Origin of the sequence: Micromonospora sp. NPDC051141 (assembly GCF_044455765.1) — a bacterium.
Classification (GTDB): domain Bacteria; phylum Actinomycetota; class Actinomycetes; order Mycobacteriales; family Micromonosporaceae; genus Micromonospora.
Genome location: NZ_JBITFD010000001.1, coordinates 511,436 through 568,163 on the forward strand (window position 1 = coordinate 511,436; position 56,728 = coordinate 568,163).

Consider the following 56,728-nt stretch of genomic DNA (forward strand, 5'->3'; position numbering starts at 1 on the left):
CGACTGCCGGCGACGCTGTCGCTGGCGCTCACCGCGGTGGTGTTCGCGCTGCTGGTGGCGTTCCCGCTGGGCATCGTCGCGGCGGTGCGCAGCGGCTCGGCGGTCGACCACGCGGCGCGCGTGTTCAGCCAGTTCGGCGTCTCGGTGCCCGACTTCTGGATGGGCATCATGGGGATCATCCTCTTCGCCGGTGTGCTGGGCTGGCTGCCGCCGTCGGGCTACGTGGCGCTCACCGAGGACCCGGGCCGGTGGGCGTCGCACGTGGCGCTGCCGGCGGTCACCGTCGGTCTGGTCACCGCGTCGATCCTCACCCGGTTCATCCGCTCCTCGGTGCTGGAGGTCCTCTCCGCCGACTACGTGCGTACCGCCGAGGCGAAGGGGCTGCGCAACCGGGTGGTGATCCTGCGGCACGTGCTGCGCAACGCGCTGATCCCGGTCGTCACCGTGGTCGCGGTGCAACTGGCCAGCCTGCTCGGCGGCGTGATCGTGATCGAGGTGCTGTTCGCCTGGCCGGGCATCGGCCGGCTCACGTTCGACGCGGTCCAGGCCCGCGACTATCCGGTCCTGCAAGGCGCCGTGCTGCTCGTGGCCGCGCTGTTCCTGCTGGTCAACCTGCTGGTGGACATTCTCTACGCCCGCCTCGACCCGAGGATCACGGTCAGGTGAGCGGCGCATCCGAGAGCACCCGGCGTCGCGTGCTGGACGCGCTGCGCCGCGACCCGCTCGCCGTCGGCGGCACGCTGGTCCTGCTGCTGCTGGTCGTGGTGGGCGTCGCCGGTCCCTGGCTGGCCCCGTCCGGCGTCAACGACGTCGACGTCGACGCGATGCTGCGCCCGCCCAGCGGGGCACACCCGTTCGGCACCGACGAGCTGGGCCGGGACGTGCTCAGCCGGGTGCTGGTCGCGGCGCGCGTCTCGCTCCAGGTCGGCGTGGTCAGCGTCGGCATCGCGCTGGTCGCGGGCGTGACGCTCGGGCTGTTCGCCGGCTACTACCGGGGCTGGCTGGACAGCGTGCTGATGCGCTGCATGGACGTGCTGTTCGCGTTCCCGGTGCTGCTGCTGGCGGTGGCCATCGTGGCGGTGCTCGGGCCCGGCCTGCTCACCGCCATGGTCGCCATCGGCGTGGTCTACACCCCGATCTTCGCCCGGATCACCCGCGCCGGTGTGCTGGCCGTCCGCGAGCAGGTCTTCGTCCGGGCCGCCGTCTCGATCGGCGCGTCCGACCTGCGCATCATGCGCCGGCACGTGCTGCCCAACATCGCCGCGCCGCTGATCGTGCAGACGTCGCTGTCGCTGGCGTTCGCGATCCTGTCCGAGGCGGCGCTGTCCTTCCTCGGGCTGGGCATCCAGCCGCCGGCGCCGGCCTGGGGTCGGATGCTCTTCGACGGGCGGGGCTTCGTCACCGACGCCTGGTGGCTGGGCGTGTTCCCGGGCGCGGCGATCTTCCTGACCGTGCTCGCATTCAACCTGGTCGGTGACGCGCTGCGCGACGTGCTCGACCCCCGCCAGCTCACCCTCAGCGAGGCCCGCCGGAGCACCCCATGAGCGAGCGCACCGTGTTCTCCGTCGAGGACCTCACCGTCACCGTCGGCACCCGGCGCGGGCCGGCCCGCGCCGTGGCCGGCGTGTCCTGGCAGGTGCGGGCCGGCGAGACGTTCGCGCTGGTGGGCGAGTCGGGCAGCGGCAAGAGCATGACGCTGCTCGCGGCGACCGGCCTGGCGCCACGCGCCGCCACGGTCACCGGCCGGGTCCGGCTGCTCGACACCGAGCTGAGCGCGCTGCCCGACGACCGCCGGCGCAGGCTGCGCGGCCGGCACGTCGGGTTCGTGTTCCAGGACCCGATGACGTCGCTCAACCCGGTGCTGCCGGTCGGCCGGCAGGTCACCGAGGCGGCCGAGGCGCACCTCGGGCTGACCCGCCGCGCCGCCCGGGCCCGGGCGGTGGAGCTGCTCGACCTGGTCGGCATCCCGTCGGCCGCGCAGCGGGTCGACGCGTTCCCGCACCAGTTCTCCGGCGGCATGCGCCAGCGTGTCGTCATCGCCATGGCGCTGGCCTGCGAGCCGGACCTGCTGATCGCCGACGAGCCGACCACCGCGCTCGACGTCACCACCCAGGCGCAGATCGTCGAGCTGGTCGCCGACCTCCAGCAGCGGCTCGGCACCGCGGTCGTCTGGGTCACCCACGACCTGGGCGTGGTCGCCGGCATCGCGGACACCGTCGCGGTGATGTACGGGGGGCGGATCGTCGAGCAGGGCCCGGTCGACGCGGTGTTCGACGCGCCGACGCACCCGTACACCCGGGCGTTGCTCGCGGCGCGGCCGGACCCGGCCCGCCGGGGTGCGGACCTGGTGGCGATTCCGGGCGCCCCGCCGAGCCCGCTCGACCTGCCGCCGGGCTGCGCGTTCTGGCCGCGCTGCCCGGTGCGCGCCGACCCCCGGTGCGAGCACGAGCTGCCCCCGTTGACGCCGGTCGGCGACGGGCACACCGTCCGCACCTTCTATCCGGGAGAGACGCCATGACAGCGGCGGACGTGGTCGCCGAACTGGACGACCTGGCGGTGCACTTCCCGACCCGGGCCGGCGTGGTCCGCGCCGTGGACGGCGTCACGCTGGCCGTCCGCCGGGGCGAGACGCTCGGCCTGGTCGGCGAGTCCGGCAGCGGCAAGTCCACCGCCGGCCTGGCGCTGATGCGGCTGGTCGACCCGACCGCCGGCCGGGTCCGGGTGGCCGGCGCGGACGTGACCCGGCTGTCCCGGCGTCGCCTGCGCGGCATGCGCCGGCACGTGGCGATGGTGTTCCAGGACCCGCAGGCGTCGCTGGACCCGCGCCGTACGGTCGCGGACAGCGTCGCCGAGCCGCTTGTGGTGCACCGGCTGGCCACGTCCGCCGCCGCCCGCCGGGATCGGGTGGCGGAGCTGTTGGAGCTGGTCGGCCTGCGGCCGGAGACCGCCGACCGGCACCCGCACGAGCTGTCCGGCGGCCAGCGTCAGCGGGTGGGGGTGGCCCGCGCGCTGGCCGGTGAGCCGGATCTGATCGTGCTGGACGAACCGATCGCCTCGCTGGACCTGAGCGTGCAGGCGCAGATCATGAACCTGCTCCGGCGGCTGCAACGCGATCTCGGGCTGACCTACCTGTTCATCGCGCACGACCTGGCGGCCGTCGAGCACATGAGCGACCGGATCGCGGTGATGTACCTGGGCCGCATCGTGGAGACCGGCCCACCGGAGCGGATCTACCAGCGGCCGGCGCACCCGTACACGGCGGCGCTGCTGTCGGCGGTGCCGGTGGCCGATCCCCGCGTCGAGCGGGAACGCCGGCGCATCGTGCTCTCCGGTGACATCCCCAGCCCGGTGGACCCGCCCAGCGGTTGCCGCTTCCGTACCCGCTGCCCGCAGGCCCGCGACGCGTGTGCCGGGACCGATCCGGCGCTGGCCGAGGTCGGTCCCGGCCAGCACGCCGCCTGCCTGTTCCCGCTGGACGGCGCGCGGCACCCCGCCGCCGGCGGGCCGGACCGGGACGGCGGCGCGGCGTAGGCTCACCCGGCCGCCATCGCCCGCAGGAGGCGCCCGATGACGTTCACCACCCGGCCGACGCTGCGCGGCACGTTCGGCATGGTCTCCTCGACGCACTGGCTGGCCAGCCAGTCCGCGATGGGCGTGCTGGAGCGCGGCGGCAACGCGTTCGACGCCGCGGTCGCCGCCGGTTTCGTGCTGCACGTGGTCGAGCCGCACCTCAACGGCCCCGGCGGCGAGGTGCCCGCGATCCTCGCCACGGCCGGCGATCCCACCCCGCGGGTGCTCTGCGGCCAGGGCCCGGCCCCGGCCGGCGCCACCGTCGCGCACTTCCGGGCGCTCGGTCTGGATTTGGTGCCCGGCGCCGGCCCGCTCGCCGCCGTGGTGCCCGGCGCGGTGGACGCCTGGCTGCTCCTGCTGCGCGACCACGGCACCCGCCCGCTCGACGAGGTGCTGGAACCGGCGATCGGCTACGCCGCCGCCGGTCATCCGCTGGTCGGCGCGGCCGGGCAGACCGTGGCGCGGGTCCGGTCGCTGTTCGCCGAGCACTGGCCGACCTCCGCGCGGCTCTGGCTGCGCGACGGCCGCCCGCCCGCGCCGGGGGAGATGGTCACCAACCCGGCGTACGCGGAGACGCTGCGCCGCCTGGTCGCTGCCGGGCGGGCTGCCGGGGCGGACCGGGTGGCACAGATCGAGGCGGCCCGGCGCGCCTGGCGGGAGGGCTTCGTCGCCGAGGCGATCGACAGGTTCAGTCGCCGCCCGTTCCGAGACTCCAGTGGTCGCCCGCACGCCGGCCTGGTCACCGGCGACGACCTGGCCGGCTGGTCGGCCACCTGGGAGGAGCCGGTCACGCTCGACTGGCGGGGGCACACGGTGGCGAAGACCGGTTTCTGGGGCCAGGGCCCGGTACTGTTGCAGGCGCTGGCGACGCTCGACGCGCTCGACGGCCCCCGGGCGCTGGACCCGTCCACGGTGGACGGCATCCACGCCCAGGCCGAGGCGCTGAAGCTCGCCTTCGCCGACCGGGAGGCGTGGTACGGCGACACCGACGTGCCGGGCGCGGCGCTGCTGTCCCCGGCGTACGCCCGGGAGCGGGCCGCGCTGATCGGCGACCACGCGTCGACCGACCTGCGCCCGGGCCGCCCGGCGGGCGGGTCGCCGCGGCTCCCGGCGCACCTGCGCGCGCACGCCGCCCGGCGGGCCGGCCCGCCGGACCCGAGCACCGGCGAACCGACGGTACGCGCGGACGGGGTGACCCGCGGCGACACCTGCCACGTCGACGTGGTGGACCGGTGGGGCAACATCATCTCGGCCACCCCGAGCGGAGGCTGGTTGCAGAGTTCGCCGACCATCCCGGAGCTGGGCTTCCCGCTGGGCAGCCGGTTGCAGATGTGCTGGCTGGAGGAGGGGCTGGCGTCGTCGCTGCGGCCGGGCCGGCGTCCGCGAACCACGTTGAGCCCGACGCTGGTGCTGCGTGGCGGCGAGCCGGTGCTGGCCTGCGGCACGCCCGGCGGCGACCAGCAGGACCAGTGGCAGTTGCTGTTCCTGCTGCGTCACCTCGTCGGCGGGCAGGAGTTGCAGGAGGCGATCGACGCGCCGGCGTGGCACACCACCAGCCTCCCGGCGTCGTTCTATCCGCGTGAGGTCGAGCCGGGCGTGCTGGTGGTGGAGGACCGGATCGATCCGGACGTGCGGGCCGCGTTGCGCGCGAAGGGCCACACCGTGCGCCGCGCCGACCCGTGGAGCCTGGGCCGCCTGTGCGCCGTCACCCGAGACCCCCGCACGGGTGTCCTGTCCGCCGCCGCCAACCCCCGGGGCGCCCAGAACTACGCCACCGGCCGCTGACCCCGCCCGTCCCGCCCCCGTCCCCGTCCCCGTCCCCGCCTCACCGCGTCGATCTTGGAGATTCGGCCCTGGCATCGCGGACAAACCGGGCTTCCACCGGGCCGCAACTGCAAGATCGCGGAGGAGCCGAGGGGTGGGGGAAGGGTGGGGAGGGGGATGCGGGGTCAGGGGTGGTCGGCGGTGGTGAGGTGGCTGTGGCGGAGGGAGCGGGGTGGTGGGTGGGGGTGCCCAGGCGGCGGGCGGTGTCGAGCAGGTGCTCGGTGCGGGTGACGGTGAAGCCGGTGCGGGTGAGCAGGGCGGCCATCGCGGCCGGGGTCCACGTGGAGCGCCACGGCTCGTCCGCCCAGACGCTCGACCGGCCGGTGGTGGCCGCCAGCACCCGGGCCAGCAGCCGGCCGAGCGTGGTGGTCACCGCGGGCGTCTGGTAGTTGACCACGAGCCGGCTGCCCGGCGCGGAACGAGCCGCCACCGCCTCCAGCGTGGTCGCCACCTGCGCCCGGGTCAGGTACGGCACCACGCCCTCCCAGACCCAGGTCGTCGGCGTGTCGGCGCGGTGCCCGGCGGCGGCCAGCGCCTCGCCCAGCCGGTCCCGGCCGAAGTCCACCGGGACGAACCGGGGCGGGGCGCCGGGCAGCGCGCCGGGCAGCGCGCCGGCCCGGTCGCGTTTGTCCCGCTGGCTGGCCGGCTGGTCGACCTCGAAGACGGCCGCCCCGGCGAGTTCCGGCATCCGCCACGCGCGCCCGTCCAGCCCCGCGCCGAGGATCACCACCTGCGGGCCGGGCCGCTCCCGGACGGCGTCGTCGACGGCGACCGTGCGGGGCGCCATCAGCTCGGCGCAGGCGCGGACGCTCTCGTAGTCGACCCGTGCCCGCCAGCCGGGCGGCGCCGCGCCGGCGCGGACCCGGTCGACGGCGACGCGCTCGTCCGGGCGCAGCATCGGCGCGGCGGTCGGGTCGGTGAAGCGCCCCGGGGCGAGCCGCCCGTCGGCGGCGGCACGGCCCTGGCACACCAGCACCGCGGTCCGGCTCGCCCGCACGTCGCTCAGCCGTCGATCCGGGTGATGTTGCGGATCTTGTTGGCGGCGTCCAGCGCCGCCACCTTGTACGCCTCGGCCAGCGTCGGATAGTTGAACACCGCGTCGAGCAGGTAGTCGACCGTCCCGCCGCAGCCCATCACCGCCTGCCCGATGTGGACGATCTCGGTGGCGCCGGTGCCGAACACGTGCACGCCGAGCAGCCGCCCGTCCGCCGGCGAGACGAGCAGCTTCAACATGCCGTACGGGTCGCCGACGATCTGCCCCCGGGCGAGTTCCCGGTAGCGGGCGATGCCCACCTCGAACGGGGTGGACGCCTCGGTCAGCTCCTCCTCGGTCTTCCCGACGAAGCTGATCTCCGGGATGGTGTAGATGCCGATCGGTTGCAGTTCCGGCATCGCGCGGGCCGGTTCCCCGCAGGCGTGCTGCGCGGCCAGGCGGCCCTGTTCCATCGAGGTGGAGGCGAGCGCCGGGAAGCCGATGACGTCGCCGACGGCGTAGATGTTCTCGACCGCGGTGCGGTAGTCGGCGTCGACCTCGATCCGGCCGCGGTGGTCGGCGGTGAGCCCGGCCGCCTCCAGCGCGAGTTCGTCGGTCTGCCCCTGGCGGCCGGCGGAGTACATCACCGTGTCGGCGACGATCTTCTTGCCGCTGCGCAGCACGCAGAGCGCGGCGGTGCGGTGCTTCTCCACCGACGCCACCTCCTCGCCGAAGCGGAACGTCACGGACAGGTCCCGCAGGTGGTACTTGAGCGACTCGACGATCTCCTCGTCGCAGAAGCCGAGCATCCGCTCGCGGCGCTCCACCACCGTCACCTTGGTGCCGAGCGCGGCGAACATCGACGCGTACTCCATCCCGATCACGCCGGCGCCGACCACGACCATGCTGCGCGGCACGGCCTGGAGGTTGATGACGCCGTCCGAGTCGACGATCGTCCGGTCGTCGAAGTCGACGCTGTCCGGGCGGGCCGGGCGGGTGCCGGCGGCGATGACCGCCTTGTCGAAGCTGACCCGGGTCTCCCGGCCGGAGCCGGCGTCGACCCAGACCGAGTGCGCGTCGGCGAACCGGCCGGTGCCGGTGATCATCGTGACCCGGTTGCGGGCCAGTTGGTCGCGGATCACGTCGGTCTGCCGGCCGATCACGTGCTGGGTCCGGGCGGCCAGGTCGGCGACCGTGATGTCCTCCTTGACCCGGTAGCTGCTTCCGTAGAGGTCACGCTGGCTGAGCCCGGTCAGGTAGAGGACCGCCTCGCGCAGCGTCTTGGACGGCACGGTGCCGGTGTTGATGCACACCCCGCCGAGCATGTCGCGACGGTCCACGACGGCGACGCGACGGCCCAGCTTGGCCGCGGCGATCGCCGCCTTCTGTCCACTTGGTCCGGAGCCCAGCACCAGCAGGTCGTAGTCATACACGCCCGACAGCCTGGCAGCATGTCCCGGCGGACGCCAGCGGAGGGGCCCCGAGAAGTGGATCATTCCCGTATGGTGCGCTGATGCGTCGCCGCGTACCGCTGATCCTGCTTCTCGCGCCGCTGCTCGCCGCCGGGTGCACCACCGACCCCGCCGCGCCGGCCGCCGACCCGTCCACTCCGCCGACCACGCCCGCTCCGACCGTTCCCGCCGTCGACTACACCGCCTGGCAGGCGGGCCGTTCCACGCCGGTGGCCGACAAGGTCTACCCGGCGCGGGGCACCGACGCGCTGGACGTCCTGCACTACGACCTGGCGCTGGAGTGGGCGCCGTCGACCCGCACCCTCACCGGCGCCGCCACGCTGCGGATCCGTCCGGTCCGGGACGCGCCGAACCTCGTGCTCGACTTCATGCCCTACCAGCTCGACGGCGTGACGCTGGACGGCACGCCGGTCACCGCCGCGGTGGCCCGGGAGAAGCTCACGGTGACCGCGCCGGTCGTCGCCGACAAACCGGTGACGCTGGTGGTCGAGTACCACGGCCGGCCGCGGACCACGCCGATGCCGTCGCACCGCAAGGACGTGGAGGACCTCGGCCTCACCGTCACCAAGGAGGGCGGCCTCTGGACGATGCAGGAGCCGTTCGGGGCGTTCACCTGGTATCCGGCGAACGACCAGCCCGCCGACGAGGCGCTCTACGACATCCGGGTGACCGTGCCGGCGGGGTGGACCGCGATCGCCGGCGGCACCCCGGCCGGGCAGTCCGGCACCACGTTCTCCTACCGCAGCGCCGACCCGGTCGCGACGTACCTGACCACGCTCGCGGTCGGGAAGTACCAGAAGCTGACCGCCAAGGGGCCGCGCGGCGTGCCGCTGACCTACTGGTACCGCAGGGGCGCCGACGACGATCTGGTGCCGTACCTGAAGAAGTCCCCGCAGTACCTGGCCTGGTTGGAGAAGAAGTTCGGCCCGTACCCGTTCCCCTCCGGTGGCGTCGTGGTGGTGGACTCGGCGTCGGGCATGGAGACCCAGCAGATGATCACGATGGGCGGGAAGATCGAGGACACCCGGGCCCGCCGGGACCGCTGGGGCAGCGACCTGCTGCACGAGTACGCCCACCAGTGGTTCGGCAATTCCGTCACGCCCACGAGCTGGACCGACCTGTGGCTGAACGAGGGCTGGGCGAAGTACGCCCAGGACCTGTACACCCAGGAGACGCTGAAGCTGAGCGCGGCGAGCCTGGACCGCTACCTGCGCGAGGGCGACGCGGCCCTGCGCAAGAAGCTGGGCCCGCCCGGCAAACCCGACCCGAAGCGGTTCGCCGAGGGCAACGTCTACCTCTGCCCGGCGGCCATGCTCCGCGAGATCCACCGGCAGGTGGGCGACAAGACGTTCTTCGTGCTGGCCCGCGCCTGGGTGCAGGACCAGCGCAACACCCAGCAGGACCGCGCGTCGTTCATCGCGTTCCTCAACGAGCGGACCGGCCGCGACTTCACCAAGCTGGTCAACGCCTGGCTGGATTCGAAGACCACGCCGAAGCAGATCGACGTCGGTTGACCGGGTCCGGGGCCCCGCCGACCGGCGGGGCCCCGGACCGGCTCAGCGGCCCTGGAGCGCCCGGACGTTGTCGCCGAACGTCCAGCCCTTCGACCCGTCCCAGTTGATCGACCAGGTCATCAGGCCCTTGAGCCCCGGCACGGAGTGCCACGCCTGGCTGACCAGCGACGGGCTCAGGTAGCCGCCGCCCGCGCCGGGCTGCGCCGGCAGGCCGGGGACCTGCTTGTCGTACGGGACGCGGATGGTGACGCCCTGGACGGTGAGCCCGTTGTTCAGGCACTGCGTCTGCACCGTGAAGCCCTGCACGGTGCCGGCCGGGTACGAGTCCCCGGCGCAGCCGTACATGGAGCCGTTGTAGTACTGCATGTTCAGCCACCAGAGTCGGCCGTTGTCGGCGTACTTCTTCACGATCGGCAGGTACGCGCCCCAGATCGAGCCGTAGGTGACGCTGCCGCCGGTCACGTACGCGGTCTCCGGCGCCATGGTGAGCCCGAAACCGGCCGGCATCTGGGCCAGCACCCCGTCGATGATCCGGATCAGGTTGGCCTGCGACGGCGAGAGCTGGTTGATGTTCCCGCTGCCGGTCAGCCCGGTCTCGATGTCGATGTCGATGCCGTCGAAGTTGTGCCGTTTGAGGATCGGCACCACGGTGGCGACGAACCGGTCGGCGACGGCGGCGGAGCTGAGGTCGATGCCGGCGGCGGCGCCGCCGATGGAGAGCAGCACGGTCAGGCCGGCGGCCTTGGCCTGGCAGACCTGCGCCGGGGTGGGCACCCGGACGCCGGCGTCCATGCCGTCCTCCCAGAGCACGGTGCCGTCGGCGCGGATGACCGGGAACGCGGCGGTGACCACGTTGTAGCCGTGACCGGTGATCCGGGCGTCGGTGACCGGGATCCAGCCGAGCCCGGGGTGTACGCCGTTGGCCGCGCCGTCCCAGTTCTCCCAGTAGCCCTGGAGCACCTTGCCGGTCGGCCGGGACCGCGGCGCGCAGGTGTCACCGCCCGGCGTGGACGTCGCGGTCGGGGTCGGCGTGGGGGTCCGGGTGGGGGAGGGGGACGCGGTGGGACTGGGCGTCGGCGACGGTGGCCGGGTGGTCGGGCTGGGTGACGGTGTGCCGCCGGCGCACGCGCCGAGGTCGGTCCAGAGCGCCGGTACGGCGGCCGGCGTCCAGCCCGCGCCGACCGGCGGGGTGTGCGTGACCAACGCCTGGTAGAGCCGGCCGGCGTAGCTGGCCCGGCTGCCGGCGGTCCAGGTGACGCCCTCGGCCCAGGCCGGCGCGTCGCAGGCCACCAGCGTGGTGGGGTTCGCGGCGGCGGCGAGGCCGCCGGCGGCGGGCAGGGCCACGGTGGCGGCGAGCAGCGCGACGCCACCGAGCAGAGCGGTCGTCCCACGTCCGAGTCGCATGACATACCTCCTCATCAATGCGGCGGAGGCTATCAGTTAACTTTGTTAAGTGTAAATGCGCAGTAGTCTGTCACCACTTGATTCAGGGTCTGAAATGCGGGCCGCCGACGTGCGGCCCGTGGGGAAGGACGGCGGCGGACGTGGACGCCAGACGCACCACGGTGCGCGACATGCGCCGGGCCAACCGGTCGGTCCTGCTGACCCGGATCTGGCTGGACGGCCCGCTCAGCCGGCACGAGCTGGGCCAGTCCACCGCGTTGAGCCTGGCCAGCGTGAGCAACCTGGTCGGCGAGATGATCGCCGAAGGGTTGGTCGAGGAGGCCGGCTCGGTGGAGTCCGACGGGGGTCGCCCCCGGGTGCTGCTGCGGGTCGCCCCCGGCCACGGCTACCTGGTCGGCGCCGACGTGGGCGAGACCCGGGTGCAGGTCGAGCTGTTCGACCTGACCATGACCGCGTTGGCCAAGGCGGAGTACCCGATCGCCGCCGCCGAACCCGACCCGCGACAGGTCGCCTCGCACCTGCTGCACGGCCTCGCCGCGGTGACCGAACAGGCGGGCGTCGATCCGGCCGCGGTGCTCGGGTTCGGCGTCGCCGTCTCCGGCACGGTCGAGCGCGCCGCCGACGCGGTGGTGCACGCGCAGACGCTCGGCTGGGACGGCGTCCCGCTCGGCGCGATGCTGCGCGCCGGCACCGACGTGCCGGTGCACATCGACAACGGCGCCAAGACGCTCGGCCAGGCCGAGATGTGGTTCGGCGCCGGCCGTGGCGTCCGGCACGCGGTGGTCGTCCTGGTCGGGTCCGGCGTCGGGGCGTGCGTGGTCGCCGACGGCGTCGGCTACCGCGGCGCGCACAGCAGCGCCGGCGAGTGGGGCCACACCACGATCGTGTACGGGGGCCGGCGCTGCCGCTGCGGCAACCTCGGCTGCCTCGAGGCGTACGTCGGTGCGGAGGGGGTGCTCGACCGGTTCCGGCGGGCCAACCGGGGGCGCCCCGCGCCCGGCGGGGACGAGGAGAGCGCGTTCGGTGAGCTGCTGCGTGCCGGCAGCCGCACCGCCGCCACGGTGATCGACGAGACGGTCGGCTATCTCGGCGCCGGCCTGGCGAACCTGGTGAACCTGTTCAATCCGGAGCGGGTGGTGCTGGGCGGCTGGGCCGGGCTGGCGCTGGGGGAGCGCCATCTGCCGGCGATCCGCGAGGCGACCGCGCGGCACGCGCTGCGCCAGCCGTACGCGCAGACCTCGGTCGAGCTGTGCCGGCTCGGACCGGACGCGGTCGCGATGGGCGCGGCCACCCTGCCGATGGCCCGGCTGCTGCGCGACGGCGGCGTGCGCCGCGAGCCGGCGGCCCGGCCGGCCCCGGCGCGGCGGTCGCCGGCCCGCTGACCGGCCGGACCGGCGTCACCGACGGCGGTGGCCGGACCGGCGTCACCTACGGCGGTGGCCGGACCGGCGGCGACGCCGGCCCGGCCACCCGGGGAGTCAGGACGGCAGCGTCCACTTCTGGTTGGCGCCGCCGGTGCAGCTCCACAGTTGTGTCTTCGCGCCGTCGGCGGACGTGTTGCCGGTGACGTCGAGGCACTTGTTCGCCTGCGGGTTCACCAGGTCCCGCCCGGCGGTCGCGGTCCACTGCTGGGCGGCGCTGCCGTTGCAGGTCCAGAGCTGCACCCTCGTGCCGTCGGCGGTGCCGCCGCCGGCCGCGTCCAGGCACTTGCCGAGCGCGCGCAGCGTCCCGTCGGCGGCCCGGGTCCAGCGCTGGTTGGCCGCCCCGGTGCAGCTCCAGATCTGCACCGGCGTGCCGTCGGCGCTGGCGTTGTCGGTGACGTCCAGGCACTTTCCCCCGATGCCGGTGACCGGGCCGGTCGGCGTCGTGCCGCCGCCGGACTGGGTGCCGGACCAGGTGAACGTGGCGGTGGTGCGGGCCGGCAGCGTGTAACTGAAGGACTGCCCGCCCCACACCACCCGGACCGACTGCGCGGACGTGCCGCCGTTGTGCGCCAGCAGCGCCTTGGAGCCGTCCGGGTTGCGGTACGCCACGTTCTGCACCGTGCCGTTGGCGGTGGAGTCGATCCGGGTCGCTCCGGGCCGGACGAACCTGGTCAGGTGGCCGGTGGTGTAGTACTCGATCGTGTAGTCCACCTGGCCGGCCCGGGCGCCGCCCTCCTGCACGGTGATCAGGCCGGTGCAGGTGCCGCAGCCGCCGTTGTGCGGGCCCATGTTCTGGTTGACCGCGAGGCTCCACTTCACCACGCTGCGGCTCCAGTTCCGGGCGTAGGTCACGATGTCGGCCATGTCCTCGTTGTGCTGGTTGGTGATCCAGGTGCCGCCGGAGTGCTCGGTGCTGAACTGCGGCACCGCCGGGTACTGCGCGCGCACCTGGCTGCCGACCGCCGGGTCACCGAAGTAGCCGTGCCAGGCGATGCCGCCGAAGAGCGGGTCGGTGCGGACCGCGCTGTCGGCGAGCAGCCCGGAGCCGATGGTGCCGTAGTCGCCGTAGTTCCAGTCGTGCACCAGCACCTTCGTGGTGATCCCGGCGGAGCGGAACGCCGGGTAGACGAAGTTCTTGGTCAGTTCGGTCAGGCCGGAGGCGTTCCAGCTCATGCCGGGGTAGTCCATCGCGGTGGGGTTGCCGGCCTGGCAGCAGTTCGGCTCGTTCTGCACCGACAGGTAGTCGACGGTGACGCCGCGCGCCGCGTACGCCTGGATGGTCCGGACCAGGTACTGCGCGTAGGTGGCGTAGTGCTCCCACTTCAGCCAGCCCATCTGGTCCATCCGGCCGTTGTCCTTCATCCAGCCGGGCGCGCTCCACGGCACCACCATCACCCGCAGCGCCGGGTTGAGCTGGCGGGCCTGCGCGGTGAGCAGTTCGACGTTCGTGTCGTAGCCGTTCGCGCCGAAGTCGTTGAGGTCGCAGCAGGTGTCGTCGAGGGACACGTTGCCGGGCCGGGACAGGTCGGACGCGCCGACCGGGTTGCGGACGAACGACAGGCCGATCCCGTCGGTGGGGCTGAACAGCTTGCGCATCACCGCGTCCCGGGTGGCCGCGCTGACCGGCCCGCCGCGCAGCAGGTACGCGGTGGTGTCGGTGATGGACGCGCCGGCGCCCTCGAACGGCTGGTAGCGGGTGTTCTCGTCGACGGTGATGGTGTGCGTGGCGCCGGGGCTGGTGGCGGCGAAGGCGAGCGGGCTCTGCTGTTGCAGCCCGCGGGTGACGGTCCGGCCGCCGCTGTCGGAGGTGGTGGTGAGCCAGACGTCGACGCGTTCTCCGGCGGCGTGGGCCGCGGTGGTGGGGACGAGGGCGCCGGCGGTGAGGCAGAGCGTCAGGGCGACGCGGCCGGCGAGGCGGGCAACGGTGGTGGGGGACACGGGTGCTCCTTCCGGATGAATAGACATCCGTGAATGAGCGAACCGTTGTTCCGGGCTTGTGTCAAGACATGAAAGAAAGGGGCGACCGCCCGGGAAGCTGCCGCGCGGTCGCCCCGGACGTCGGGTCAGCGCCGCTCGCGCGCCCGCCGGACGGTGTCGCGGTACCACAGCGCGCTGCGCTTCGGGATGCGACGCTGGGTGTCGTAGTCCACCCGGACGATGCCGAACCGCTTGTCGTAGCCGTACGCCCACTCGAAGTTGTCCAGCAGCGACCAGGCGAAGTAGCCCCGCACGTCCGCGCCCGCCTGCCGGGCCCGGGCCACCGCCCGCAGGTGCTCGGTCAGGTAGCCGACCCGGTCGTCGTCGGCCACGAACCCCTCCGCGTCCGGCTCGTCGTCGAACGCCGCGCCGTTCTCGGTGATCACCATCGGCACGCCCGGGTAGTCGCGGTGCAGTCGCACCAGCAGGTCGGTGAAGGACTCCGGGACGATCTCCCAGTCCATCGCGGTGCGTGGCAGGTCCCGGCGGACCACCCGGCGCACCGGCCGGCCGTCGTCGTCGCGCTCCCGGCCCTGCTCGTCCACACCGGAGTGGAGCTGCCCGAAGTAGTAGTTCACGCCCAGCACGTCGATCGGGGCGGCGATGACGTCCAGGTCCCCGTCCTCGACCGGGATGCGCACCCCCTCGGCCGCCAGGTCGTCGATCACGTCCTGCGGGTACGACCCGCGCAGCACCGGGTCCAGGTAGAGCCGGTTGCCCAGCCCGTCCGCCGCCCGCGCCGCGTCCCGGTCCGCCGCGCTGTCGGTCGCCGGGTCGGCGGTGGACAGGTTCACGGTCAGCCCCAGCTCGATCGGCGTCTGCGCCGCCGCGCGCAGCCGCCGGGTGGCCAGCCCGTGCCCGAGCAGCAGGTGGTGCGCGGCGGCGATGCCGTCGCCCAGGTTCCGCCGGCCGGGGGCGTGGTCGCCGTAGGCGTACCCGAGCATCGCCGAGCACCACGGCTCGTTCAGCGTGGTCCAGGTGCGGACCCGGTCGCCGAGCGCGGCGAAGACCAGCTCCGCGTAGTCGGCGAAACGGTACGCGGTGTCCCGGTTCGGCCAGCCGCCGGCGTCCTCCAGCTCCTGCGGCAGGTCCCAGTGGTAGAGCGTCACCCACGGGTCCACGCCGCGGCCGAGCAGCTCGTCCACCAGCCGGTCGTAGAAGCCCAGCCCGGCCGCGTTGGCCGGCCCGCGCCCGCCCGGCTGCACCCGCGGCCAGGCCACCGAGAACCGGTAGGTGTCCAGCCCCAGGTCGGCGATGAGCGCCACGTCCTGCGGCATCCGGTGGTAGTGGTCGCAGGCCACGTCGCCGTGGTCGCCGTTGGCCACCGCCCCGGGGACCCGGCAGAAGGTGTCCCAGATCGACGGCGTGCGACCGTCCTCGGCCACCGCGCCCTCGATCTGGTACGACGACGTCGCCACCCCCCACCGGAAGGTCGGCGGCAGCGTGTCGATCGGGTCGGCCTGATCGACGCTCGGGCGGTTGAGGTCGGTGTCCATGGTTCTCCTCGCGGTAGCGGTGGGCTCGGACTTCTCAGCGGGGCAGGGGGGCGACGGCCGGGTGCAGCCAGCACGCGACGGCCCGGGTCGGATCGTCGACGCCGGGTGGGCCCAGCACCGGCAGGCGCTCGTCGCACGGCGCGAACGCCTTCGGGCAGCGCGGGTGGAACGCGCAGCCGGCCGGCATGGCGCGCAGGTCCGGTGGGGAGCCGGGGATGCCGGTCAGCTCCCGGCGCGGCCCGTGCAGCGCCGGGAACGAGTGCAACAACCCCTCGGTGTACGGGTGCAGCGGCTCGGCGTACAGCCGGGCGGCGGGCGCCTCCTCGACGATCCGGCCGCCGTACATGATGGCGATCCGGTCGGAGAACTCCACCAGCAGCGACAGGTCGTGGGTGATGAACAGCACCGCGAAGCCGAGCCGCTCGCGCAGCTCGGTGAGCTGGCCGAGGATCTGCCGTTGCATCACCACGTCCAGCGCGGTGGTCGGCTCGTCCATGATGACCAGTTGCGGCTCCAGCGCCAGCGCCATGGCGATCATGACGCGTTGCCGCATGCCGCCGGAGAGCTGGTGCGGGTAGCTGTCCAGCCGGTCGGCGGCGATGCCGACCAGGCGCAGCAGGTCCTTCGCGCGGGCCCGCCGGCTCGCCGGGGTGCTCCTCGGCTCGTGCGCCTTGATCACGTCGAGGAGCTGGGTGGAGACCCGGTGCACCGGGTTGAGCGAGTTCATCGCGCCCTGGAACACGATCGACGTCTCCGCCCAGCGGAACTCGCGCAGCCGGGCGGGACTCAGCGTGAGCACGTCCACCGGTGGGCCGTCGGTCGGGTGGTAGATCACCTGGCCGCCGCTGACCACACCGGGCGGCGGCAGCAGCCGGGTCAGCCCGTACGCCAGGGTGGACTTGCCGCTGCCGCTCTCCCCGGCCAGGCCGAGCACCTCGCCGCGGTGCAACGTCAGGTTCACGTCGCGAACCGCCCGCACCGCGTCCGCGCCGACGCCGTAGTCGACGCACAGCCCCCGGATCTCCAGCACCTGGTCGCTCATCGGGTCTGGTCCTTTCGGGTGTCCTGCATCTCGACGGGGGCCGCCGTCGGGGCCAGCACCGGGGTGAACCCCACCCGCATCCGCACCGTGCGGCCGTCCGCGGTGCGGATCCGGGTCCGGCCGCCGGTGCGCAGCCGGGGGCTGACGAACTCGTCGATGCCGAAGTTGATCAGCGCGAGCGCGGTGCCGAGCAGCGCGATGGCCAGCCCGGCCGGCACGAACCACCACCACGCGCCCTGCGCGAGCGCCTGCTGGCCCTGCGCCCAGAACAGGATGGTGCCCCAGTTCCAGGAGCTGACCGACGAGATGCCGATGAACGCCAGGGTGATCTCCGACATCACCGCGAAGATCACCGTGCCGACGAAGCCGGAGGCGATGATCGCGGTCAGGTTCGGCAGCACCTCGAAGCCGATGATCCGCCAGGTCCGCTCGCCGTTGGCCCGCGCCGCCTCGACGTAGTCGCGGCGGCGCAACGACAGCGTCTGGGCGCGCAGCACCCGGGCGCCCCACGCCCACGAGGTGAGCCCGATGATCAGCGCGACCAGCAGGTCGCCGGCCTGGTCGACGAGCGACGCCACGATGATGATCAGCGGCAGCGCGGGGATCACCAGGAACACGTTGGACAGCGCGGAGAGGCCCTCGTCGGCCGCGCCGCCCAGGTAGCCGGCGGTGACCCCGATCAGGACGGACAGGATCGTGGCCAGCACGCCGGCGATCAGGCCCACCACCATCACGCTGCGCGCGCCCACCAGGATCTGGCTGAAGATGTCCTGCCCGAGGTGGGTGGTGCCGAACCAGTGCCGGGTCGACGGCGCCTGGAGCACGTCCGCGCCTCGCGCGTCCGGGTCGTACGGCGCGATCCACGGCCCGATGACCGCCAGCAGCACGTACACGCCGAGGATGGCCAGGCCGGTAGCGGCCTTGGCGTTGGCCACGAAGCGGAACCGGCGGCGCCGCGCCCGGGCCGACGGCTGCGCCATCGCGCCCTGGCCGGGGATGACCTGCTCGATGCTCGACGGGGAGATTGTCATCGCTCAGCTCTTTCGGGTCCGCGGGTCGAGGAGCAGGTACGCGACGTCGGCGAGCAGGTTCGCCACCAGCACCGAGATCGTGATGATCAGGAAGATGCCCTGCATGAGCGGGTAGTCCTTGTAGCCGACCGCCTGGAAGAGCTGGAACCCCAGGCCCGGATAGGAGAAGACGATCTCCACCAGCAGCGTGCCGCCGACGATGAAGCCCAGCGACAACGCGAAGCCGGAGACGTTGGGCAGCAGCGCGTTGCGGGCGGCGTAACTGAGCGCCACCCGGCGCTCGGAGAGCCCCTTGGCGTGCGCCACCGTGATGTAGTCCTCGCTGGCGACGGTGACCATCATGTTGCGCATGCTGAGGATCCAGCCGCTCATCGAGGAGACCAGGATGGTCGCCGCGGGCAGGATGCTGTGCTGGAGCGCGCTCGGGATGAAGTACGCGTCGAACGCCGGCACCAGCCCCGGCTCGTAGCCGCCGGAGGAGGGGAAGAAGCTGCCCGGCCCGGCGAACAACGCGATCGCCACCAGACCCAGCCAGAAGTAGGGGATCGAGGAGAGGAACGTGGTGGCCGGCAGCAGCCCGTCGATCCACGAGCCGCGCCGCCAGCCCGCGCCCACGCCCAGCGCGGTGCCGAGCAGGAAGCTGACCACGGTGGTGACGCCGACCAGACCGACCGTCCACGGCAGGCTGCTCCCGATCACCTCCGACACCGGCGCCGGGAAGAACGTGAACGACAGGCCCAGGTCGCCGTGCAGAAGCTGACCCCAGTAGGCGACGTACTGCTCCCACAGGTTGCGGTCGGAGTCCAGCCCGAACAGCACCCGCAGCGAGGCGATCGCGTCGGCGCTGATCCGACCCTGGTTCCGGGAGATCAACGACTGCACCGGGTCGCCCGGCACGATCCGGGGGATGAAGAAGTTGAGCGTGATCGCCGCCCAGGCGGTGAACAGGTAGAAGGCCACCCGTTGCAGCAGGAACCTCATCGGGCCGCCTCCTCGGGCACGGCGGCTCCCGCCGCCGCCACGGTGGCCCGGTCGAACAGCCAGCACGCCGCCCAGTGCCCGGGCCGGTCGTCGATCGGGATCGGCGGCGGCAGGTCGGTGGCGCACCGGGGCATGGCGTGCGGGCAGCGCGGATGGAACCGGCAGCCGGCCGGCGGGCGGATCAGGCTCGGCGGCTCGCCGTGCCCGCGCTCGGTCGCCGGGTCGGCGTCCGCGCCCGCACCGGTGATCCGCTCCGGGTCCGGCGCCGAATCGATCAACAACCGGGTGTACGGATGCGCCGGCCGCTGGGTGACCGTCTCGCTGTCGCCGCCCTCGACCATCCGCCCGGCGTACATGACGATCGTCTCGTCGGCGAAGTAGCGGGCCGAGGCGATGTCGTGGGTGATGTAGAGGATGGCCAGGTTCAACCGGTCCTTGAGGTCCTGGAGCAGGTTGAGCACGCCGAGGCGGATCGAGACGTCCAGCATGGAGACCGGCTCGTCGGCGAGCAGCACCTCCGGGTCCGCGCCCAGTGCCCGGGCGATGGCGACGCGCTGGCGCTGGCCGCCGGACAGCTCGTGCGGGAACGCGTCGAGGTAGCGCTCGGGCGGGGTGAGGCTGACCCGGGTGAGCAGGTCCGCGAGGGCCTTCTCCAGCCCGTCCGCGCCGTCGCCGGCGTTGCCGTGGATGCGCAGCGACCGGGTGAGGTGGTAGCGCACGGTGTGCACCGGGTTCAACGAGGCGAACGGGTCCTGGAGGATCAACTGCACCCGGCGCACGTACGCCCGGAAGCGCCGGCCGCCGCGGACCCGGGTCGGGACGCCGTGCAGCCGGATGTCGCCGGCGGTGCGCGGATAGAGCTGGGCCAGCAGCCGGGCCACCGTGGACTTGCCGGAGCCGGACTCGCCGACCAGCGCGGTCACCCGGCCGCGGCGCAGCGCGATCGAGACGTCGTCGACGGCGTGCACCACCGCCGAGGTCCGGGAGAGGAGGTCGCGCAGCCGCCGGCGGACCGGGAAGTGCTTGGTCAGGCCGACGGCCTCCAGCACCACCTCGTCGGCCGGCGCCGGGGCGCTCTCGGTCGTCGTCATGCCGAATTCCTGTCTGGGGTTGCCGGGGTGAGGGGCGGGCACCGTCTCCCCGGCCGGCGGAGCGAGCCGGCCGGGGAGACGACGCCGGGTCAGCCGGCGGTCGGCTTGAGGTGCAGCACCACGTCCACCGCGTTGGGCTGGGTGGGCTGGAGCGCGCCGTACGGGTTCGAGTCGTCCGGCCAGCCGGTCCAGTTCTTCGTGCTGTACGCGCCGCCGATGTTGTCCGCGCCGACCGGGATCATCGGCACCTGCTCGACGAAGATCTTCTGGAGCGTGGCGAGCGCGGTGGTGCGGGCGGCGTCGTCGGTGGCGTTGGCGTACGCGATCAGCGCGTCCGTCGCCGTCTTGTCGTCGAAGCGGCCGAAGTTGCCGGCCGGCGAGGCGGTGCCGATCGGCTTGAGCACCCGGCCGTCCATGATCGTGCGGTAGATGTCGTACGGCGTCGCGCCGCTCTCGGTCCACCGGAACGTGGCGTCGAAGTTGCCCTGCTCCACGTTGCGGAACCAGGCGTCCTGGTTGGCCTTGTCGATGGTCGCCGCGATGCCGATCTTCGACAGGTTGCCCTTCACGATCTCCAGGCTGGTCTGGTAGTCGGACCAGCCGGCCGGGTCGGTGAGCTTGATCGTCACCGGCTTGCCGGTCTTGTCCTTCAGCGTGGCGCCGTCGAGCTTGTAGCCCGCGCCGGTGAGCAGCGCCTTGGCGCCCTCGACGTCGACCTTGTGCTCCTGGCCCTTGTACTCCGCCGCGATGAACGAGTCGCCGGCCGGGCTGGGCAGCCCGGTCACGCTCTTCACCTCGGGGTGGAAGTACGCGGCCTCGGCGGTGGTGAAGATGTCCGCGCGGTCGACGACCATGTTCATCGCCCTGCGCAGCGTCGGGTCGTCGAACGGCTTCTTCGTGGTGTTCAGGTAGAGGCCGTGGATGCCCAGCACCGGCGGCGCCCACACCTTGTGGTTCTTCTGGTCCTTGGCCACGAACACGGTCTGGTAGTTGGGGATGAAGACGAAGCTCCACTCCGACTCGCCGTTGGCCAGCGCGGTGGTCTGCGCGCTGTTGTCGGTGTACGAGGTGAAGCGCAGCTCCTTCACCTTCGGCGCGTCCTGCCAGTAGCCCTTGTCCCGCACGGTCAGCGTGGTGGTGGCCGGCGTGAACGACTTGAGCGTGTACGGGCCGCTGCCGACCGGCTGCTTCACCGGGTCGGTGGTCGGGTCGGCGATCTTCTCCCAGAGGTGCTTGGGCACGATCGGCACCCGCCACAGCACCTTCTGCTGGTTGACGAACTGCGGGCTGGACATCGAGATGGTGACCTCGTTGCCGGTCGCGACCGCGTCCGTGTACGGCACGCCCTGGTCGTTGAGCGCCGGGAACTTCTTGACCAGGTTGTAGGTGAACGCCACGTCCTCGGCGGTGACCTTCTGCCCGTCCGACCAGGTGGCGTTGTCCCGGATGGTGACCTTGACCGACTTGTAGTCCGGCGACCACTCGGCCTTGCTGGCCAGCCACGGCTTGAACGGGTCCGCCGGCTTGACCGGGTTCCACATCATCAGCGGCTCGTAGATCTGCCAGCGGTAGCCCAGCGACGCCGCGGCCGAGGTGGTCAGGAACGGATTGTTGTTCTCCGCCTGCGGGCCGTTGGGCATGCCGACGTTCAGCACGGTCGCGGCCTGGCCGCTCTTCTTGTTCGCGTTCGGGCTGTCGCCGCAGGCGGCGACCGTGGTGGTGACCATCGCGCCGGCCAGCGCGACGGCGAGGAGGTGCCGTCTTCTCATGGAGGGTCTCCCTCGGTGGTCCCGCATGTCCTCGGGCGGGATGTGGTGGATGGAGGGTGTGCGGTGGTGCCACCGGCGGGCGGGCCCGCCGGTGTGGTCGCCGGGTTCGGCGGGGTGACTGCTCAGGTGACGCGGGTGGAGGCGCGGGCGGCGAAGCCGGTGGGGATGACGGTCGGGGCGTCCGGCAGCGGCGTGCCGGTAAGGTGGGCGATGAGGAGCCGGGCGGCGGCGGCGCCCATCTCCCGCAGCGGCTGGTGCACCGAGCTGAGCGGCGGGTGGGTGTGCCCGGCCAGCGGCAGGTCGTCGAAGCCGACCACCGCCACGTCCTGTGGGACGCGGCGGCCGGCGTCGCGCAGCGCCTGGAGCGCGCCGGCGGCGGAGAGGTCGTTGTGCGCGAAGACCGCGTCGAACGGCACGCCGTCGGCGAGCAGCCGGCGCACCGCCGCGCGCCCGCACTCGAACGTGAAGTCGCCCTCCACCACCCGCGCCGGCTCGATGGGTACGCCGGCGTCCGCGTAGCCGCCGGCGAAGCCGGCGAGCCGTTCCCGGGTGCAGCCGAACCGGCGCAGGCCGGTGATGACGAGCGGTCGTCGGCGTCCGAGCGACAGCAGGTGCGCGGCGGCGGCCCGCGCGCCGGCCTCGTTGGTGGTCCGCACCGACGGGAAGCCGGGCTGGTGACCGCGGTCGTCGATCAGGATCACCGGCAGGCCGCGGCGGTGCAGCCCGGTGATGTAGTCCAGGGTGCCCTCGGGTTCGACCACGAGCAGGCCGTCGAAGGACTTCGCGGAGACCTGCGAGGCGAAGCGGCGCATCGACTCGTCGCCGTGGGTGCAGGTGAACAGCAGCATGCCGTAGCCGGCGGCCTCGACCGTGTCGGCCGCGCCCTGGAGCACCTCGCCCATCCACGGCCAGGTCAGCGCCGGCACCAGCATGCCGACCACCCGGGTACGCCCCCGGGCCAGGCCGACCGCGCGGGCGCTGGGCACGTAGCCGAGGTCGCTGATCACGGCGCGGACCCGGTCGGCGGTGCGGATGTGCACCTCGCCCTTGCCGTTGAGCACGCGCGAGACGGTCGTCTTGCTCACCCCGGCCCGGGTGGCGACGTCGGCGATGGTGATCGGCACGTGACGCTCCCGGGTCGCAGGGGTGTGGGGGATGTTTCGGAACCGGTTGCGGTAGCGGTTCCGTGGCAGTCAACCGAAGTGGCGGCGGTCACGTCAATAACGGGCAGGTAACAAAACACGGCTAAGTTCGAGCCCTGAAAAAAGCGGCGGGGCAGCGGATGGGTGGATCAAGCCGGTGAGCAGCGTCGATGCAACGCCGGAGTGGCCGTCCGATGGGGCCCGCGTCAGCTCCGCGCGTACACGTCGCCGGCGTTCGCCTCGTGCGGCACCGCGCCCAGATACGCCGCCACCTCGGCGGCCGACCGCCAGCCGGGCAGCGCGAATCCCATCTCGTCGCCGAGCGCCACGGCGAACCCGGTGAAGCCCAGCGCGGTGAGCCGGTCCAGGCAACGACCGGCCAGGTCCCGCGCGATGGTGGTGAACTCGAACGACAGGGCGGGCACCGGCCGGCTCAGCCCGGCCAGCACCGCGTCCTCGAAACCCTCCACGTCGATCTTGACGAACGCCGGCACGCCGTGCTCGGCGAGGAGCGCGTCCAGGGTGGTGCCGGCCACCTCGATCTCGGCGTCCCAGGTCTCGCCCGCCCAGCCGGCGGCCTGCCCGGCGGCCCGGACGAAGCCGGGGGAGGCGGTGGAGACGGTCGGGTTGGCGGAGTTCACGTGCAGCCGCACCGGTCCGGTGGTCCGCCCGCAGGCCGCCTCCACCACGGTGACCGCCTCGTCGCCCGCGTGCAGGGCGCGCAGCACCCGCGCGCAGAGCGGCTGCGGCTCCACGGCCACCACCCGGGCGCCGAGCCGACGGAAGCTGGCCAGCCGGTCACCCACGTGCGCGCCGATGTCGAGGACCAGGTCGCCGGCGCGCACCAGCGGCCGGTAGAACGCGTCCAGCGCGGCGTCGCGGGCCCGGTCACCGTGGTAGAAGTCCAGCGAACGACGCAGCCCGGCGAGCGCCGGATCCGCCTTGAGTGCCTCGATCACCCCGTCCCGACCCCCCACCTCACCGACCGTAGTCACCCGTGGCGGAACGCGAGCCGCATTCGGCGGTTCCACCGAGCACACTATCCTCCTAGGATGCCGAAGCGGGTGTGACCCGCCCGCCGTCGCGCGAGAAGGACCACGTGGCGGCGTCAGACACCGCAGCCGTGGCGGGCCCTGAGTCGTTTCTGCCCTCAGCTCGTAAGGGACCGACCAGAAGCAGCGGGCGCTGCCTGGCGGGCGGGAGCGCGGCCCGGTCAGGGCGTCTCGACGACCTCCTGGCCGAGCGGCCAGAGCGCGGCCGGCACCAGCTTGAAGTTGGCCACCCCGAACGGGATACCGATGATCGTCACGCAGAGCGCGACCCCGGCGAGGATGTGCGACAGGGCGAGCCACCAGCCGGCCAGCAGCACCCAGAGCACGTTCGCCAGCCCGGACGGGACGCCGGCGCCCGGCTTCGGCACGAGCGTGCGCCCGAACGGCCACAGCGCGTACGAGGCCAGGCGCAGCGAGGCCACGCCGAACGGGATGGTGACGACCAGGACGAAGCAGATCAGGGCGGCCACGCCGTAGCCCAGGGCCAGGACGATGCCGCCGCCGAAGACGAGCCACAACAGGTTCAGCAGGAAGCGGATCACCACTCCATGGTGCCCGCCCCCGGCAACCGGCCCGGACCGCGGCGGGGATCGGGTTACCGTCGGGGTTGCGGCCCGGCCGGCCGCGCGGAGAGGAGCACGCCGTCATGGAGCCGTCGACCGAGGGCGTCACCCGCACCGAGTTGCAGCGCGCCCACGCCGAGGTGCCCGGCCGCCTGATCGTGCAGACCCTGTTCCAGATTCCGGTCGGCAGCCAGTCGGGACGGCACAGCCACCCCGGCGAGGAGGTCGGCTACCTGATCCAGGGCCACATCGTGATGGAGTTCGACGACCGGCCCGCGCTCGCCGTGGCGGGCGGGGAGCCGTTCCTGATCCCGCCGGGCGTCGTGCACAACGCGCGCAACGTCGGCGACGTCGAGACCCGGATGCTCTCGTCGTACTTCGTGGACGACAGCCGGCCCCTGGTCACCCCCCACTGACCTCGGGCCGGTCGGGTGTCAGCAGGGCCACCACGGCGACGGCGGTGTCCGGATGCGCGGCGAGCAGCGGCGAGCCGCCGCCGGTCGGCTGGTCGGGCCCGGTGGGGGAGCGCCACGGCGCGTCGCAGCCGAGCAACGCGGCCACCGCGTCCAGCGCGTCCGGGTGGGCGACCAGCAGGCCGGCCACCGGGCCCGCCTGGGTCGGCGGCGGTGCCGCCGCGGGCGCGGCGGGCGCGGCGGCCCACGGCGGGGTCCAGGCGTCGAGCTCGGGCAGCGTGGCGGGGAAGGTGCGTTCCGCCTCCCGGACCAGCAGCGGCACCAGCTCCGGGCCGTGCTCCCGCAGCGTGGTGATCAGGGTGGGCAGCCACGGCAACAGCACCGGGTCCGGCAGCCCGGCGAACGCGGCCGACATGGTCTCCACCACGAACGGCGCCAGCCCCGGGACCGGGTCGAGCGCGTGCACGAACCCGGACAGATACTGCGGGAACGCCGGCACCACCAGCGGGTTGCCCAGTAGCTCGGCGCAGTGCTCCCGGAGTTGGGCCAGCGGCAGCAGACCGAGCTGGTGGCGGGCGGCCCAGAGCAGCGCCAGCTTCGCCGGCGCCTCGGGGTGGGCCTGGGCGACGGCCAGTTCGAGCTGGGACCGGTCGCAGCCCAGCGACAGCGCGAGGCTCTCCATGTGGAACAGGAAGCCGAGCATGGCGCCGACCTGGCGGACGCCGGTGGCCTCGTCGACGAACGCGGTGGGCAGCAGCGTGCAGTAGTGGGCGTACCCGGTGGTGACGAACGCCTGACACCAGGCCGGCAGCGTCGGCGTGGTGGTGCGGTGGTGGGCGAGCAGCCGCCGGATACGGCGCAGCACCTCCGGCGCGTCGTCGACGGTGCGTTCGGCCGCGAGCAGCTCCACCGCCCGCGCGCCGAGTTCGTCGACCAGCCGGGGACTGTCGAGCAGGCGGATGGCGTCCTCGACGGCGGCGAGCGCGCGGGCGGCGGTGGCGTCCGGGCCGCGGACCGTGCGCCGCAGCCGTTGCTCCAGCACCTGCTCGACGGTGACGCCCTCGTAGCCCAGCTCGATGAGGGCGCGTTGGTTGCGGCCGAGGGCGAGGTCCCAGCTCTCCTGGGTGGAGCGGTGGCCCAGGCGGCGCTCGCCCATGATCGGGCGGACCGCGTCGGCGGGCAGCAGGTGGCGCAGCATCCAGAGCAGGTCGGAGCAGGGTGCCAGCGCCGGGTCGGCGCGCAGGTCGAGCAGCGCCCGCTGCACGGTACGCCGCTCCAGGTCGAGCCCGAGCGGGCGGAGCCGGTCGAGCACGTCGCGGGCCAGCGGCGGCAGCGAGTCGTATCCGACCTGGCCGACGCGGTCGCCGCCGAGCAGGATCTCGCAGAGTCGGCGGACGTCGCGTCGGCCCGGCACCACGTCCTTCTCGATGCAGGTGACCGCGGCGTCGGCGAAGTCGTAGGGGGTCGGCTTGGCCCGGTTGCGCAGGTTGGCCAGCAGGATCGAGGTCTCGAACACGGCGATCGCGTCGGCGGTGCTGGCGAGGTAGCCGTTGCGGCGGGCGAGTCGGACGATGTCGACGCACCATCCGCGCAGTTCCGCCTCGTCCAGCGCGTCGAGCGCCGGTGGCGCGGCGAGGAAGCCGCTGAGCCGGTCGGCGGTCTCGTCGGGCGAGGTGGCCGTCGGGGTCGCCCGGGTGCGGCGGGCCTTCTTGCCGGTCTGCTGTCCGGCCAGCCGGTACGGCGTGAGCCGGGTGCGGCCGACCGCGGCGGCCCAGTTCGCGGCTGCGATGGACACGGTGCCGGGGGCGAGGCCGAACTGCGCCTCGATGGCGGAGTGGCTGGACGGGATGAGGCCGTAGCGCCAGCGGGTGGCGGTGCGGGGGCTGATCGGGAAGTCCGGGGCGGTGGAGTCGAGGCCGAACTGTTCGACGTGGCTGGCGGCGTGGAACGCGCCGCAGACGTAGAGGCAGTCGGCCGGGTCGGCGCCGGAGGCGGCGAGGTGCTGGCGCATCCGCGTCCACATGTGGCGTTCCCGGTCCTCGTCGCGGTCGTCGCGGGCCGACCGGGTGGGGCGCAGCCGCCGGAACAGGCTGCCGATCAGCACCATGACCTGCCGGTAGGTGTCGTGGTCGGCGTCGGCGAGGGGGCGTTCGACGTACTGGTCCCACCACTCCGACCAGTGCCGGACCTTGCCGTGGTGCAGCAGGTGGGCTTCCAGTTCGGCGAAGCGGGGGCGCAGGTCGCCGATCTCCACGCCGACCGCGTCGCCGTGCAGGGCGGCGTCCTCGTCGGTGGCCGGCGTCGGGTCGGGGTCGGCCGGCTGGCCGTCGCGCGGGGTCCACTGGAAGACGTGGTCGGTGGAGCGGTCCACCAGCACCAGCTCGACGCCGGGCGTGTCCAGCGCGTACGCGATGGCCTGGTATTCCGCGGAGGCCTCGGTGATCGGGGCGATGACGCTCAGCGGGCTCCACTCGGCGGGGAAGCCGTCGAGTTCGGTGGCGAACGCCTGCACGGCCACCGGGAGGCGGCAGTTGCGCAGCTCGTCGAGCAGCGGGCGCAGGTCCTCGCAGAGTTCGAGGTAGATGACCCGGGGCGGGCGGGCGCGTAGTCGCCGGGCCATGGCCAGCGCGGACGCGGGGGAGTGGTGGCAGACCGGGAAGATCTCCAGCCGTTCGCCGAGGGCCCGGTCGACGTCGTCGACCATGCCGGCGAGGATCCCGGCGAGCGCGTCGGGGGACTCGGCGAACGCGGCGGCGGCGTCGGTGAGCTGCTCGCGCAGCGCGCCGAAGAGGCCGGTCCGGGCGGGTGCGGTCATGACAGCGACGCGATCGCCTGGCGGCCGCCGTCGAGGAAGCCGTCCCACTCGCCGCCGTCGGCCTTGGCCCGGGGCTCGACGACGCCGTGCAGGTACTTGTTGAGGATGGCCAGGTCCTCCGGGCTGCGTCGGGCCAGCGAGCCGACCAGCGACCCGGCGAGCGTCGCGGCGCGCAGGGTGCGGTCGCCGAAGAACTGGCTGTGCAGGACGGCGTCCTCCAGCACGCCGATCTGCTCGGCGGTGGACAGCGCCGACTCGAGCTTCTCGTCGTCGCTGGTGGCGGCGGACGCGGCGGCGCGCAGGTCGGCGAAGCTCTGCAACAGGATGTCGAGCAGGGTGGGCGGGACCTCCAGCTCGATGCGGTGCCGGCGCAGCAGTTCCTCGGTACGGAAGCGGACGATCTCGGCTTCGCTGCGCTTGTTGGTGACCACCGGGATGCGGACGAAGTTGAACCGGCGCTTGAGCGCGGAGGAGAGGTCGTTGACGCCCCGGTCGCGGCTGTTCGCGGTGGCGATGATCGAGAAGCCGGGCTGGGCGAAGACGATGTTGTCCTGGTCCAGCTCGGGGATGGAGACGTACTTCTCGGACAGGATCGAGATGAGGGCGTCCTGCACGTCGCTGGTGGAGCGGGTCAGCTCCTCGAAACGGCCGATGACGCCCTGCTCCATCGCGGTCATGATCGGCGAGGGGATCATCGACTCGCGGGACTGGCCGCGGGCGATGACCATGGAGACGTTCCAGGAGTACTTGATGTGGTCCTCGGTGGTGCCGGCGGTGCCCTGCACGACCAGGGTGGAGTTGCCGCAGATGGCGGCCGAGAGCAGCTCGGCGAGCCAGCTCTTGCCGGTGCCGGGGTCGCCGATGAGCAGCAGGCCCCGGTCGGAGGCGAGCGTGACGATGCTGCGCTCGACGAAGCTGCGGTCGCCGAACCACTTCTGCGGGATCTCCCGGTCGAGGCCGTCGGCGCGTTCGGAGCCGAGCACGAACAGCCGGACCATGCGGGGGCTCAGGCGCCAGGAGAACGGCTTCGGCCCGGTGTCGACCGACTCGAGGTAGGCCAGCTCGTCGGCGTACTTGGTCTCGGCGGGGGCGCGGAGCATGTCGGACATCAGGGGTGCTCTCCTAGGTGAGGAAGTTCTTCAGCTCGACGACGAGCTTGCGGATGTGGCCGGAGATGACGGGGGTGCCCAGGTCCTTGAGGCGTTGCCGGAACCAGGGGTTGACGCTCTGGTTGCCGGAGCTGTTGACGGAGCCGACCGGGATGAACTTCACCCCGGAGCGGTGCACGGCCTCGATGCCGTCGAACAGCGGCTGGGAGCGGTCGAACTCGTAGAAGTCGGAGATCCAGACCATGACCGTGTTGCGGGGCTCGACGATCTTGGGGCGGGCCAGCGCCATGGCGACCGGGCCGTCGTTGCCGCCGCCGAGGTTGGTGCGCAGCAGCACCTCGAACGGGTCGTGCACCCACGGGGTGAGGTCCAGCGCCCGGGTGTCGTACGCGATGAGGTGCACGTCGACCTTGGGTAGCCCGGCGAAGATGGAGGCGAGGATGGTGCAGTTGACCATCGAGTCGACCATCGAGCCGGACTGGTCGACCACCACGATGAGCCGGGACGGCGTGGTGCGCCGCGCGGTCTGCCGGTAGTAGAGCCGGTCGACGTAGAGCCGTTCGTCGTCGGGGCTCCAGTTGGTGAGGTTCTGCCAGATCGTGCGGTCGAGGTCGAGGTTGCGGAAGACCCGCTTGGGCGGCACCGAGCGGTCGACGGCGCCGACGGTGGCCTGTGCGACCTGGGTGCGCAGCACCTCGGCGACCTGGTCGACGTAGCGGCGGATCAGTGACTTGGCGTTGGCCAGCGCCACCCCGGACAGGTTCGACTTGTCGCGCAGGAGCTGCTCGATCAGGGACATGCTCGGGGTGAGCCGGGCGGCCAGCGCCGGGTCGGCGAGCACCTCCCGCAGGCGCATCCGGCGGACCAGGTCGCCCTCCAGACCGGCGAGTGTGGTGCCGAGACCGGCCCCGCCGCGACGCAGCTCCCCGGGGGCGACGCCGCATGCCTGCTCGAACCAGCCGGCGTCGGCCTGCCAGCGGGCCAGTTGCCCGGCGCTGACCTCGCCGGCGCCGGTGGCGAACACGTTGAGCAGCAGCTTCGAGGCCAGCGCGGCCCGGCGTACCTCGGTCTCGGTGGGCTCGAACGGGCCGGCCGGGGCATCGGGGTCGGGGGTGAGCAGGTCGCGCAGCTCGTCGGCGAGCGCCGGGAAGCGCTGGACGACGGTGTCGACGGAGACGGCCGGGTCCAGCAGCGCGGTGGGCAGGTCGAGGTCGTCGACGACGGCGACGCTGGCGGATTCCAGCGCGGGCTGCTCGTCGGGGTGGAACAGGCGGGCGAGCAGTCGCCAGTAGAGCACCTGGCGGCGGTTGGCGTGGTCGGCGTGGTCGGCGGTCATCGGCGCAGCAACCTTCCGGCGCGTTCGCGCAGCACGGCCACCGCGTCGCCGGCGCGGGCCTCGGCCTTGGCCACCTTCGGGTCGGTGACGCCGCACGCCCAGTCGCCGTTGTGCGCCTCGACGGTCTGCCGTTTGACGGTGGCCCGCACGGCGAGCGGTTGCAGCAGCCAGCGGTCGTCGTCCCAGCGGAGCAGGCCGAGGCACGCGGTGGCGGCGTTGACGAGCGCCGGGGTGAGCGGCCCGGCGGCGGGCAGCCGGTCGACGGCCAGCGGGATCGTCCGGCCGTCCAGCGCGACCACCGGGTCACCGTCGTCGCCGCGGACGACGCGGCCCTCGACCAGGACCGGTTCGGCGAGCGCGGCGGGATGGCGTTGCAGCGGCGGGGTGGCCGGCGCGGTCGCGTCGGCGAGCAGCACCCGGGCGGTCGCGAACGGGTCGGCGGGGTCGCCGAGCGCGGCGCGTTCCTCGACCCAGTGCAGGTCGCCGCCGTGCGCGGGCAGGTCGGTGACCGTCACGGCCCGCCGCTCGGCGAGGGCCTTGAGCAACACCGGGTACGCCTCCAGCAGCCGCCAGCCGGCCGGCCCGACGATGGTGGCGACCTTGGCCGCGACGACGGTGACCCGGACCAGGCGGCCCGGACCGCCGCCGGCCGGTTCGAGCAGGGCGTGCAGCTGCGCCTGGAACGCGGTGTCGTGCTCGTGCACGTCGACGCCGAGCGGCAGCAGCCGGCCGGACACCGTCTCCGCCGGGGCGGCCTCGCTGGCGGCGCCGGCGGCGAGCAGCACGGCCCGGGTCCACAGGTCGGCCCACCGGCGGGTGGGCGCCGGCGTCGCGGCGGTCACCGGCAGGCCGGCGCGCAGCTCGGCGGCGAGACCGTCCAGCAGCACCGCGAGGCGGCGCTGAGCGGGCTCGGCGAGTGCCGCCTCCACCGGCCCGGCGGCGCCGGAGAGCAGCTCGTGGTCGGCGCCGCGCCAGCCGGCGAGCGTCAGCTCGTGCAGCCAGGCGCGCGCCCCGGCCAGGGCGGGGGTGGCGCCCGGCGCGGCCGACGGCGCGGCGGGCCACGGGGCGCGGGCGCGGTGCAGCGCGGTGTCGAGCCGGTCCAGCAGCGCGTCGTGGACGGCGCCGAGCAGCGCGGCGCGGGCCCCGGCGAGGACGGCCAGGTGGTCCTCGGTGAGCGCGCCGGTGGTCGCGGCGCGCACCGCCTCGGCGGCGCGCTCGGCCAGCGGGGTGCCGTCGACTGCGGCGGCCAGCGCCGCCCAGGCGGCGGCGTCCGGCTCGCCCGGCCGGGCCAGCCCGCGGGTCAGCGAGTCGTCCACGCCGTCGACGACGGCGAGTGCCTCGGCCAGCCCGGCGGGTGCGCCGTCGTCGAGCTGGGTGAGCTGCGCGGCGAGCATCAGCGCACCGCCGCGGTGGCCGGGAACCAGTGCAGCTCGGGCACCGGCGCGGTGCTCGGCGGGACCTCCAGGTAGGCCAGGTGGCGCAGGAAGCGGCTGAACACCACCGCCGCCGGCCCGGGCTCGTGCCGCGCGTCGGTGCGGGCCAGCAGCGCGACGCCGCTGTCGACGCCGTCGCCGGCGTCGATGCGCAGGTAGCGGGCGACCTGCTCGACGCCGTACTGGAGCACGGCCTCGTCGGCCAGCGCGTGCAGGTGCTTGCAGAGCAGGCTGCCGCGCAGGCCGCCGCAGGGGCGGTTGTTGTTGGTGCTGCAGTTGACCGCGTGGCTGCCGGCGGTCACCGAGGAGACGTAGACCCGCTCCACGTCGGACCCGCTGGACACCACCCCCTGCAACCGGCCGTCGGCCAGCTCCACGAAGGGCACCTTGGCCAACTTGCGGGCCCGCGCCGGGGGCGCGACCCGCAGCACGCTCCGTCGTCGCCGTGCGGCGTCCGTCGGCTCCGTCATCGTTTCGACCTTCCCGCCGGAACGCCGTCGCCGGGCACGCCGGAACGCCGTCGCCGGCCCGTGCTCCGTGCCGCTGTGACGACAAGGATCATGGACCACGGGTACGACAGCGACGCGGACTCCCACCGCTGCCCAAACGACCGTTAAGCTGGCAGGGTCCGGACCCGGACGCCGCACCGGCTCACCCACCCCTGGAGCTCATCGCGCTATGAACGTCGACCGGATCCTGCCCACCGACGAGGCACACGACCTGCTGGAGCTCGCCACCGAGCTCGCCGACCGGGAGTTGGCGCCGAAGGCCGCCGGCTTCGAGGAGCGGGCCGAGTTCCCCCGGGACGTGCTGCGCACACTGGGCCGGGCCGGTCTGCTCGGCCTGCCGTACGCCGAGGAGCACGGCGGCGCCGCCCAGCCGTACGAGGTGTACCTCCAGGTGCTGGAGATCCTCGCCAGCCGGTGGCTGGCCGTGGCCGAGGCGGTCAGCGTGCACACGCTGTCCTGCTACCCGCTCGCGCAGTTCGGCACCGACGAGCAGCGCAAGCTGCTGCCCGACATGATCGGCGGGGAGTTGCTCGGGGCGTACTGCCTCTCCGAGCCGCAGGGCGGGTCGGACGCGGCGGCGCTGACCACCCGGGCGGTCCGCGACGGTGACGACTACGTGGTGAGCGGCACCAAGGCGTGGATCACCCATGCCCGGGTGGCCGACTTCTACAACATCTTCTGCCGCACCGGCGGGCCCGGCCCGAAGGGCATCTCCTGCCTGCTGGCCGACCGGGCCACGCCCGGCATCGCGCCGCAGGCGGCCGAGCGCACCATGGGCCTGCACGCCTCCCCGGTCGCGCAGATCGCGTTCGACGACGCCCGGGTGCCGGCCGAGCGGCTGATCGGCGGCGAGGGCGCCGGCTTCGCCATCGCCATGTCGGCGCTGGACTCCGGCCGCCTCGGCATCGCCGCCTGCGCGGTCGGCCTGGCGCAGGCCGCGCTGGACTACGCGGTCGACTACGCGCGCCAGCGGCAGCAGTTCGGCCGCGCCATCGTCGACTTCCAGGGCCTCGGCTTCATGCTCGCCGACCACGCCACCGGCATCTCCGCCGCCCGCGCGCTGCTGTTGGCCGCCGCGCGGCTGCGCGACGCGGGCCGGCCGTACTCGATCGAGGCGGCGAAGGCGAAGCTGTTCGCCACCGACCTGGCGATGCGGGTGACCACCGACGCGGTGCAGGTGCTCGGCGGCGCCGGCTACGTCGCCGACCATCCGGTCGAGCGGTACATGCGCGAGGCGAAGGTGTTGCAGATCGTCGAGGGCACCAACCAGATCCAGCGGCTGGTCATCTCCCGCGCCCTGGCGAAGGGCTAACCTGTCGCGGTGACCTTCCCCCGGATCACCGCCGACCCCGACGTGATGGGCGGGGCGCCCTGCGTGCGGCAGTCCCGCGTCCCGGTGGCCACGCTGCTGGCCATGCTGGCCGACGGCATGTCCGTCACGGACATCCTCACCGATCTGCCGTTCCTCGACGAGGAGGACATGGTGGAGGTGTTGAACTACGCCGCCGACGCGGTCCGCGACCGCACGGCCCGCTGAGCGTCACCGCGGCGAGGCGGGTACGGCGTGGGAGCGCTATCTCCGGTAGGTTGCAGCGCGTGGAGGAGATCGACCGCGCGATCGTGGCCGCGCTGACCGGGGACGGTCGCCTGTCGTACACGGATCTGGCCGAGCGGGTGGGCCTGTCGGTGTCCGCCGTGCACCAGCGGGTCCGCCGGCTGGAGCAGCGCGGCGTGATCAAGGGGTACGCCGCCCGCGTGTCGTTCGAGGCGCTGGAGCTGCCGTTGACCGCCTTCGTGGCGATCCGGCCGTTCGACCCGTCGCAGCCCGACGACGCGCCGGAGCGGCTGGCCCACCTGCCCGAGATCGATTCCTGCTACTCGGTCGCGGGGGAGGATTTCTATCTCCTGCTGGTGCGGGTGGCCGGCCCGGCCGACCTGGAACGGCTGCTGCAGGAGATCCGCATCGCCGCGAACGTCACCACCCGCACCACAGTGGTGCTGTCCACGCCCTACGAGAACCGGCCGCCGAAGATCAGTGGCGAGCTGCCTGGTCGGGGCCGTTCCCGGCCGTCGTCGGAGCCGGCAGGTTCCACCGCTGGATGACCCGCCGGCCGTGCTCGTGGCCGAGCACGCTGAGCGTGGCGGTGTCCAGCCGCAGCAGCCCGCCGGCCGACGGCGGCAGCCCGATCCAGCGCGCCCCGAGCACGCGCAGGCTGTGCCCGTGCCCGACCAGCGCGACGGTGCCGTGCTCCAGCAGCGGGGCGATCCGGTCGAGGACGCGGTCCAGGCGGGCGGCGACGGCGTCCGGTGACTCCCCGCCGGGGCCGCCGTCGGTCCAGATGCTCCAGCCCGGTCGGTCCTCCTGGATGTCCGCGGTGGTGCGGCCCTCGTAGTCGCCGTAGTTCCACTCGGCCAGCTCGGGGTCGGTGGCGTCGACGGTGAGCCCGGCCAGCAGGGCGGTGCGGGTGGCCCGCTGCCGGGGGCTGGACAGCACCCGCGCGAAGCGCCGGCCGGCGAGCAGGGGAGCGAGCGCGCGGGCCTGCCGCTCGCCGTCGGCGGTCAGCTCCAGATCGGTGTACGAGGTGTGCCGGTGGCTGGCGCTCCAGGCGGTCTCGCCGTGCCGGACCAGCAGGATCTCGTTCATCGGCTCAGTCAACCACGCGGGCACCCGACCCGCCCGATACCCGCCTTCACCCTATTGTCCTAGGATGCCTTAGGGGTGGTGCGCCACCGCACGTGTTTGCGATCCGAGGCACCGGGGACGCGACAGAAGAACGCGCAGCCCAGACGAGGAGGGCGAGATGAGCTTCACCGACAAGGCGAAGAACAAGGCCCAGGAGATGAGCGGCATGGCCAAGGAGCGCATCGGTGACGTGACCGACAACGAGCGGTTGCGGGCCTAGGGGGCCAGTGAGCAGAGCACGGCGCGCGCCAGGCAGGCCGGGGAGAACGTGAAGCAGGCCGGCCGCGACGTCAAGGACGCGTTCGAGAAGTGACGACCGACGAAGGCGGGCCACCGGAGTGCCGGTGGCCCGCCTTCGGGTGTGCGTCGGCGCGGGTCAGTCGTCGCGGTGGGCGTGCCACCAGGACTGGCCGGCCTCGGGCAGGGTGTCGATCGGGTCGTAGTAGGCGTAGCGCTTGTTGAGCGCCTCCAGGTCGGCGGACTCGATCGAGGTGCGGTAGTTCTTCGTCCAGTACGAGATGCCACGCTCGCGGTCGTAGTCGGTGAGCATGTGCACCCAGCGCTTGCCGACGAACGGCACGTCGCAGACGATGCGCGGGGTGGCGTAGCCGGGCAGGTAGCCCATGATGTCGTGCTGGAGCTGCTGGGCGTGCCAGACCGGGACCCGCCAGTGCTCGGCGTTGGGGATCATGTCGCACATGTAGAAGTAGTACGGCAGGATGCCCGTCTCGCCCTGGAGCGCGAAGCAGAGGTCGAGCAGGTCGGCGCTGGTGGCGTTGACGCCGCGCATCAGCACGCCCTGGTTGCGGACGTCGCGGACACCGACGTCGAGGGCGGTCTGGGCGGCCCGGGCGACAAGCGGCGTCAGCGACTGGGCGTGGTTGACGTGGGTGTGGATGGCGAGGTTGACGCCGCGCCGGGCGGCGGTGCGGGCGACGCGTTCGAGGCCCTCCACGACGTCGGGCTGGAGCCAGTGCTGGGGCAGGCCCATCAGGGCCTTGGTGGCGAGCCGGATGTCGCGGATGGTTTCGATCTCCAGCAGGCGCATGAGGTAGGACTCAAGGTTGCGCCAGGGCACGTTGGCGACGTCGCCTCCGGAGACGACCACGTCGCGTACGCCGGGGTGGGCCTTGAGGTAGGCGATGTGGGCGTCGTAGCGGTCGACGGGCTTGAGCGTCAGCTTGAGCTTGTCGACGGCGGGCGTGGAGTTGCCGACGAGGTCCATGCGGGTGCAGTGCCCGCAGTACTGCGGGCAGGTGGAGAGCAGCTCGGCGAGGACCTTGGTGGGGTAGCGGTGGGTGAGGCCCTCGGCGACCCACATGTCGTGTTCGTGGAGGCTGTCGCGGCTGGCGTAGGGGTGTGAGGGCCAGTCGGTGCGCCGGTCGGAGGCGACCGGGATCATGTAGCGGCGGATCGGGTCCGCGAGCAGCGCCTCGGTGGTCATGGGCGCGAACGGCACCATCGTGTTGATCATTTGTGGCGGCACCAGCATGGACATGGTGGCCAGGGCCTTCTGGTCCGCTTCGAGGTCGGCGTAGAAGGTCTCGTCGACGGTGTCGCCGAGGACGGCGCGGAGCTGCTTGATGTTCTTGACGCAGTTGACGCGCTGCCACTGGGCGTTCTCCCACTGTTCGCGGGTGACGTGGCGCCAGCCGGGGAAGCGGGTCCAGTCGGGTTCGACCAGGGGGGCGCGCCGGTACTCGTAGGGCTGTCCGGCGGCGGGGACGGCGACCGGCGTGGAGCGGGGCGTCGGGATGGTCTCCACCGGTTGGGTCTGGGTCACGGCCCCTCCTCGTCTGCGGTGCGGTTGATCAACCTTGCGAAGGCTACTGGAGAATCTGCGGTGAAGAAATTAGTCTGCCGTAAGTTTTCCCGCGACGCGAACCCCACCCCGGGGTTCGGGCGGCTGGACGTAGGGGGTCGGCGTGACGTCACCGGTGGGTCTGCACCGAGTCGTGGAACCGGCGGGGGTGCTGCCGCAGGCGGCCTGGCGGTTGGACGCCGACCCGCGGATCGCGGCGAACGAGGTGCGGATCCGGGTGGAGCGGCTGAACCTGGACGCGGCGAGTTTCCGGCAGTTGGCGGAGAAGCACGGCGGGGACGGGGAGAAGGTCCGCGCCGAGGTGCTGGAGATCATCTCGACCCGGGGGAAGATGCAGAACCCGGTGACCGGGTCCGGCGGGATGCTGATCGGCACGGTGGAGGAGGCGGGCCGCCGGTCCCCGTTGGGGCTGCGCGCGGGCGACCGGGTGGCCACGCTGGTGTCGTTGACGCTGACGCCGTTGACGATCTCCGACGGGCTGGAGAGGTGGGACGGGCGCAGCGAGCAGGTGCCGTGTGACGGGTACGCGATCCTGTTCGCCCGGTCGATCGCCGCGGTGCTGCCGGCGGATCTGCATCCGGAGCTGTCCCTGGCCGTGCTGGACGTGTGCGGGGCGCCGGCGTTGACGGCGCGGGTGGTGGCCGAGCAGGTGGCGCGGCGGGCCCGGGAGGGTGACGCGCGTCCGGTGTCGGTGGCGGTGATCGGTGGGGCCGGTAAGAGCGGGTCGTTGTCCCTGGCGGCGGCGCGGCGCGCGGGCGCGGGTCGTACGGTCGGGGTGGTGCCGGTGGCGGCGGAGCGGGACGCGCTGACGGCGGCCGGGTTGGCCGACGCGGTGGCGTTGGCGGACGCGCGGGATCCGGTGGGGTTGTCGTCGGCGGTGACTACGGCGTTGGGGGTGCCGGCGGACGTGACGGTGGTGTGCGTGGACGTGCCGGGTTGTGAGCACGGCGCGGTGTTGGCCACGGCGGACGGCGGGACGGTGATCTTCTTCTCGATGGCGACGAGTTTCGCGGCGGCGGCGTTGGGCGCGGAGGGTCTGGCGGCGGACGTGACGATGCTGGTGGGGAACGGGTTCGTGCCGGGGCACGCGGAGCTGGCGTTGGAGTTGTTGCGGGCCGAGCCGGGGGTGCGTGGTCTGTTCGAGGCGCGGCTGGCGGCAGACTGAGGTCATGACGAATCCCTCGACGCTGTACCGCGGTGGAGTGTTGCATTGTCCGGCCGAGCCGAGCGCGACGGCGTTGTTGGTGCGGGACGGGCGGATCGCCTGGTTGGGTGCGGACGCGGAGGCGCCGTCGGCGGACCGGGTGGTGGAGTTGGACGGCGCGTTGGTGACGCCGGCGTTCGTGGACGCGCACGTGCACGCGACGGATACCGGTCTGGCGTTGTCGGGACTGGATCTGTCGGGGGTGCGGTCGGCCGGGGAGTTGCTGGACGCGGTGTCGGCGTTCGCGGCGGGGTTGCCGGGTGACGCGGTGGTGCTGGGGCACGGGTGGGACGAGTCGACGTGGGTGACGCCGGTGGTGCCGGACGCGGCGGCGGTGGATCGGGCGGCGGGTGGGCGGCGGGTGTATCTGTCGCAGGCGTCGATCCATTCGGCGTTGGTGTCGGCGGCGTTGCTGGCGGCGTGTCCGGAGGTGTCGTCGGTGGCGGGGTACGACCCGTCGGGTTGGTTGCGGCGGGACGCGCATCATGTGGTGCGGGCGGCGGCGTTCGGGTCGGTGACGCGGGCGCAGCGGGTGGCGGCGCAGCGGCGGGCGTTGGGGCATGCGGCGTCGTTGGGTATCGCGGCGGTGCACGAGTGCGGTGGTCCGGGCATTTCGGATGAGGAGGACTTCACCGGGTTGTTGGGCGTTTCGGGGGCCGGGGTGCCGGAGGTGTACGGGTACTGGGGTGAGCTGTTGGGTGCGGCGAAGGCCCGGGAGTTGGGTGCGGTGGGTGCGGGTGGGGATCTGTTCGCGGACGGGGCGTTGGGGTCGCGGACGGCGCACGTGTCGGCGGCGTACCTGGACGGGGAGCCGGGGGCGTGTGGGCACGGGTACGTGTCGGCGGAGCAGGTTCGTGATCATTTGTTGGACTGTGCGGCGCACGGGATGCAGGGCGGGTTCCACGCGATCGGGGACGCGGCGATCGGCACGGTGTTGGCGGGGTTCGCGGCGGCGGCGGAGCGGGTGGGCACGGAGCGGTTGCGGGCTGCGCGGCACCGGGTGGAGCACGCGGAGATCATGAGCAAGCGGTTGATCGCCGGGTTCGTGGAGTTCGGGATCGTGGCGTCGATGCAGCCGGCGTTCGACAGGTTGTGGGGTGGCGCGGGTCGGATGTACGAGTCGCGGTTGGGCTTGTCCCGGTCGTTGGAGTCGAATCCGATGGGTGCGATGCACGGGGTGGGGGTGGCGTTGGCGTTCGGGTCGGATTCGCCGGTGACGCCGTTGGATCCGTGGGGTTCGGTGCGGGCGGCGGCGGCGCATCACAATCCGTCGCAGCGGATGAGTGTGCGGGCGGCGTTCGCGGCGCACACCCGTGGTGGGTGGCGGGCGGTGCATCTGGACAGCGAGGGGGTGCTGGCGTTGGGGGCGCCGGCGACGTTCGCGGTGTGGGATGCGCCGGCCGGGGTGGAGCGGGGGTTGCCGGTGCTGTTGGCGGCGGATCCGGAGGTGCGGGGGCCGGATGATCCGACGCCGCTGCCGGTGTGTCGGGCGACGGTGTTGCGCGGTGACGTGATCTATCAGGAAGGGTCTTCGTGACAGGGAAGCTTGGGCTGGATCCGGTGCTGGTGGCGCGGGCGCGGGAGTTGGCGCGTCGGGCGGGACAGCCGGTGGTGGATCTGGCGCGCAGCCACACCACGGTGTCGGTGGAGCGGGCGGTGCTGCGGCTGGCCGGGGTGTCGGGCGCGGACCCGGACGGTATTCCGTGGGTGAACCGGCTGGTGGACGCCGTGGTGGCGGATGTGGGCCTGGGTCACGGGGTGGCGGTGCCGGTGTTCGACGCGTTGGCGCGGGAGGGCGTGTCGGATGTGACGTTGCTGGCGCAGAAGGCGGCGGCGGGGTCGGTGCGGTTCGAGGTGCCGGCTGCGAAGGCGGCGACGGCGGCGCGGCGGGCGGCCCGGAAGGCGGTTGCGGCGGGGATCCGGCAGATCGACAGGCGGCGCGCGGAGCGGGATCGGCTGGTCAAGCGGCACGGGGATCCGAAGCAGCGGCCGTGGATCTATCTGATCGTGGCGACGGGGGACATCTACGAGGACATTCCGCAGGCGCAGGCGGCGGCGCGGGCGGGCGCGGACGTGATCGCGGTGATCCGGTCGACGGGGCAGTCGTTGTTGGACTATGTGCCGGAGGGGGCGACCCGGGAGGGGTTTGCGGGCACGTACGCGACGCAGGAGAACTTCCGGTTGATGCGGGCGGCGTTGGATGAGTCGTCGCGGGAGTTGGGCCGGTACGTGCGGTTGACGAACTACGCGTCGGGGTTGTGCATGCCGGAGATGGCGACCCTCGCGGGCCTGGAGCGGCTGGACATGATGCTCAACGACTCGATGTACGGGATCCTGTTCCGGGACATCAACCCGATCCGGACGTTCGTGGATCAGCGGTTCTCGCGGCAGGTGCACGCGCGGGCGGGGATCATCATCAACACCGGTGAGGACAACTACCTGACCACGGCGGACGCGGTGGACGAGGCGCACACGGTGACGGTGTCGCAGTTGCTCAACGAGTTCTTCGCGCACGAGGCGGGGTTGTCGGACGGGTTGTTGGGGTTGGGGCACGCGTTCGAGATCAATCCGGATGTGCCGGAGTCGTTCCGGTTGGAGTTGGCGCACGCGTTGTTGGCGCGGGAGTTGTTTCCGGACGCGCCGTTGAAGTGGATGCCGCCGACGAAGCACATGACCGGGGACGTGTTCCGGGGGAATCTGTTGGACGGGTTCTTCAACCTGGTGGGGACCATGACGGGGCAGGGCATTCTGCTGGTGGGGATGATGACGGAGGCGGTGGTGACGCCGTGGTTGTCGGACCGGGACGTCGCGTTGCAGAACGTGCGGTACGTGTTGGGCGCGGCGGGTGGGTTGCACGAGGATTTCGTGCCGGCGCCGGGCGGTTTCATCCAGCAGCGGGCGCATCGGGTGCTGGGTGAGGCGGTGGGGTTGTTGGAGCGGATCGGGGAGCAGTCGTTGTTGACGGCGATCGCCGAGGGCACGTTCGGGATCATGAAGCGGCCGGCGGACCGGGGTAAGGGCCTGGACGGGGTGGCGCGGCACGCGGGTGACTACTACAACCCGGCGACGGAGATCCTGGAGCGGCCGGCGTCGGGCGGAAGCGGAGTGCCGGCATGAGCGGGAAGACGGTGGTGCGGCCGTACGGGGACACCACGGGTGACGGCATGGTGCAGGTGTCGTTCACGTTGCCGGTGCCGCACGACAAGCGGGCCGAGGGCGCCGCGGTGCAGTTGGCGAACAAGATGGGCATGGATCCGGCGATGCTGGTGCACGCCAAGCCGATCGGGGACGGGTTCACGTTCTTCGTGGTGTACGGGCGGGTGAACCACCTGGTCGACCTGGAGAAGGTGCAGGTGGTGGAGCGGGATTTTCCGCTGCTGTCGGCCAAGGAGGTCAACGCGGTGGTGAAGCAGCGGCTGCGTCGTAAGTTGTCGGTGGTGGGGGCGTGTATCGGCACGGACGCGCACACGGTGGGCATCGACGCGATCCTGAACGTGAAGGGCATCGCCGGGGAGAAGGGCCTGGAGTACTACCGGGAGTTGCGGGTCAGCAACCTGGGTGCGCAGGTGAGTGTGCCGGAGTTGGTCGAGGCGGCTCGGGCGGAGAAGGCCGACGCGGTGCTGGTGTCGCAGGTGGTGACGCAGCGTGACGCGCATCTGCACAACACGCGGGAGATGTCGGCGGCGTTCCGGGAGGCGATGCCGGCCGGGAAGCGGCCCCTGTTGATCGTGGGTGGGCCGCGGTTCGACGAGACCATGACCGACGAGTTGGGCGTGGACCGGATCTTCGGTCGCGGGACGACTCCGGGCGAGGTGGCCAGTTACCTCGTGCACGCGTTGATCACTTCCAGGAGGGCGAGCAGTTGAGCGAGCAGGATCCCCGGGTGGGGTTGACCGTGACGCACCGCCGGTATGTGCCGTACTCGCACGCCCACTACGCGGGGAACCTGGTGGACGGGGCGTACGCGTTGGGGTTGTTCGGGGACGTGGCCACCGAGGTGTGTATTCGTACCGACGGCGACGAGGGGCTGTTCGCGTCCTATTCCGATGTGCAGTTCCGGGCGCCGATGAAGGCCGGTGACGTGCTGGAGGTGGTGGCGACCGTCATCCGGGTCGGTACCCGCAGCCGCACCATCGACTTCGTCGCGCGGGTGGTGTGCCGGGGCCGTCCCGATCGGGGTGAGTCGGCCGCCGAGGTGCTCGCCGAGCCGGTCGTGGCGGTGACCGCCACCGGCACGGTGGTCGTTCCCCCGGCGGCGTGAGCACGGTGGTGCGGCGCCCGGAGTGGTCGGGGAAGGGCGGCGGCGCGTGAACCTCGCGGTCTGCGCCGATGTCGGGTCGACGTACACGAAGGCCGCGGTGGTGGACCTCGACGGTGGTCGGCTGGTCGGCGCGGCGGCTGCGCCGACGACGGTGGGCACGGACGTGGTGCACGGTCTGGACGCGGCGGTGGGCGCGGCCACCGTCGGGCTGGCCGGTGGGGATCTGCCCTGGTATGTGTGTTCGTCGGCGGGTGGTGGTCTGCGGCTGGCGGTGGTCGGTTACGAGCCGCTGGTGACGGCGCAGGCCGGGCGGCGGGTCGGGTTGTCCGCCGGGGCGAACGTGGTGCACGTGGCCGCGGGGCGGCTCGGGCGGGCCGATCTGGCGGCGGTGCGGGCCGCCCGGCCCGATGTGGTGCTGCTCGTCGGGGGCACCGACGGCGGTGACGCGGACACCCTCGTCCACAACGCGACCCGGTTGGCGCGGGCGCGGTGGCGGGTGCCGGTGGTGCTCGCCGGCAACGTCGACGTGCGGGGGGAGCTGTGTGCCGTGTTGTCGGCGGCGGGGGTGCCGGTCACGGCCGCTGACAATGTGTTGCCGCGGATCGGGGTGCTGACGCCGGGTCCGGCTCGCGCGGCGATCCGGGAGGTGTTCCTGCGGCACGTCATCGGCGGTAAGAAGTTGTCCCGGGGTGGTCGTTTCGCCCGGTTGGTGCGGGCGGCGACGCCGGATGCGGTGCTCACCGGGGTGGAGGTGCTCGCGGACGCGCTCGGCGGGGACCTGGCCGTCGTCGACGTGGGTGGCGCCACCACCGATGTGTATTCGGTGCTCACTCCCGATGAGCGGGACAGCGGGCCCGGCCAGGAGGTGGCCGGCACGCTGTGGCGGGCCCGTACCGTCGAGGGGGATCTGGGGATGCGGTGGAGCGCCCCGGGGGTGGTGCGGGCCGCCGCCGAGGAGCGGCTGCTCGCCGTGGGGGAGGCCGACGGTCTGGCGGCTGCGGCGGCGGTGCGGGCCGCGGATCCCGGGTTCCTGCCCGTCGACGACGCCGACCGGGCTGTGGAGCGGCGGATCGCCGGGCTCGCCGCGACGGTGGCGTTGCGTCGGCATGCCCGGGGTGCGGCGACCCGTGAACGCGCCGGTCGGGATCTGCGGGACGTGCGGGTGCTGGTCGGCTCCGGTGGGGTGTTGCGGCACGCCGCGCCGGTCGACGCCGCCGGTGTGCTCGCCGCGGTGCTCGGTGACCACGCCGGGGGGTGGCCGCTGCCGCGGGCGGCGCGCGCCGTCGTGGACGTCGACTACGTCCTGGCCGCCGGTGGGCTGCTGGCCGCCGATCATCCGGGCGCGGCGGCGGCCCTGCTGCGTCGGCATCTGGGCGGCTGAGCCCTTCCGGCGGCGGGCGGCGTCGGGTGTCGGCGTATCGAGACGCGCCGACGCGACACGCCGTGGCGCAACACACGACAGGCCGGGGTGGGTTGACAGCGGCGGGGGTGCACGCCGTACCGTCTTTGAGTCCTACCACGGGAAGCGGCTGTTGTTCGTTTCGTCCTCTCGTCCGCTGGCCGAGCGACCGGAAGGTTGCGGCGGCCAGGTCCAGCGGGCGGGGGTCGGCGGGGCGGCGCGAACCGGTCGCGGTTACCGGTGTACGGGCAGGGTGAGAGGAACGGCCAGTAGACAACGGCCAGGCGGGGGCAGCCAGTCCACGTCCGGTCGGTCCGAAGGTCGGCACCGATCGTCCTCGCCCCACCGGCCGGGAAGGGCCTGGGAGCATCGGGGCGCGGCTTGGGCCGCGCCCCGATTTTCGTCGCCGGGCCACCTGTGGGCGTCTCGACGTGGCGGGCGGGTAGCCTTCGGCCCGTGATCGTGGTGAGGTGCCGGTGACGACGCTCGACCGGGAACAGCCGCGTGCCACCGACGGGGCACGCCGTCCGGGTGCCGTGGCGCGTCCGCTGCCGCTGAGGCTGGCCGTGCCGGCCGCCGTGGCGGCCGGGCTGGCGTTGCTGGTGGCGTTCCCGCCGTACGGGCTGTGGCCCCTGGCGCCGGTCGGGGTGGCGTTGCTGGCCGCCGCGGCGCACCGGCGGCGGCTGCGGGCCGGCGCCGGGTTGGGTTTCCTGGCCGGGGTGGCGTTGTTCGCGCCGCTGCTGGAGTGGACGAACCTGCACACCGGCTGGCTGCCGTGGGCGCTGTTGTCGCTGTTGCAGGCCGGCTATCTGGCGCTGCTGGGCGCCGCGACGGCCTGGGTGTCGCCGCTGGCCGACCGGTGGCGGGTGGGGTGGCCGCTGCTGACCGGGGTGCTGTGGGTGGGGCAGGAGGCGCTGCGCGACCGGACGCCGTTCGGTGGGTTCCCGTGGGGGCGGTTGGCGTTCAGCCAGGACACCTCGCCGCTGCTGCGGCTGGCCGCGCTCGGCGGGGCGCCGCTTGTCACGTTCGCCGTGGCCCTCGCCGGTGGGTTGTTGCTCGTCGTGGCGTGGCGGGACTGGCGTCGTCCGGCGGGGCAGTGGCGGCCGGTCGCCGGGCTGACCGCCGTGTTGGTGGCGTTGCTGGCCGCCGGGGCGGCCGTCCCGGTCGGGGTACGCGGCGGCGGGGACACCGTGACCGTGGCGATCGTGCAGGGCAACGTGCCGCGTCTCGGGCTGGACTTCAACGCCCAGCGGCAGGCGGTGCTCAACAACCACGTCGACGCCACCGTCGAGTTGGCCGGGCGGGTCGGCCGCGGCGAGGCGCGGCGTCCCGACCTGGTGGTGTGGCCGGAGAACTCCAGCGACATCGACCCGCTGCGTAACCCGGGCGCCGGTTACCGCATCTCGCAGGCCGCCGACGCGATCGGCGCGCCGATCCTGGTCGGCGCGGTGTTGCTGGGTCCCGGCCCGGGTCAGGTCCGCAACGCCGGCCTGTTGTGGCGGCCCGGCGGCGGCCCCGACCTGGCCCAGGTGTACACGAAGCGGCATCCGGTGCCGTTCGCCGAGTATGTGCCGCTGCGGGCGATCGCCCGCAAGGTCAGCGCCGAGGTCGACCGGGTGCGGTCCGATTTCGTGCCCGGTGACCGGCCCGGGGTGCTCGATGCCGGGGTGGCCACGCTGGGCGACGTGATCTGTTTCGAGGTCGCCTACGACGGCATCGTGCGGGACACCGTCACCGGCGGCGCGCAGCTGCTGGTGGTGCAGACCAACAACGCCACGTTCGACGTGGCGGAGGCCCGCCAGCAGTTGGCGATGGTGCGGCTGCGGGCCGTGGAGCACGGCCGTGCCGCGTTGATGGCCTCCACGGTGGGGGTGTCCGGGTTCGTTGCCCCGGACGGGCGGGTAGACGGTGCCACCGGGTTCAACACCGCCGAGGTGGTGGTGCGGCAGATGCGACTCGGGGACGGGCGTACCCCGGCCACCGTGGTCGGGGCGTGGCCGGAGGTGGCGTTCGCGGCGTTCGCGGTCGCGGCCCTGCTCGGCGCCGCCGTGGCGCGTCGACGCCGGGAGGTCGTCCCCGGCTGAGCCGAGGAGAGGCGGTACGACGGTGGGTGCGCAAGCCGGCCATCCCGGGGTGGGGCGGGTCCTGGTGGTCATCCCCACCTACAACGAGGCGGACAACGTGCGGCGGATCGTGGCCCGGGTCCGCGCGGCGGCGCCCGCGGTGGACGTGCTCGTCGCCGACGACAACAGCCCGGACGGCACCGGCGGCATCGCCGAGGCGATCTCCGGGGTCGACCCGCAGGTGCACGTGCTGCACCGGCCCGGTAAGGACGGTCTCGGCGCGGCCTACCTGGCCGGGTTCGGGTGGGCGCGGGAGCGCGGCTACGACGCGGTGGTGGAGATGGACGCCGACGGGTCGCACGCCCCGGAGGACCTGCCGGCGCTGCTGGCCGCCGCCCGTGACGCCGACGTGGTGATCGGCTCGCGGTGGACGCGCGGCGCGCGGGTGGTGAACTGGCCGTGGCGGCGGCTGCTGTTGTCGCGGGTCGGCAACCTGTACGCGCGGGTGGCGTTGGGCATGCCGGTCAGTGACGCCACCGGCGGTTACCGGGTGTACCGGTCGGCGGTGCTGGACGCCATCGACCTGGGGTCGGTGCGGTCGCAGGGGTACGCGTTCCAGGTGGAGTTGTCCCGGTTGGCGCACCGTGCCGGGGTGCGCATCGTGGAGGTGCCGATCACGTTCGCCGAGCGGGAACACGGTGACAGCAAGATGAGTCCGTTGATCGTGGCGGAGGCGTTGTGGCGGGTCACCCGGTGGGGGGTGCGGGACCGTCGGGCGGCGGTGCGGGGCCGTCCGGACGCGTTGGCCCGGTGGCCGTGAGCGGGGGCGTGTCATGCTGGAGGGGCGTGACGACACGTGCGGGCCGATGAGGTGAGATGCGCCGAGGACTGAAATTCGTACCGTTGGCTTTGTTGCTGCTGACGCTGCTGGAGCTGGCCGTTTTTGTCCTGGTCGGGCGGGCCGTCGGGTTCGGCGCGGCGCTGCTGCTGGTGTTCGCGGCGTCGTTGCTGGGTCTGGTGCTGCTGCGCCGGGAGGGCATGCGGGCGTGGCGGCGGTTCCGGGTGGCCGCGCAGGCCGGTCAGCCGCCGGGGCCGCAGGTGACCGATGGGCTGGTGGGGCTGCTGGGTGCGCTGTTGTTGGCGTTGCCGGGGCTGGTCAGCGGGGCGGTGGGGTTGTTGCTGCTGGTGCCGCCGCTGCGGCGCCTCGCCGGTGGTGGGGTGCGCCGCGTCGCGGAGCGGCGGGTGTCGTCGATGGTCGCCGGTGACCTGTTCGGTCCGCGTCGGGTGCGGGTGTACCCAGGTGCGCCGCAGCCGTCGCCCGCCCCGTCGCCGCAGTCGCCGTCGGCGGGGCAGTCGTCGCGGCCGGGCCCGGCCATCGAGGGTGAGATCGTGGACCGCTGAGAACAGCTCGGATGTGACGAAGCGCCCCCGGGGATGACTCCCCGGGGGCGCTTCGACGTGGTGGGTGCTCAGGCGCGCCCGCGGCGGGTGCGGACCTCCTGGAGCCGCTCGGCGAGGATGTCCTCCAGCTCGGCGATGGACCGCCGCTCCAGCAGCATGTCCCAGTGGGTACGCGGCGGCTTGGCCTTCTTCTGCTCCGGCTCGTTGCCGTCGACCAGCCGGGCGACGCTGCCGTCGAACTTGCACTCCCAGGTCGTGGGGACCTCCGCGTCGACGGCGAACGGCACCTCGAACTGGTGGCCCTTGGCGCACAGGTACTCGCGGGTCTGACGCGGCGCGAGCTCCGTGTTGCGGTCGGATTCGTAGCTGACCGCGCCCAGTCGGCTACCGCGCAGCATACGCTCGCCCATGATCGACTTCCCCTCGTTCGTGGTGCTGGTCCTCAGGTGTAACGGCCGGTCACCGCCCGCCCATTCCCCACCCGCGCCGGCCGGGGCCGTACGCGGGTCGGGAGCGTCAAGGGTAACCGGCCGGGGCAGCCGCCCGAATCGGCTGGAGTGTTTCGCCCCGCACCGGGGATGTTACCCACCATGCGTGCCGGAGGTGACGATGAGCAGTGACGCGCCGGTCGGGGCCCGACCGCCCGCGGGTCGGACCTTCTTCGGTCACCCGCGGGCGCTGTCCACCCTCTTCCTCACCGAGATGTGGGAGCGGTTCAGCTTCTACGGCATGCGGGCCATCCTGGTGCTGTACCTGACCGCGACGGTCGCCGACGGCGGTCTCGGCGTCGGCGAGTCCACCGCCAACGCCGTGTACGGCACGTACAACGCGATGGTCTACCTGATGGCGCTGCCCGGCGGCTGGGTCGCCGACCGGCTGCTCGGGGCGCGGCGCAGCGTGCTGTGGGGCGGGGTGGTGATCGCCGCCGGCCACTACGTGATGGCGGTGCCCACCGGGTGGAGCGTGTTCGCCGGCATGGCGTTGATCGTGCTCGGCACGGGCCTGCTCAAACCCAACATCTCCACCATGGTCGGCGACCTGTACGAGCGGGACTCGCCGCGCCGCGACGCCGGCTTCTCGATCTTCTACATGGGCATCAACCTGGGCGCGTTCATCGCGCCGCTGGTCACCGGCTTCCTCGGCGAGAAGATCAACTGGCATCTGGGGTTCGGGGCCGCCGCGGTCGGCATGACCTTCGGCGTGGCGCAGTACGTGCTCGGCCGCCGCAACCTGGGCGACGCCGGCGCCCGGCCCGCCGACCCGCTGCTCGGCGCCGACCGGCGGCGGGCGCTGACCCGCGCCGGCGCGGTCACCGTCGTGCTGCTGGTGGTCCTGCTGGGGTTGCTGCTGACCGGCTGGTTCACCGTGAACACGGTGGTCAACCTGCTCACCGCGGTGACCGTGCTGGTGACCGTCGGCTACTTCGCGCGGATCCTCACCGACCGGGAGATCAGCGGCACCGAACGCCGCCGGATGAAGGCGTACGTGTGGCTGTTCGTGTTCGCCGCCGCGTTCTGGCTGATCTACGACCAGGCCGGCTCGGTGCTGAACATCTTCGCCGCCGAGCGCACCGACCGGAACGTGGCCGGGTTCACGTTCCCGGCGTCCTGGCTCCAGTCGGTCAACCCGATCCTGATCATCATCGGCGCGCCGCTGGCCGCCTGGCTGTGGCTGCGCCTGGGCCACCGGGTGTCGACACCGACGAAGTTCGCCGTCGGCCTGGTCCTCAACGGTCTGTCGTTCGTGCTGATGGCCGCCGCCGCGCAGGCCGCCGTCGGCGGCGACCTGGTCTCCCCGTGGTGGCTGGTCGCGGTGTACGCGATCCAGGTCGCCGGCGAGTTGTCGCTGAGCCCGGTGGGCCTGTCGGCCACCACGAAACTGGCCCCGGTGAAGTACGCCAGCCAGATGCTGGGCCTGTGGTTCCTCGCCACCGCCGTCGGCGACGCGATCGGCGGTCAGGTCGCCCGGCTGGCGCAGAACTGGTCGCAGTCGGCGTACTTCCTGACGTTCGGGCTGGCGTCGGTGCTGCTGGGGGTGGCCGCGGTGATGTTCACCCGGCAGATCCGCGAGCTGATGGCAGGCATCCACTGACCGGTGACCGCGAGTCGCCGGACGGGCTCACGCCGCCGGGGTGGGCGGCAACGGCAGCGGCAGGCCGGGCAGCCCGTCGATGCTGGTCGCGACGTGGTCCTTGCCGGCGAAGTACGCCGACAGCGACGCGTCGTCCTCCCGGGCGAACCGCCGCCCGTGCAGGTCCCGGTCGGTGTCGTAGCTCATCAGCGGCACCGCGTAGCCGCAGGTGTCGCGGATCAGCTCGGCGCGCACCACGATCACCGCCCGCAGGCCGTGCGGGCCCGGGTCGATGTCGGGAAAGTGCCGCAGCAGGCCGGGCCAGCGCGGGTCGTCGCGGAACACCGGCTCGCCGCGCCCGTGCACCCGCACGATGTTCGGCGGGCCGGCGAACGCGCACCACATCAACGTGACCCGGCCGTTCTCCCGCAGGTGCGCGATGGTCTCGGCGTTGCTGCCGGCGAAGTCCAGATAGGCCACCGTGTGCGCGTCGAGCACCGCCAGGCAGCCGCGCAGTCCCTTGGGGGACAGGTTGACGGTGCCGTCGCCGGACAACGGGGCGGTCGCGACGAAGAACATCGGCTGCGCCTCGATGAACTCCCGCAACCGGCCGTCGATGCGGTCATGCGTCTTTCCCATGCCGTGATCCTCGCCCGGCCGACCGGTGCCGCGCTGCCCCGTCCCGCTGCGTGGCCGGTCAACCGGCTCGCCGAGCCTGGCGAACGGCCCGGCCGGCGTCCGGTCAGGCGGGACGTCCGAGCCGCGCGAGCGCCCCGGCCAGGTCGCTGACCTGGTCGGCGAGCTGCCCGGCGCGCCGTTCGGCGGCGTCGCGGTCGGTGTCCGCCGCGGCCAGCCGCGCCGCCGTCTCGGCGGCCCGCGCCTGCGCGACGTCCACCGCCCGCCGGGCCTCGGCCAGCTCGGCGGCGAGCGCCTCCCGTTCGGCCCGCAGCGCCGTCGCCTCGGCGCGCGCCGCGTCGGCTGCCGCCACCGCCTCGGCGCGGGCGGTGTCGGCCCGTTCCCGGTCGGCGCGGGCCCGCTGCGCGTCGGTGGCCTGCGCGTCGGCGCGTTCGGCGGCGGCCCTTGCCGCCCGGCGGTCCTCGGTGGCCTGCGCCCGGGCGGCCTGGGCGTCGGCGCGGGCCGTGTCCGCGTCGGCGCGGGCCCGCTGCGCCCGCTCCAGCGCCTCGGCCGCGGCGTGGGTGGCGCGTTCGGCGTCGGCGCGGGCGGTGTCCCGGTCGGCGGTCAGTTCGGCGGCCCGCTGCCGTTCGGCGTCGCGTTCGGCGCGCACGGTCCGCAGCTCGGCGCGGGCGGCGTCGCGGTCCCGTTCGGCCTGCACCCGCAGCGCCTGCGCGGCGCCGGCCTCGGCGCGGGCGGCGTCGCGGGCGGTCTCGGCGGCGTCGGCCCGCTCGACGGCCGCGCGGGTCGCCGCCTCGGCGGCGTCGGCGCGCTGCCGGGCCGCGTCGCGGTCGGTGCGCGCGGCCCGCGCGTCCTGCCGGTCGCGGGTGGCCGACGCGGCGGCGTCCTCGGCGTCGCGGCGGGCGTCGTCGCGTTCCGCGTGCGCGGCGGCGACCTGCGCCGACGTTTCGGCGCGCAGCTCGGCGAGCTGCCGTTCCACGCCGGCGGGGGACAGCTCGGCGTGCAGCGCGTCGGTGAGCGTCTCCACGATCTGGTCGAGCCGGTCCACCGCCTCCCAGGTGCGGGCCACCTGCCCGGGCAGGCCCGGGGCGTTGCGGTGTCGCATCCGCGAGTTGCGGGCGGCCCGCTGGCAGGCGCCGTCGTTGTCCCGGCAGTAGCGGAACGGGCGGCCCGCGCCGACACGCTGCGGCACCTCCCGGGCGCAGTGGGCGCAGGGGCGGGTCTCGGTGGCGGGTTCGGCGTCCGGCGCAGGCGAGGTGGCGTCCATCGGGGGCGAAGTCTAGTGGCCGACGTCGGCGCGGGCCGCGCCGTCGAGCGTGTACCGGCGTTGCAGCAGCACCGCCACCACCATCACGGCGGCGGGCAGCAGCCCGAAGCCGTACCGCAGCGCCGCGAGGGCGCCCGCCGACTGGGTGACGGTCTCGCCGGCGCTCGACGCGACGAACCCGCCGGCGGCCAGGCACAACGCGTACGCGTACGGGCCGAGCGCCGCGCCGGTGGCCTCGGTGGCGGTCCACACGCCGGTGTAGGTGCCGGCGCGTGGCGCGCCGGCGGCGCGGATCACGTCGGGCAGCATCGAGAACGGCAGCAGCTGCATGCCGGCGAACGCCACCCCGAGCACCGCCACGGCGGCGACGAGCACCGGCAGGCCGGCGGCCCGGCCGAGAGCCAGTACCAGCGACCCGGCCGCGAACGCGACCTGCGCGGCCAGCAGGGCACGCTGCTTGCCGACCCGCCGGGCCAGCGCCGACCAGGCCGGCGTGACCAGCAGCGCCGGCGCGACGAACGCCGCCACCAGCACCGTGGTCAGCCCGGCGCGGCCCAGCTCGTACCGCGCGTAGTAGGGCACCCCGGCCAGCACCAGATGGGTGGTGGTCGACATGGCCAGGTACGCGCCGGCCAGCCGGCGGAACTGCCGGTCACGCAGGCTCGCCGTCAGCGCCCGCCAGCCGCCGGTGGCGTGCCGCGGCGCCGGGTCGCCCGCCGCGCGGCGCAGCCGGCCGATGCCCGCCACCCCGATGAGCATCGCGGCGAGCATCCCGGCCGCCAGGACCCCGGCCATCCGCAGGTAGCCGGCGCGGGTGGCGTCGTCGCCGCCGGCCAGCAGCGGCGCCACCAGCCCGGAGACCAGGATGCCGAGCGTGAGCACCACCATCCGGAACGCCATCAGCCGGGTCCGCTCGTGGTAGCCGATCCGCAGGTCCGCCGGGGTGGCCAGGTAGGGCACCTGGTAGGCGGCGAACAGCAGGTTGCCGGCCACGAAGCAGACCGCCACCCAGGCCGCGGCGGGCCCGCCGGTGAGGCCGCCGGGCGCCGCGAACAGGGCGGCGAACGCCGCCGGCAACGCGCAGCCGGCCAGCAGCAGCCGCCGGCGGTGGCCGCGGCGGGCCTGCTCGACGTCGCAGCGGTGCCCGATCCACGGGTGCAGCAGCACGTCGGCGACCTTCGGCAGCAGCAGCGTCAGCCCGGCCAGCCACGGCGCGACCGCGAGGACGTCGGTGAGGAAGTACAGCAGCAGCAGCCCCGGCACGGTGATCCACACGCCCATGCCCAGCGAGCCGGCGGCGAACCCGACAAGCGGGCCGCGGGGCAGCGCGCCGGTGTCGCGCCGCGGGTCCACCCCGGTCATCGCCGCCTCCTGCCCCGGGGCACGCCCACCCCAATCCAACGGATGCTGGATTGTAGGGGGAACAATGGCCGGATGACCATGCCCCGTCGCCGGCCGGGCCGGCCCCGTCGCGACGACCAGCGACCGACCCGCGAGCTGGTGCTCGCCGCCGCCACCGCGCTGTTCGCCGAGCGGGGCTTCGACGCGGTCAGCATGCGCGACGTGGCCGCCGCGGCCGGTGTCGACGTGGCCACCGTCGCCCACCACACCGGCACCAAGGCGCAGCTCTACGACGCCTGTTTCGCGCGGGTGTTCAGCGCCGAACGGGAGGCGGTGGAGGCGGCCGGGGACCGCGCCCGCGCCGCGCTGGCCGCCGGGCCCGCCGACGCGGTACGCGCGCTGCACGACATGGTCGACGTGTTCGTCGACTTCCTGGAGGACCGGCCGGAGACCACCGCGTTGTGGTTGCGTCGCTGGTTGGAGCCGCGGCGGCACAGCGAGCTGGACCGGCGCTACGCCGCCCCGCTGTACGCGCAGGTCGAGCAGTTGCTCGTCGCCGCGTCGGCGGCCGGGGCGCTGGTCGAGCCGGCCCCGCACGTGACGGTGCGCAGCCTGGTCTGGGCGGTGCACGGGCACGTGGTGGCGTTGGCCGCGGGCGCCGGCTCCGAGGCGCGGGAGCGGCGGGAGTTCCGCGCGTTCGTGCACCGCCTCCTCGACGGGCTCTATCCGCCGGCCACCCCTTGACCGGGGCCGCGCCGCCGGGGATTATCCAGCAGTCGTTGGATTAATGGAGGCGGGCATGGCAGCACCCAGGGTGGCGGTCGTCGGCGCCGGCGCGGCCGGACTGGCCACGCTCAAGGCACTGGCCGACGCCGGCGTGCCGGCGGTCGCGTTCGAGGCCGCCGACACCGTCGGTGGCCTCTGGATCTATGGCGCGCCCGGCTCACCGGCGTACCGGACGCTGCACCTGAACACCAGCAAGGCGCGTACCGAGTTCGCCGACCACCCGATGCCGGCGGACTGGCCCGACTACCCCGACCACACCCGCGTCGCCGGCTACCTCGGCGACTACGCCGACCGGTTCGGGCTGCGCCCGGCGGTGCGGCTGCGACACACCGTCGACCGGGTCACCCGCGCCGGCGACGGCTGGCGGGTGCACGCCACCGGCCCGGACGGCCCGGTGCAGGTCGACGTCGAGGCCGTGGTGGTGGCCAACGGGCACAACCGGGCGCCGCGCCGACCCGATCCCTATCCCGGCGAGTGCGCCGCCGACCAACTGCACAGCCACGACTACCGCGGGCCGGAACAGCTCACCGGCCGGCGGGTCCTCGTGGTCGGCGGCGGCAACTCGGCCATGGACATCGCCGTCGACGCCTCGTACGCCGCCACCCGCACGCTGCTGTCGCTGCGCCGCGGCGTCTGGGTGGTGCCCAAGTACCTGCTCGGCCGCCCCGCCGACACGCTCAACGGGGCGCTGGCCCGCCGGCTGCCCTGGCGGCTGCGGCAACGGGTCAGCCAGCGCATGCTCACCACCGTCGTCGGCCCGCCCACCCGCTACGGACTGCCCGCCCCGACACACGGCTTCCTCCAGGACCACCCGACGCTCTCCGACGCGCTGCTGTCCCGGCTCACCCACGGCGACATCCACGCCCGGCCCGGCATCGCCCGCTTCGCCGGCGACCGCGTCGAGTTCACCGACGGCCGCGTCGACGCCGTCGACCTGGTGGTGTGGTGCACCGGCTACCGGGTGGTGGTGCCGTTCCTCGACGCCGACCTGCTCGGCGACGGCGCCGACCGGCTGCCGCTGTACCGGCACGTGTTCCACCTCGACGCCCCCGGGCTGGCGTTCGTCGGGCTCATGCAGTCCACCGGCGCGGCGTTTCCGCTGCTGGAGGCGCAGGCCCGGTTGGTCGCCGCCCGCCTGGCCGGCACCTGGACGCCACCGGAGCGGGCGCGGCAGGCCGCCGCCTGCCGCGCCGAACTGCGCGCCGCGACCGACCGGTGGGGACACCGCCGGCCGCACATGCGCGTCGACTTCGACGCCTACCTGGTCGAGCTGCGCCGGGAACTGGCCGCCGGACGGCGCCGGGCCGGAGCGGCCCGGTGAACGCGCTGACCGGCCGGCGGGTCCTGGTCACCGGCGCCCGCGGCACGTTCGGTCGCCACCTCGGCGCCGCGCTAACCGCCGCCGGCGCGCACGTGGTCGGGCTGGACCTGCACGCCGACGTCGACGCCACCCCACCGGTGCTCGGCGTCGACCTGACCGACCCGGCGGCCACCCCCGGCGCGGTGGCCGACGCCGTCACCCGGCTCGGCGGGCTCGACCTGCTGATCAACAACGCCGGCGTCGGCGGGCCCGCCCCCGCCGAACTGCCCCCCGGCGAGGTGGTACGCCGGCAGATCGAGGTGAACCTGCTCGCCGCGTGGCGGACCACCGCCGCGGCGCTGCCCGCCCTGGAGGCCGCCCACGGTCGGGTGATCTTCGTGGCCAGCCGGATGGCCGTGCTGCCGTTGCCCCTCGCGGCGGCGTACGGGGTGAGCAAACGCGCGCTCGTCGCGTACGCCGACGCGTTGCGCCACGAGGTCGGCACCCACGTCGGGGTCACCGTCGTGTACCCCAGCATGGTCGACTCCCCGATCCACGACAGCACCGCCGCGGCCGGCCTGTCGCTGCGCGGCGTGTCCCGGCCGGAGCCGGTCGAGGGCGTGGTCGCGGCGATCCTGCGCGCCGCCGCCGCCCGCCGCGCGCCCCGCGACGTGGCCACCACCCGACGCGGCCGGCTGGAACTGGCGGTGGCCCGGCACGCGCCGGGCCTGGCCGACCGGCTGGTGCGGCGTACCGTCGCCGGCCGCGTCGCCGCCGGTGACCTGGACGACGCGGCGCTGGCCGCCGGCATGGTCCGCCGGCACCGGCACGGCGGCCGGTAGCCTGCCCACCATGCCCGTGTCGCCGTACATCGCCCGGCTGCGCAAGCACGTCGGCCACGACCTGCTCATGCTCTACGGGATCAGCGCCGTGGTGACCGACGACGCGGGACGCGTGCTGCTGGCCCGACGCGGCGACAACGGCCGCTGGTCGGTGCCCGCCGGCACCGTCGACCCGGGCGAGCAGCCCGCCGACGCGCTGGTGCGCGAGGTCCGCGAGGAGACCGGCGTCGAGGTGACGATCGTGCGGCTGGCCGGCGTGGCCACCCACCCCGTGCGCTACCCCAACGGCGACGTCTGCGAGTACCTCAACGTCTGGTTCCGTTGCCGGGCCGTCGGCGGGACACCCACCGCCGACGGCGACGAGTCCCTCGCGGTGGACTGGTTCGCCCCCGACGCGCTGCCCGACCTGAACGACTGGGCCCGGCTGCGGATCGGCACCGCGCTGACCGACGACGCCGCGCCCTGGTACGCGGCGCCCGGCGACCGGCACCCGGCGCTGTGCCGCCCGGACAGCCTCTGAGCGGCACGCCCCGGGACCGCCGCCGGTAGTGCCAGGTCTACCCCGAGGGTCGCCCCAGCGCGCTGTCGGCGGCGGACGACCGCCCCCTAGCCTGGTCACATGACAGACACGCTGCTCAGGGCGGTGACCGGGCGACGGTTCCTGGTCTCGGCCTGGCCGTGGCGTGGGTTCGCCTACTCGGCCACCACGGCGCTCGCCGCCGGCGTGCTGTGGCTCGTGCTGGCGGTGCCGCTGACACCGCTGATCTCGGCCGCCGTGCTCCTGCGCGCCGGGCGGACCAGCGGCTACCTGATCGTGGCGGCCTGCCTCGGGCTGATCGGGGTGGGCCTGCTCGCGCTGCTGGGGCCGCAGGTGGCGCTCTGCATGGCCCGGGCCGAGCGGTGGCGGCTGCGGCTCGCCGGGGACACCCCACCGCCGCCCGGACGCCGCGGCGCGCTCTACACCGACCCGGCCACCTGGCGGGCCGTGGCCTACATGGTCCTGCTCGGCGTCGTCGGACCGCTCTGGCTCGGCGTGCTCGGAATCGTCGGACTGCTCGTCGTGTCGACGCCGGTGTCGGTGGCACACCGGATCTCGGTCGCCGACTCGCTGCCCGGCATCGTCGCGCGCGCCGGCGGCGGCCTGCTGCTGATCCCCGCCCTGCTCTACCTGACCACGCTGTTCGGCGGCGCGCACGCCGCGCTGGCCCGGATGCTGCTGTATCCGGAGCGGTCCGAGGAACTCGTCGAGGTGGCCCGGTCCCGGACCCGGTTGGTGCACGCGTTCGACGCCGAACGGCTGCGCATCGAGCGGGACCTGCACGACATCGCCCAACAGCGCCTGGTCGCCCTGACCATGCAGATCGGGATGGCCCGGCTCGATCTGCCGCCGTCCTCGCCGGCCGCCGCCGCGATGGCCGCCGCGCACGAGCAGGCCAAGACCCTGATGGCCGAGCTGCGCAACCTGATCCGCGGCATCAGCCCGCGTACCCTGCGGGAGTGGGGCCTGCGCGCCGCGGTGGAGGAACTGGCCGCGGCGAGTTCCCTGGAGGTACGCGTCGACGTCGCCCCGGCCCGCCTGCCGGCGGAGGTGGAGGCGGTCGCGTACGCGGCGATCTCCGAGGCCCTGGCCAACGCGGTGAAGCACGCCGCCGCCAGCGAGGTCACCGTCACCGTCCGGCGCGCGGCCGGGCGGCTGGTGGTCGAGGTCCGCGACGA

The 56,728-nt window shown here is 73.6% G+C and carries 50 protein-coding genes and 1 pseudogene (2 of these 51 cut by a window edge); 27 read left to right on the forward strand and 24 right to left on the reverse strand.

The genetic code is table 11. The annotated features are described in order from the left end of the window. The 5 genes in view from ACIA6B_RS01760 to ACIA6B_RS01780 are tightly spaced (at most 36 nt apart) and all read left to right on the forward strand, a layout consistent with a single transcriptional unit that may run on beyond the window. Window positions 1-666: the 3' portion of an ABC transporter permease gene (locus ACIA6B_RS01760; RefSeq protein ID WP_281941108.1), read on the forward strand. Its footprint begins 279 nt before the window's first position; the window shows 666 of its 945 coding nt (coding positions 280-945); its start codon lies beyond the left edge, outside the window; its stop codon occupies window positions 664-666. Beyond that, window positions 663-1,544, forward strand: coding sequence for an ABC transporter permease (locus ACIA6B_RS01765; RefSeq protein WP_396769926.1), 882 nt, complete (start codon window positions 663-665; stop codon window positions 1,542-1,544). The genes ACIA6B_RS01760 and ACIA6B_RS01765 overlap by 4 nt, the downstream gene beginning before the upstream one ends. Continuing rightward, the gene (locus ACIA6B_RS01770) at window positions 1,541-2,518 is read left to right on the forward strand and encodes an ABC transporter ATP-binding protein (RefSeq protein WP_396769928.1); all 978 of its coding nucleotides are present in this window, start codon (window positions 1,541-1,543) and stop codon (window positions 2,516-2,518) included. Before ACIA6B_RS01765 ends, ACIA6B_RS01770 begins: the two co-directional genes overlap by 4 nt. Then, window positions 2,515-3,531 (forward strand): ABC transporter ATP-binding protein, encoded by a 1,017-nt coding sequence (locus ACIA6B_RS01775; RefSeq protein WP_396769930.1) that lies wholly within the window; start codon window positions 2,515-2,517, stop codon window positions 3,529-3,531. The genes ACIA6B_RS01770 and ACIA6B_RS01775 overlap by 4 nt, the downstream gene beginning before the upstream one ends. A 36-nt stretch (window positions 3,532-3,567) precedes the next feature. Then, window positions 3,568-5,355, forward strand: a complete 1,788-nt coding sequence (locus ACIA6B_RS01780) for a gamma-glutamyltransferase family protein (protein WP_396769932.1) — start codon at window positions 3,568-3,570, stop codon at window positions 5,353-5,355. Window positions 5,356-5,395: 40 nt separating this feature from the next. Here ACIA6B_RS01780 and ACIA6B_RS01785 read toward each other — a convergent pair whose 3' ends face one another. Further along, entirely contained in the window at window positions 5,396-6,391 is a 996-nt protein-coding gene (locus ACIA6B_RS01785) for a class I SAM-dependent methyltransferase (RefSeq protein WP_396769934.1), read from the reverse strand. A 5-nt stretch (window positions 6,392-6,396) separates the two neighbouring features. Further along, window positions 6,397-7,800, reverse strand: coding sequence for a Si-specific NAD(P)(+) transhydrogenase (gene sthA / locus ACIA6B_RS01790; protein ID WP_396769936.1), 1,404 nt, complete (start codon window positions 7,798-7,800; stop codon window positions 6,397-6,399). Between the two features lie 80 nt (window positions 7,801-7,880). Here sthA and ACIA6B_RS01795 point away from each other — a divergent pair, with 80 nt between their 5' ends. Further along, complete coding sequence (locus tag ACIA6B_RS01795) at window positions 7,881-9,353, forward strand: M1 family metallopeptidase (protein WP_396769938.1); 1,473 nt, start codon at window positions 7,881-7,883, stop codon at window positions 9,351-9,353. A gap of 42 nt (window positions 9,354-9,395) precedes the next feature. Here the strand turns inward: ACIA6B_RS01795 and ACIA6B_RS01800 are convergent, their stop codons facing one another. Further along, a complete protein-coding gene (locus ACIA6B_RS01800; RefSeq protein ID WP_396769940.1) occupies window positions 9,396-10,757 on the reverse strand; it encodes a glycosyl hydrolase family 18 protein in 1,362 nt (453 codons plus the stop codon). A 140-nt stretch (window positions 10,758-10,897) separates the two neighbouring features. On the opposite strand from ACIA6B_RS01800, the gene ACIA6B_RS01805 reads away from it, so the two are divergent. After that, window positions 10,898-12,139 (forward strand): ROK family protein, encoded by a 1,242-nt coding sequence (locus ACIA6B_RS01805; RefSeq protein WP_396769942.1) that lies wholly within the window; start codon window positions 10,898-10,900, stop codon window positions 12,137-12,139. 96 nt (window positions 12,140-12,235) lie between these two features. On the opposite strand, the gene ACIA6B_RS01810 is transcribed toward ACIA6B_RS01805, so the two are convergent. The 10 genes from ACIA6B_RS01810 to ACIA6B_RS01855 form a co-directional block, all read right to left on the reverse strand. Beyond that, the gene (locus ACIA6B_RS01810) at window positions 12,236-14,119 is read right to left on the reverse strand and encodes a ricin-type beta-trefoil lectin domain protein (protein ID WP_396769944.1); all 1,884 of its coding nucleotides are present in this window, start codon (window positions 14,117-14,119) and stop codon (window positions 12,236-12,238) included. A gap of 125 nt (window positions 14,120-14,244) precedes the next feature. Further along, entirely contained in the window at window positions 14,245-15,654 is a 1,410-nt protein-coding gene (locus ACIA6B_RS01815; RefSeq protein WP_396769946.1) for a GH1 family beta-glucosidase, read from the reverse strand. 34 nt (window positions 15,655-15,688) lie between these two features. Further along, the gene (locus ACIA6B_RS01820; RefSeq protein WP_396769948.1) at window positions 15,689-16,696 is read right to left on the reverse strand and encodes an ABC transporter ATP-binding protein; all 1,008 of its coding nucleotides are present in this window, start codon (window positions 16,694-16,696) and stop codon (window positions 15,689-15,691) included. Next, entirely contained in the window at window positions 16,693-17,727 is a 1,035-nt protein-coding gene (locus tag ACIA6B_RS01825; RefSeq protein WP_396769950.1) for an ABC transporter permease, read from the reverse strand. The genes ACIA6B_RS01820 and ACIA6B_RS01825 overlap by 4 nt, the downstream gene beginning before the upstream one ends. 3 nt (window positions 17,728-17,730) lie before the next feature. Continuing rightward, window positions 17,731-18,708, reverse strand: a complete 978-nt coding sequence (locus tag ACIA6B_RS01830) for an ABC transporter permease (RefSeq protein ID WP_396769952.1) — start codon at window positions 18,706-18,708, stop codon at window positions 17,731-17,733. Next, window positions 18,705-19,799, reverse strand: coding sequence for an ABC transporter ATP-binding protein (locus ACIA6B_RS01835; protein WP_396769954.1), 1,095 nt, complete (start codon window positions 19,797-19,799; stop codon window positions 18,705-18,707). Before ACIA6B_RS01835 ends, ACIA6B_RS01830 begins: the two co-directional genes overlap by 4 nt. Before the next feature lie 89 nt (window positions 19,800-19,888). Continuing rightward, complete coding sequence (locus ACIA6B_RS01840; RefSeq protein ID WP_396769956.1) at window positions 19,889-21,568, reverse strand: ABC transporter substrate-binding protein; 1,680 nt, start codon at window positions 21,566-21,568, stop codon at window positions 19,889-19,891. 122 nt (window positions 21,569-21,690) lie between these two features. Then, complete coding sequence (locus ACIA6B_RS01845; protein ID WP_396769958.1) at window positions 21,691-22,692, reverse strand: LacI family DNA-binding transcriptional regulator; 1,002 nt, start codon at window positions 22,690-22,692, stop codon at window positions 21,691-21,693. 224 nt (window positions 22,693-22,916) lie between these two features. Further along, complete coding sequence (locus ACIA6B_RS01850) at window positions 22,917-23,687, reverse strand: FkbM family methyltransferase (protein ID WP_396769960.1); 771 nt, start codon at window positions 23,685-23,687, stop codon at window positions 22,917-22,919. Window positions 23,688-23,923: 236 nt separating this feature from the next. Further along, on the reverse strand, window positions 23,924-24,304 hold the full coding sequence (locus ACIA6B_RS01855) for a YccF domain-containing protein (RefSeq protein ID WP_199199704.1): 381 nt from the start codon (window positions 24,302-24,304) through the stop codon (window positions 23,924-23,926). Window positions 24,305-24,408: 104 nt separating this feature from the next. On the opposite strand from ACIA6B_RS01855, the gene ACIA6B_RS01860 reads away from it, so the two are divergent. Then, window positions 24,409-24,741 carry a cupin domain-containing protein gene (locus ACIA6B_RS01860; protein ID WP_396769963.1) on the forward strand — a complete coding sequence of 111 codons (333 nt, stop codon included), beginning with the start codon at window positions 24,409-24,411 and terminating at the stop codon, window positions 24,739-24,741. On the opposite strand, the gene ACIA6B_RS01865 is transcribed toward ACIA6B_RS01860, so the two are convergent. Genes ACIA6B_RS01865 through ACIA6B_RS01885 form a run of 5 tightly spaced genes read right to left on the reverse strand, consistent with a single transcriptional unit; the run spans window position 24,728 to window position 31,862 of the window. Beyond that, window positions 24,728-27,553 carry a hypothetical protein gene (locus tag ACIA6B_RS01865; protein ID WP_396769965.1) on the reverse strand — a complete coding sequence of 942 codons (2,826 nt, stop codon included), beginning with the start codon at window positions 27,551-27,553 and terminating at the stop codon, window positions 24,728-24,730. The genes ACIA6B_RS01860 and ACIA6B_RS01865 overlap by 14 nt on opposite strands. Next, entirely contained in the window at window positions 27,550-28,662 is a 1,113-nt protein-coding gene (locus tag ACIA6B_RS01870; RefSeq protein ID WP_396769967.1) for an AAA family ATPase, read from the reverse strand. The genes ACIA6B_RS01865 and ACIA6B_RS01870 overlap by 4 nt, the downstream gene beginning before the upstream one ends. Before the next feature lie 13 nt (window positions 28,663-28,675). Then, window positions 28,676-29,998 (reverse strand): VWA domain-containing protein, encoded by a 1,323-nt coding sequence (locus ACIA6B_RS01875; protein ID WP_396769969.1) that lies wholly within the window; start codon window positions 29,996-29,998, stop codon window positions 28,676-28,678. After that, window positions 29,995-31,392, reverse strand: coding sequence for a hypothetical protein (locus ACIA6B_RS01880; RefSeq protein WP_396769971.1), 1,398 nt, complete (start codon window positions 31,390-31,392; stop codon window positions 29,995-29,997). Before ACIA6B_RS01880 ends, ACIA6B_RS01875 begins: the two co-directional genes overlap by 4 nt. After that, window positions 31,392-31,862 carry a hypothetical protein gene (locus tag ACIA6B_RS01885; protein WP_396770213.1) on the reverse strand — a complete coding sequence of 157 codons (471 nt, stop codon included), beginning with the start codon at window positions 31,860-31,862 and terminating at the stop codon, window positions 31,392-31,394. Before ACIA6B_RS01885 ends, ACIA6B_RS01880 begins: the two co-directional genes overlap by 1 nt. Before the next feature lie 247 nt (window positions 31,863-32,109). Between ACIA6B_RS01885 and ACIA6B_RS01890 the strand changes: the two genes are divergently transcribed. Genes ACIA6B_RS01890 through ACIA6B_RS01900 form a run of 3 tightly spaced genes read left to right on the forward strand, consistent with a single transcriptional unit; the run spans window position 32,110 to window position 34,043 of the window. Then, window positions 32,110-33,252, forward strand: coding sequence for an acyl-CoA dehydrogenase family protein (locus tag ACIA6B_RS01890; protein WP_396769973.1), 1,143 nt, complete (start codon window positions 32,110-32,112; stop codon window positions 33,250-33,252). 9 nt (window positions 33,253-33,261) lie between these two features. After that, on the forward strand, window positions 33,262-33,477 hold the full coding sequence (locus tag ACIA6B_RS01895) for a DUF433 domain-containing protein (protein WP_107156812.1): 216 nt from the start codon (window positions 33,262-33,264) through the stop codon (window positions 33,475-33,477). 59 nt (window positions 33,478-33,536) lie between these two features. Further along, window positions 33,537-34,043: an Lrp/AsnC family transcriptional regulator gene (locus ACIA6B_RS01900; RefSeq protein WP_396769975.1), complete on the forward strand. Its 507-nt coding sequence runs from the start codon at window positions 33,537-33,539 to the stop codon at window positions 34,041-34,043. On the opposite strand, the gene ACIA6B_RS01905 is transcribed toward ACIA6B_RS01900, so the two are convergent. Then, window positions 33,973-34,584, reverse strand: a complete 612-nt coding sequence (locus ACIA6B_RS01905; RefSeq protein ID WP_396769977.1) for a histidine phosphatase family protein — start codon at window positions 34,582-34,584, stop codon at window positions 33,973-33,975. The two genes, ACIA6B_RS01900 and ACIA6B_RS01905, sit on opposite strands and share 71 nt — an antisense overlap. A 157-nt stretch (window positions 34,585-34,741) precedes the next feature. On the opposite strand from ACIA6B_RS01905, the pseudogene ACIA6B_RS01910 reads away from it, so the two are divergent. Further along, window positions 34,742-34,936: pseudogene (locus ACIA6B_RS01910) on the forward strand (CsbD family protein). A gap of 63 nt (window positions 34,937-34,999) precedes the next feature. Here ACIA6B_RS01910 and ACIA6B_RS01915 read toward each other — a convergent pair. Next, window positions 35,000-36,406, reverse strand: a complete 1,407-nt coding sequence (locus ACIA6B_RS01915; protein WP_374709240.1) for a KamA family radical SAM protein — start codon at window positions 36,404-36,406, stop codon at window positions 35,000-35,002. 154 nt (window positions 36,407-36,560) lie between these two features. Between ACIA6B_RS01915 and ACIA6B_RS01920 the strand changes: the two genes are divergently transcribed. The 9 genes from ACIA6B_RS01920 to ACIA6B_RS01960 all read left to right on the forward strand — a co-directional run bounded on the left by ACIA6B_RS01920 (window position 36,561) and on the right by ACIA6B_RS01960 (window position 46,773). Beyond that, window positions 36,561-37,610, forward strand: a complete 1,050-nt coding sequence (locus tag ACIA6B_RS01920) for a zinc-binding alcohol dehydrogenase (RefSeq protein ID WP_199199709.1) — start codon at window positions 36,561-36,563, stop codon at window positions 37,608-37,610. A gap of 4 nt (window positions 37,611-37,614) precedes the next feature. After that, window positions 37,615-39,186: an amidohydrolase gene (locus tag ACIA6B_RS01925; RefSeq protein WP_396769980.1), complete on the forward strand. Its 1,572-nt coding sequence runs from the start codon at window positions 37,615-37,617 to the stop codon at window positions 39,184-39,186. After that, on the forward strand, window positions 39,183-40,766 hold the full coding sequence (locus ACIA6B_RS01930; RefSeq protein WP_396769982.1) for a lysine 5,6-aminomutase subunit alpha: 1,584 nt from the start codon (window positions 39,183-39,185) through the stop codon (window positions 40,764-40,766). Before ACIA6B_RS01925 ends, ACIA6B_RS01930 begins: the two co-directional genes overlap by 4 nt. After that, the gene (locus tag ACIA6B_RS01935) at window positions 40,763-41,515 is read left to right on the forward strand and encodes an OAM dimerization domain-containing protein (protein ID WP_396769984.1); all 753 of its coding nucleotides are present in this window, start codon (window positions 40,763-40,765) and stop codon (window positions 41,513-41,515) included. Before ACIA6B_RS01930 ends, ACIA6B_RS01935 begins: the two co-directional genes overlap by 4 nt. Next, complete coding sequence (locus ACIA6B_RS01940; RefSeq protein ID WP_396769986.1) at window positions 41,512-41,910, forward strand: hotdog domain-containing protein; 399 nt, start codon at window positions 41,512-41,514, stop codon at window positions 41,908-41,910. The genes ACIA6B_RS01935 and ACIA6B_RS01940 overlap by 4 nt, the downstream gene beginning before the upstream one ends. 46 nt (window positions 41,911-41,956) lie before the next feature. Then, window positions 41,957-43,291, forward strand: coding sequence for a glutamate mutase L (locus ACIA6B_RS01945; RefSeq protein WP_396769988.1), 1,335 nt, complete (start codon window positions 41,957-41,959; stop codon window positions 43,289-43,291). 494 nt (window positions 43,292-43,785) lie between these two features. After that, complete coding sequence (gene lnt, locus ACIA6B_RS01950) at window positions 43,786-45,393, forward strand: apolipoprotein N-acyltransferase (RefSeq protein ID WP_396770215.1); 1,608 nt, start codon at window positions 43,786-43,788, stop codon at window positions 45,391-45,393. Window positions 45,394-45,415: 22 nt separating this feature from the next. Beyond that, window positions 45,416-46,192, forward strand: a complete 777-nt coding sequence (locus ACIA6B_RS01955) for a polyprenol monophosphomannose synthase (protein ID WP_396769990.1) — start codon at window positions 45,416-45,418, stop codon at window positions 46,190-46,192. 56 nt (window positions 46,193-46,248) lie between these two features. Beyond that, window positions 46,249-46,773 (forward strand): FxsA family protein, encoded by a 525-nt coding sequence (locus tag ACIA6B_RS01960; RefSeq protein ID WP_396769992.1) that lies wholly within the window; start codon window positions 46,249-46,251, stop codon window positions 46,771-46,773. Between the two features lie 68 nt (window positions 46,774-46,841). Here ACIA6B_RS01960 and ACIA6B_RS01965 read toward each other — a convergent pair whose 3' ends face one another. Further along, window positions 46,842-47,183 (reverse strand): RNA polymerase-binding protein RbpA, encoded by a 342-nt coding sequence (locus ACIA6B_RS01965; RefSeq protein ID WP_007460094.1) that lies wholly within the window; start codon window positions 47,181-47,183, stop codon window positions 46,842-46,844. Between the two features lie 199 nt (window positions 47,184-47,382). On the opposite strand from ACIA6B_RS01965, the gene ACIA6B_RS01970 reads away from it, so the two are divergent. Beyond that, a complete protein-coding gene (locus tag ACIA6B_RS01970; protein ID WP_396769994.1) occupies window positions 47,383-48,864 on the forward strand; it encodes a peptide MFS transporter in 1,482 nt (493 codons plus the stop codon). A 27-nt stretch (window positions 48,865-48,891) separates the two neighbouring features. Here the strand turns inward: ACIA6B_RS01970 and ACIA6B_RS01975 are convergent, their stop codons facing one another. The 3 genes from ACIA6B_RS01975 to ACIA6B_RS01985 all read right to left on the reverse strand — a co-directional run bounded on the left by ACIA6B_RS01975 (window position 48,892) and on the right by ACIA6B_RS01985 (window position 52,105). After that, window positions 48,892-49,482 carry a pyridoxamine 5'-phosphate oxidase family protein gene (locus tag ACIA6B_RS01975; RefSeq protein ID WP_396769996.1) on the reverse strand — a complete coding sequence of 197 codons (591 nt, stop codon included), beginning with the start codon at window positions 49,480-49,482 and terminating at the stop codon, window positions 48,892-48,894. 103 nt (window positions 49,483-49,585) lie between these two features. Beyond that, complete coding sequence (locus ACIA6B_RS01980) at window positions 49,586-50,743, reverse strand: hypothetical protein (RefSeq protein ID WP_396769998.1); 1,158 nt, start codon at window positions 50,741-50,743, stop codon at window positions 49,586-49,588. A gap of 12 nt (window positions 50,744-50,755) precedes the next feature. Then, window positions 50,756-52,105, reverse strand: coding sequence for an MFS transporter (locus tag ACIA6B_RS01985; RefSeq protein ID WP_396770000.1), 1,350 nt, complete (start codon window positions 52,103-52,105; stop codon window positions 50,756-50,758). Window positions 52,106-52,177: 72 nt separating this feature from the next. On the opposite strand from ACIA6B_RS01985, the gene ACIA6B_RS01990 reads away from it, so the two are divergent. The 5 genes from ACIA6B_RS01990 to ACIA6B_RS02010 all read left to right on the forward strand — a co-directional run. Then, window positions 52,178-52,828: a TetR/AcrR family transcriptional regulator gene (locus ACIA6B_RS01990; RefSeq protein WP_396770002.1), complete on the forward strand. Its 651-nt coding sequence runs from the start codon at window positions 52,178-52,180 to the stop codon at window positions 52,826-52,828. A 55-nt stretch (window positions 52,829-52,883) separates the two neighbouring features. Beyond that, a complete protein-coding gene (locus ACIA6B_RS01995; RefSeq protein ID WP_396770004.1) occupies window positions 52,884-54,191 on the forward strand; it encodes a flavin-containing monooxygenase in 1,308 nt (435 codons plus the stop codon). Then, window positions 54,188-55,012 carry an SDR family NAD(P)-dependent oxidoreductase gene (locus ACIA6B_RS02000; RefSeq protein ID WP_396770006.1) on the forward strand — a complete coding sequence of 275 codons (825 nt, stop codon included), beginning with the start codon at window positions 54,188-54,190 and terminating at the stop codon, window positions 55,010-55,012. Before ACIA6B_RS01995 ends, ACIA6B_RS02000 begins: the two co-directional genes overlap by 4 nt. A gap of 10 nt (window positions 55,013-55,022) precedes the next feature. Continuing rightward, a complete protein-coding gene (locus tag ACIA6B_RS02005; RefSeq protein ID WP_396770008.1) occupies window positions 55,023-55,532 on the forward strand; it encodes an NUDIX hydrolase in 510 nt (169 codons plus the stop codon). A 99-nt stretch (window positions 55,533-55,631) separates the two neighbouring features. Further along, on the forward strand, window positions 55,632-56,728 hold the 5' portion of the coding sequence (locus tag ACIA6B_RS02010) for a histidine kinase (RefSeq protein WP_396770010.1). Its footprint extends 145 nt past the window's final position; 1,097 of the gene's 1,242 nt are visible here — the first part of the coding sequence; the start codon lies at window positions 55,632-55,634; the stop codon falls past the right edge of the window.

Coding starts and splice junctions, on each gene's coding strand:
- ACIA6B_RS01970 (WP_396769994.1), top strand. CDS start 47,383: ATGAGCAGTGACGCGCCGGTCGGGGCCCGACCGCCCGCGGGTCGGACC.
- ACIA6B_RS01960 (WP_396769992.1), top strand. CDS start 46,249: ATGCGCCGAGGACTGAAATTCGTACCGTTGGCTTTGTTGCTGCTGACG.
- ACIA6B_RS01860 (WP_396769963.1), top strand. CDS start 24,409: ATGGAGCCGTCGACCGAGGGCGTCACCCGCACCGAGTTGCAGCGCGCC.
- ACIA6B_RS01995 (WP_396770004.1), top strand. CDS start 52,884: ATGGCAGCACCCAGGGTGGCGGTCGTCGGCGCCGGCGCGGCCGGACTG.
- ACIA6B_RS01830 (WP_396769952.1), bottom strand. CDS start 18,708: ATGAGGTTCCTGCTGCAACGGGTGGCCTTCTACCTGTTCACCGCCTGG.
- ACIA6B_RS01870 (WP_396769967.1), bottom strand. CDS start 28,662: ATGTCCGACATGCTCCGCGCCCCCGCCGAGACCAAGTACGCCGACGAG.
- ACIA6B_RS01820 (WP_396769948.1), bottom strand. CDS start 16,696: ATGAGCGACCAGGTGCTGGAGATCCGGGGGCTGTGCGTCGACTACGGC.
- ACIA6B_RS01815 (WP_396769946.1), bottom strand. CDS start 15,654: ATGGACACCGACCTCAACCGCCCGAGCGTCGATCAGGCCGACCCGATC.
- ACIA6B_RS01980 (WP_396769998.1), bottom strand. CDS start 50,743: ATGGACGCCACCTCGCCTGCGCCGGACGCCGAACCCGCCACCGAGACC.
- ACIA6B_RS01905 (WP_396769977.1), bottom strand. CDS start 34,584: ATGAACGAGATCCTGCTGGTCCGGCACGGCGAGACCGCCTGGAGCGCC.
- ACIA6B_RS01990 (WP_396770002.1), top strand. CDS start 52,178: ATGACCATGCCCCGTCGCCGGCCGGGCCGGCCCCGTCGCGACGACCAG.
- ACIA6B_RS01935 (WP_396769984.1), top strand. CDS start 40,763: ATGAGCGGGAAGACGGTGGTGCGGCCGTACGGGGACACCACGGGTGAC.
- ACIA6B_RS01825 (WP_396769950.1), bottom strand. CDS start 17,727: ATGACAATCTCCCCGTCGAGCATCGAGCAGGTCATCCCCGGCCAGGGC.
- ACIA6B_RS01880 (WP_396769971.1), bottom strand. CDS start 31,392: ATGCTCGCCGCGCAGCTCACCCAGCTCGACGACGGCGCACCCGCCGGG.
- ACIA6B_RS01965 (WP_007460094.1), bottom strand. CDS start 47,183: ATGGGCGAGCGTATGCTGCGCGGTAGCCGACTGGGCGCGGTCAGCTAC.
- ACIA6B_RS01835 (WP_396769954.1), bottom strand. CDS start 19,799: ATGACGACGACCGAGAGCGCCCCGGCGCCGGCCGACGAGGTGGTGCTG.
- ACIA6B_RS01800 (WP_396769940.1), bottom strand. CDS start 10,757: ATGCGACTCGGACGTGGGACGACCGCTCTGCTCGGTGGCGTCGCGCTG.
- ACIA6B_RS01840 (WP_396769956.1), bottom strand. CDS start 21,568: ATGAGAAGACGGCACCTCCTCGCCGTCGCGCTGGCCGGCGCGATGGTC.
- ACIA6B_RS01875 (WP_396769969.1), bottom strand. CDS start 29,998: ATGACCGCCGACCACGCCGACCACGCCAACCGCCGCCAGGTGCTCTAC.
- ACIA6B_RS01775 (WP_396769930.1), top strand. CDS start 2,515: ATGACAGCGGCGGACGTGGTCGCCGAACTGGACGACCTGGCGGTGCAC.
- ACIA6B_RS01780 (WP_396769932.1), top strand. CDS start 3,568: ATGACGTTCACCACCCGGCCGACGCTGCGCGGCACGTTCGGCATGGTC.
- ACIA6B_RS01925 (WP_396769980.1), top strand. CDS start 37,615: ATGACGAATCCCTCGACGCTGTACCGCGGTGGAGTGTTGCATTGTCCG.
- ACIA6B_RS01865 (WP_396769965.1), bottom strand. CDS start 27,553: ATGACCGCACCCGCCCGGACCGGCCTCTTCGGCGCGCTGCGCGAGCAG.
- ACIA6B_RS01985 (WP_396770000.1), bottom strand. CDS start 52,105: ATGACCGGGGTGGACCCGCGGCGCGACACCGGCGCGCTGCCCCGCGGC.
- ACIA6B_RS02005 (WP_396770008.1), top strand. CDS start 55,023: ATGCCCGTGTCGCCGTACATCGCCCGGCTGCGCAAGCACGTCGGCCAC.
- ACIA6B_RS01770 (WP_396769928.1), top strand. CDS start 1,541: ATGAGCGAGCGCACCGTGTTCTCCGTCGAGGACCTCACCGTCACCGTC.
- ACIA6B_RS01795 (WP_396769938.1), top strand. CDS start 7,881: ATGCGTCGCCGCGTACCGCTGATCCTGCTTCTCGCGCCGCTGCTCGCC.
- ACIA6B_RS01890 (WP_396769973.1), top strand. CDS start 32,110: ATGAACGTCGACCGGATCCTGCCCACCGACGAGGCACACGACCTGCTG.
- ACIA6B_RS01975 (WP_396769996.1), bottom strand. CDS start 49,482: ATGGGAAAGACGCATGACCGCATCGACGGCCGGTTGCGGGAGTTCATC.